The 57,671-nt window shown below is 58.2% G+C and carries 46 protein-coding genes and 1 tRNA gene (1 of these 47 running past the window's edge); 11 read left to right on the forward strand and 36 right to left on the reverse strand.

Translation table 11 applies throughout. The annotated features are described in order from the left end of the window. The 16 genes from PHP98_02390 to PHP98_02465 all read right to left on the reverse strand — a co-directional run. Nucleotides 1-4,497: PQQ-binding-like beta-propeller repeat protein (locus tag PHP98_02390; protein ID MDD5482491.1), on the reverse strand; the 4,497-nt coding region annotated here is incomplete at its 3' end. Between the two features lie 92 nt (nucleotides 4,498-4,589). Next, nucleotides 4,590-7,088 carry a protein translocase subunit SecD gene (gene secD, locus PHP98_02395; GenBank protein ID MDD5482492.1) on the reverse strand — a complete coding sequence of 833 codons (2,499 nt, stop codon included), beginning with the start codon at nucleotides 7,086-7,088 and terminating at the stop codon, nucleotides 4,590-4,592. Nucleotides 7,089-7,103: 15 nt separating this feature from the next. Then, nucleotides 7,104-7,466 carry a preprotein translocase subunit YajC gene (gene yajC, locus PHP98_02400; GenBank protein ID MDD5482493.1) on the reverse strand — a complete coding sequence of 121 codons (363 nt, stop codon included), beginning with the start codon at nucleotides 7,464-7,466 and terminating at the stop codon, nucleotides 7,104-7,106. Nucleotides 7,467-7,525: 59 nt separating this feature from the next. Next, a complete protein-coding gene (gene tgt, locus PHP98_02405; GenBank protein ID MDD5482494.1) occupies nucleotides 7,526-8,635 on the reverse strand; it encodes a tRNA guanosine(34) transglycosylase Tgt in 1,110 nt (369 codons plus the stop codon). Between the two features lie 65 nt (nucleotides 8,636-8,700). Further along, nucleotides 8,701-9,861, reverse strand: coding sequence for an acyl-CoA dehydrogenase family protein (locus tag PHP98_02410; GenBank protein MDD5482495.1), 1,161 nt, complete (start codon nucleotides 9,859-9,861; stop codon nucleotides 8,701-8,703). A 74-nt stretch (nucleotides 9,862-9,935) separates the two neighbouring features. Then, on the reverse strand, nucleotides 9,936-10,817 hold the full coding sequence (locus PHP98_02415) for a CehA/McbA family metallohydrolase (GenBank protein ID MDD5482496.1): 882 nt from the start codon (nucleotides 10,815-10,817) through the stop codon (nucleotides 9,936-9,938). Then, nucleotides 10,705-11,418: an XRE family transcriptional regulator gene (locus PHP98_02420; protein ID MDD5482497.1), complete on the reverse strand. Its 714-nt coding sequence runs from the start codon at nucleotides 11,416-11,418 to the stop codon at nucleotides 10,705-10,707. Before PHP98_02420 ends, PHP98_02415 begins: the two co-directional genes overlap by 113 nt. A gap of 129 nt (nucleotides 11,419-11,547) precedes the next feature. Beyond that, entirely contained in the window at nucleotides 11,548-12,399 is an 852-nt protein-coding gene (locus tag PHP98_02425; protein MDD5482498.1) for an EamA family transporter, read from the reverse strand. A 154-nt stretch (nucleotides 12,400-12,553) separates the two neighbouring features. After that, nucleotides 12,554-13,786, reverse strand: a complete 1,233-nt coding sequence (locus tag PHP98_02430) for a SpoIIE family protein phosphatase (protein ID MDD5482499.1) — start codon at nucleotides 13,784-13,786, stop codon at nucleotides 12,554-12,556. Further along, nucleotides 13,779-14,801 carry a chemotaxis response regulator protein-glutamate methylesterase gene (locus tag PHP98_02435; GenBank protein MDD5482500.1) on the reverse strand — a complete coding sequence of 341 codons (1,023 nt, stop codon included), beginning with the start codon at nucleotides 14,799-14,801 and terminating at the stop codon, nucleotides 13,779-13,781. Before PHP98_02435 ends, PHP98_02430 begins: the two co-directional genes overlap by 8 nt. Then, complete coding sequence (locus tag PHP98_02440; protein MDD5482501.1) at nucleotides 14,801-17,101, reverse strand: hybrid sensor histidine kinase/response regulator; 2,301 nt, start codon at nucleotides 17,099-17,101, stop codon at nucleotides 14,801-14,803. Before PHP98_02440 ends, PHP98_02435 begins: the two co-directional genes overlap by 1 nt. After that, nucleotides 17,098-17,760: a chemotaxis protein CheW gene (locus PHP98_02445; GenBank protein MDD5482502.1), complete on the reverse strand. Its 663-nt coding sequence runs from the start codon at nucleotides 17,758-17,760 to the stop codon at nucleotides 17,098-17,100. The genes PHP98_02440 and PHP98_02445 overlap by 4 nt, the downstream gene beginning before the upstream one ends. Continuing rightward, complete coding sequence (locus PHP98_02450) at nucleotides 17,757-19,028, reverse strand: hypothetical protein (protein ID MDD5482503.1); 1,272 nt, start codon at nucleotides 19,026-19,028, stop codon at nucleotides 17,757-17,759. The genes PHP98_02445 and PHP98_02450 overlap by 4 nt, the downstream gene beginning before the upstream one ends. A 93-nt stretch (nucleotides 19,029-19,121) precedes the next feature. Beyond that, on the reverse strand, nucleotides 19,122-19,604 hold the full coding sequence (locus tag PHP98_02455; GenBank protein MDD5482504.1) for a chemotaxis protein CheW: 483 nt from the start codon (nucleotides 19,602-19,604) through the stop codon (nucleotides 19,122-19,124). Nucleotides 19,605-19,616: 12 nt separating this feature from the next. Next, nucleotides 19,617-21,842, reverse strand: coding sequence for a methyl-accepting chemotaxis protein (locus PHP98_02460; protein MDD5482505.1), 2,226 nt, complete (start codon nucleotides 21,840-21,842; stop codon nucleotides 19,617-19,619). A 26-nt stretch (nucleotides 21,843-21,868) separates the two neighbouring features. Continuing rightward, complete coding sequence (locus tag PHP98_02465) at nucleotides 21,869-22,513, reverse strand: GPP34 family phosphoprotein (GenBank protein MDD5482506.1); 645 nt, start codon at nucleotides 22,511-22,513, stop codon at nucleotides 21,869-21,871. A 238-nt stretch (nucleotides 22,514-22,751) separates the two neighbouring features. On the opposite strand from PHP98_02465, the gene PHP98_02470 reads away from it, so the two are divergent. The 6 genes from PHP98_02470 to PHP98_02495 all read left to right on the forward strand — a co-directional run bounded on the left by PHP98_02470 (nucleotide 22,752) and on the right by PHP98_02495 (nucleotide 28,436). Further along, nucleotides 22,752-23,285, forward strand: coding sequence for a hypothetical protein (locus PHP98_02470; protein MDD5482507.1), 534 nt, complete (start codon nucleotides 22,752-22,754; stop codon nucleotides 23,283-23,285). Nucleotides 23,286-23,333: 48 nt separating this feature from the next. Further along, a complete protein-coding gene (locus tag PHP98_02475; GenBank protein ID MDD5482508.1) occupies nucleotides 23,334-24,017 on the forward strand; it encodes a hypothetical protein in 684 nt (227 codons plus the stop codon). 73 nt (nucleotides 24,018-24,090) lie between these two features. Continuing rightward, the gene (locus PHP98_02480; GenBank protein ID MDD5482509.1) at nucleotides 24,091-25,344 is read left to right on the forward strand and encodes an IMP cyclohydrolase; all 1,254 of its coding nucleotides are present in this window, start codon (nucleotides 24,091-24,093) and stop codon (nucleotides 25,342-25,344) included. Nucleotides 25,345-25,558: 214 nt separating this feature from the next. Then, nucleotides 25,559-26,482, forward strand: coding sequence for a 2-dehydropantoate 2-reductase (locus PHP98_02485; GenBank protein ID MDD5482510.1), 924 nt, complete (start codon nucleotides 25,559-25,561; stop codon nucleotides 26,480-26,482). A gap of 35 nt (nucleotides 26,483-26,517) precedes the next feature. Further along, nucleotides 26,518-27,387 carry a sugar phosphate isomerase/epimerase gene (locus PHP98_02490; protein ID MDD5482511.1) on the forward strand — a complete coding sequence of 290 codons (870 nt, stop codon included), beginning with the start codon at nucleotides 26,518-26,520 and terminating at the stop codon, nucleotides 27,385-27,387. A gap of 20 nt (nucleotides 27,388-27,407) precedes the next feature. Further along, nucleotides 27,408-28,436 (forward strand): hypothetical protein, encoded by a 1,029-nt coding sequence (locus PHP98_02495; protein MDD5482512.1) that lies wholly within the window; start codon nucleotides 27,408-27,410, stop codon nucleotides 28,434-28,436. A 31-nt stretch (nucleotides 28,437-28,467) separates the two neighbouring features. Here the strand turns inward: PHP98_02495 and PHP98_02500 are convergent, their stop codons facing one another. The 5 genes from PHP98_02500 to waaF all read right to left on the reverse strand — a co-directional run bounded on the left by PHP98_02500 (nucleotide 28,468) and on the right by waaF (nucleotide 35,399). Then, on the reverse strand, nucleotides 28,468-30,426 hold the full coding sequence (locus tag PHP98_02500; GenBank protein ID MDD5482513.1) for an ABC transporter ATP-binding protein: 1,959 nt from the start codon (nucleotides 30,424-30,426) through the stop codon (nucleotides 28,468-28,470). Beyond that, a complete protein-coding gene (locus tag PHP98_02505; GenBank protein ID MDD5482514.1) occupies nucleotides 30,423-32,183 on the reverse strand; it encodes an ABC transporter ATP-binding protein in 1,761 nt (586 codons plus the stop codon). Before PHP98_02505 ends, PHP98_02500 begins: the two co-directional genes overlap by 4 nt. A 113-nt stretch (nucleotides 32,184-32,296) precedes the next feature. Beyond that, nucleotides 32,297-33,337, reverse strand: a complete 1,041-nt coding sequence (locus tag PHP98_02510) for an efflux RND transporter periplasmic adaptor subunit (GenBank protein MDD5482515.1) — start codon at nucleotides 33,335-33,337, stop codon at nucleotides 32,297-32,299. A 131-nt stretch (nucleotides 33,338-33,468) separates the two neighbouring features. After that, the gene (locus PHP98_02515; protein MDD5482516.1) at nucleotides 33,469-34,296 is read right to left on the reverse strand and encodes a hypothetical protein; all 828 of its coding nucleotides are present in this window, start codon (nucleotides 34,294-34,296) and stop codon (nucleotides 33,469-33,471) included. A 98-nt stretch (nucleotides 34,297-34,394) separates the two neighbouring features. Next, nucleotides 34,395-35,399: a lipopolysaccharide heptosyltransferase II gene (waaF, locus tag PHP98_02520; GenBank protein ID MDD5482517.1), complete on the reverse strand. Its 1,005-nt coding sequence runs from the start codon at nucleotides 35,397-35,399 to the stop codon at nucleotides 34,395-34,397. A gap of 190 nt (nucleotides 35,400-35,589) precedes the next feature. Here waaF and PHP98_02525 point away from each other — a divergent pair, with 190 nt between their 5' ends. From PHP98_02525 to dnaG, 3 genes are read left to right on the forward strand one after another with little or no spacing between them, the layout of a single operon-like run. Continuing rightward, nucleotides 35,590-36,990: a tetratricopeptide repeat protein gene (locus tag PHP98_02525; GenBank protein MDD5482518.1), complete on the forward strand. Its 1,401-nt coding sequence runs from the start codon at nucleotides 35,590-35,592 to the stop codon at nucleotides 36,988-36,990. A 12-nt stretch (nucleotides 36,991-37,002) separates the two neighbouring features. Beyond that, nucleotides 37,003-37,596: a CvpA family protein gene (locus tag PHP98_02530; GenBank protein ID MDD5482519.1), complete on the forward strand. Its 594-nt coding sequence runs from the start codon at nucleotides 37,003-37,005 to the stop codon at nucleotides 37,594-37,596. A gap of 6 nt (nucleotides 37,597-37,602) precedes the next feature. Beyond that, nucleotides 37,603-39,459, forward strand: coding sequence for a DNA primase (dnaG, locus tag PHP98_02535; protein MDD5482520.1), 1,857 nt, complete (start codon nucleotides 37,603-37,605; stop codon nucleotides 39,457-39,459). Nucleotides 39,460-39,475: 16 nt separating this feature from the next. Here dnaG and PHP98_02540 read toward each other — a convergent pair whose 3' ends face one another. From PHP98_02540 to PHP98_02610, 15 genes are all read right to left on the reverse strand, one after another. Continuing rightward, nucleotides 39,476-40,438 carry a glycosyltransferase family 2 protein gene (locus PHP98_02540; protein ID MDD5482521.1) on the reverse strand — a complete coding sequence of 321 codons (963 nt, stop codon included), beginning with the start codon at nucleotides 40,436-40,438 and terminating at the stop codon, nucleotides 39,476-39,478. Nucleotides 40,439-40,635: 197 nt separating this feature from the next. Beyond that, on the reverse strand, nucleotides 40,636-41,229 hold the full coding sequence (locus tag PHP98_02545) for an HAD-IIIA family hydrolase (GenBank protein MDD5482522.1): 594 nt from the start codon (nucleotides 41,227-41,229) through the stop codon (nucleotides 40,636-40,638). After that, a complete protein-coding gene (locus PHP98_02550; protein ID MDD5482523.1) occupies nucleotides 41,226-41,936 on the reverse strand; it encodes a sugar phosphate nucleotidyltransferase in 711 nt (236 codons plus the stop codon). Before PHP98_02550 ends, PHP98_02545 begins: the two co-directional genes overlap by 4 nt. Nucleotides 41,937-41,939: 3 nt before the next feature. Further along, a complete protein-coding gene (locus PHP98_02555) occupies nucleotides 41,940-42,872 on the reverse strand; it encodes a GDP-mannose 4,6-dehydratase (GenBank protein MDD5482524.1) in 933 nt (310 codons plus the stop codon). Nucleotides 42,873-42,907: 35 nt separating this feature from the next. After that, a complete protein-coding gene (locus tag PHP98_02560) occupies nucleotides 42,908-43,918 on the reverse strand; it encodes a Gfo/Idh/MocA family oxidoreductase (protein ID MDD5482525.1) in 1,011 nt (336 codons plus the stop codon). Then, nucleotides 43,906-45,240: a nucleotide sugar dehydrogenase gene (locus tag PHP98_02565; GenBank protein MDD5482526.1), complete on the reverse strand. Its 1,335-nt coding sequence runs from the start codon at nucleotides 45,238-45,240 to the stop codon at nucleotides 43,906-43,908. The genes PHP98_02560 and PHP98_02565 overlap by 13 nt, the downstream gene beginning before the upstream one ends. Beyond that, nucleotides 45,237-46,226, reverse strand: a complete 990-nt coding sequence (locus tag PHP98_02570; protein MDD5482527.1) for an NAD-dependent epimerase/dehydratase family protein — start codon at nucleotides 46,224-46,226, stop codon at nucleotides 45,237-45,239. The genes PHP98_02565 and PHP98_02570 overlap by 4 nt, the downstream gene beginning before the upstream one ends. Next, on the reverse strand, nucleotides 46,223-47,209 hold the full coding sequence (locus tag PHP98_02575) for an NAD-dependent epimerase/dehydratase family protein (protein MDD5482528.1): 987 nt from the start codon (nucleotides 47,207-47,209) through the stop codon (nucleotides 46,223-46,225). The genes PHP98_02570 and PHP98_02575 overlap by 4 nt, the downstream gene beginning before the upstream one ends. Before the next feature lie 6 nt (nucleotides 47,210-47,215). Next, nucleotides 47,216-48,241: a galactokinase gene (locus PHP98_02580; protein MDD5482529.1), complete on the reverse strand. Its 1,026-nt coding sequence runs from the start codon at nucleotides 48,239-48,241 to the stop codon at nucleotides 47,216-47,218. A gap of 34 nt (nucleotides 48,242-48,275) precedes the next feature. Next, on the reverse strand, nucleotides 48,276-49,013 hold the full coding sequence (locus tag PHP98_02585; protein MDD5482530.1) for a transaldolase: 738 nt from the start codon (nucleotides 49,011-49,013) through the stop codon (nucleotides 48,276-48,278). Between the two features lie 21 nt (nucleotides 49,014-49,034). Then, nucleotides 49,035-49,643, reverse strand: a complete 609-nt coding sequence (locus PHP98_02590) for an SIS domain-containing protein (GenBank protein ID MDD5482531.1) — start codon at nucleotides 49,641-49,643, stop codon at nucleotides 49,035-49,037. A gap of 44 nt (nucleotides 49,644-49,687) precedes the next feature. Beyond that, the gene (locus PHP98_02595; protein ID MDD5482532.1) at nucleotides 49,688-50,245 is read right to left on the reverse strand and encodes a pentapeptide repeat-containing protein; all 558 of its coding nucleotides are present in this window, start codon (nucleotides 50,243-50,245) and stop codon (nucleotides 49,688-49,690) included. 33 nt (nucleotides 50,246-50,278) lie between these two features. Continuing rightward, complete coding sequence (gene rpoD, locus PHP98_02600; GenBank protein MDD5482533.1) at nucleotides 50,279-52,132, reverse strand: RNA polymerase sigma factor RpoD; 1,854 nt, start codon at nucleotides 52,130-52,132, stop codon at nucleotides 50,279-50,281. 40 nt (nucleotides 52,133-52,172) lie between these two features. Further along, nucleotides 52,173-52,245: transfer RNA gene (locus PHP98_02605), tRNA-Thr, on the reverse strand. A gap of 219 nt (nucleotides 52,246-52,464) precedes the next feature. Next, complete coding sequence (locus PHP98_02610; GenBank protein ID MDD5482534.1) at nucleotides 52,465-55,404, reverse strand: hypothetical protein; 2,940 nt, start codon at nucleotides 55,402-55,404, stop codon at nucleotides 52,465-52,467. Between the two features lie 421 nt (nucleotides 55,405-55,825). Here PHP98_02610 and PHP98_02615 point away from each other — a divergent pair, with 421 nt between their 5' ends. Continuing rightward, nucleotides 55,826-56,860, forward strand: a complete 1,035-nt coding sequence (locus tag PHP98_02615) for a hypothetical protein (protein MDD5482535.1) — start codon at nucleotides 55,826-55,828, stop codon at nucleotides 56,858-56,860. Nucleotides 56,861-56,905: 45 nt separating this feature from the next. Further along, nucleotides 56,906-57,671: the 5' portion of a uroporphyrinogen decarboxylase family protein gene (locus PHP98_02620; GenBank protein ID MDD5482536.1), read on the forward strand. The gene runs 254 nt beyond the window's last position; the window shows 766 of its 1,020 coding nt (coding positions 1-766); its start codon is at nucleotides 56,906-56,908; the stop codon falls past the right edge of the window.

Consider the following 57,671-nt stretch of genomic DNA (forward strand, 5'->3'; position numbering starts at 1 on the left):
GTAATTTTCATCCCGGTAGACCCGGTAAGAAGTTGCGCCCGCCGCATTGTTCCAGGTTATTTTCACCATGTTGCTGTAAGCGCCGTCGCTGGCGCTCAAGTCGGTCGGGGTGGAGGGGATGGTGCCGCCGGGCGAGCCGGCCGCGGTCCAGGTGCTGCTGCCGTAATTGTTTTTGGCCGCCACCCAGTAATAATAATCGGGGCCGCGGGTGATGGCGGTGTCGTCGTAATTGGTGGCGGCCGGATCGTTGTAGACAACATCGGATTGCCATTCCGCGGTTGAGGGGTCGGAGCTTAAACTCCGGAAAATCACGTGGTCCGTGGCATCGGTTGAGCCGATCACCCACGAGACCCGGATCATATTGGGATAAGCGCCGGCGCTGGCCGAAACCTTCTGGGGGGCGGCCAGCAGGCTCCAGCCGACGGCCGGGGAACTGAAAGCGCTTAAGCCGAATTCATTGGTGGTCCTGACCCAGTAATAATACCGGCGGAGCGGGGTGCCGCTGTAATCTCTGGCGGACAAGCCGTTCGTTTCATTAAGAATTACCGCCGTGGAGGAATTGTTTTCAGCGCTGCGGTAGACGAGGTAGGAACTCGCCCCGGCGGAGGAGTTCCAGTTTAAATCTGTCCGGCGGATATAAGCGCCCTGTCCGGCGGAAAGCCCGGTCGGCGCGCGGCAGGGTATGCCGCCGTAATCGTTTTCGCCGAAGCCGCTGATGCCGGCCACGTCGTTGCCGGCCTTGACCCAGTACCAATTGGTCAGGCCCGGCGTAAGAGTTTCATCGTTGTAATTTGTCGCGGAAGTTGTGCCGATTTGCGCGGCGGTGTTGGTGGCGTTGGTCAGACTGCGGTAGACATAATAAAGCGTGGCGTTGGAAGAAGCCTGCCATGTTACGACGACGGAATTGGTGGGAATGCCCTTGGTGGCCGCGACGTTTTCGGGCGGGAAGGGCGGAATGCCGCCTGAATCGGGATCGCTGAGCGCGCTCATGGCCACCGGGGTTCTGGCCTTGACCCAGTAATAATAAACCCGGCCGCCCTCAATCGTCGTGTCGTTGTAATTGGTACCGGTCAGGCGGTAGATTCTTCCGGCCAGGGCGGGCGAATCGTTTGTGCCGCGCCAGAGCTCGTAATTGACGGCGTTCGCGACGCCGTTCCAGGAAACATGGACGTAATTGGAAAATGTGCCGTATTTTGAAGCGGCAACACCGGTTGGCCGCAGGAAATTCTGAATGTTCAGCCCCTGGTTGCCGGTGCGCAGGGCGTCGCGCCGGAACATCGGCCAGGCGCTTTCCGCCGGCGGCGCCGAGCCGTAAAGGGCGTAAAGGTAGCCGCGGTCGCTGATATAAACCGTGCCTTCGCTGTCAATCATCGGCGCATGGAACTGAATGTCGGTAACCGTGTCAAAAACCCAGTTGGTGGTTCCATCGGGATTGAAGGAATAAACCTGTCCCGCTTCTGAAGGGATGGGGTTTGCGGCGCCGACAATGATGGAACCGTCGGCGGCGATGGCCGGCGATGAGTTGACGGGCTTTCCGACATGCCATGTTTTTACCGTGGCGCCATTGGTGTTAAAGGCGTAAAGATTGTTTCCGCCGCCCACGTAAATGACGCCGTTGGTGCCGATGGCCGGGGAAGAATAAATCTGGCCCCCGGCGGTCCAGGTCTGGACGGTTCCGCCGGCATTGAAGGCGTACAGCTTGTTGCCGCTGGCGGCGTAAATCGTGCCGTTTGAATCCAGCGCGGGAGAAGAATAAATACTGCCGCTTGTTGCCGACCATTCTTTACTGATAGAACCGTCTTCCGCAACAAACTCTTTGAGAATAGGTCCTAAGGAAGCCGCGGCATATACCATGTCATTTGATCCGACCGACGGAAGGGCATTACAGCTATAAACGAGGTCTTTTGTCCAAAGCAAGCTGCCGGATAGTTCCAGGGCATAAAAATATTCGTTATAACTGAAAAAACATCTTCCGTGATTGTCCAGCGCCGGTGATGTCCAGAATGACGGAGCTACTTCGGCACGTTCAAATAACAAGGTTGTTGCCCCGCCCGGTTGGACGGCATAGGCTTTTCCTGAACTGGTGTTGATATAAATTACATTGTTGGTCCCAATAACCGGCGCGCCTAATCCATCCAAGGGGGCGACCTCTATCGCAACCGTTGAAGTTGTGGTAACGCGCCACCGTTCAACGCCGGCGCTGGAAAAACCTACCAGCCCGGTTGAACTGGAGCCTCCAACCGCAATTGTTCCGTCCCAGGTCAGGGCCGGCGAACTGCAGACTCCAGCCAGATATTTTCTCCATTTCAGCGTTCCGTAGGCCAGAGTAGCGGGAAATCTGGAGACAAAGCCGTCCGAAGCCCCGCCGCGAAAAGCGGTTTCATAGGCGACGTCGCTGGCCGGGAAATCTTCCGAGGCGGTGATGCCGGCCGTGAAAAGCAGGTTGGTTTCCGGAGAGAGGGCCAGCGCCAAAGCCTGGTCGTTAGCGGCGCCGCCCATGTAGGTGGCGGCCTGCAGGTTGGCCAGCGCGCCGTTCATCCGCAGAATAAAGGCGTCTTGCGCGCCGTTGCGGGAACGGTTGTAAGCGGAGCGCGTGGCCGGGAAATTATCGGATTCGGTGTAACCGGCCAGGTAGACCAGGCTCGTGGAAGCACTGCTGTCCAGGACAAGACACCTTGCCGCGTCGTCGCCCGATCCACCGATATAGGTTGAGGCGCAAAGATTGGAGACGCTGTTCGTCAGACAGCTCACGAACGCGTCCGCGCCGCCGGCCAGGGCGGATTGATAGGCGCCGGCGGAAGTCGGGAAGCCGGACGATTTTGTATATCCGGCCACGTAAAGCCGGTTACTGACGTCCAGGGCAACCGCGCTGGCTTCATCGTCCGCCGTGCCGCCCAGGAAAGTGGCGGCGGAACGATTGGTCAACCAGGCGTCCAGTTGGGCGACAAAGACGTCCGCGCCGCCGGCGTGTGTCTTCTGGTAACCGTTCGTGACGGGAAAATCGCCGGACTCGGTTGAGCCGGCCACGTAAATAAAATTAGTAACGCCGTCGCCGGAAGACGCCGCCACCGCGGCGGCCTGATCGGCCGACGTCCCGCCCAGGAATGTGCCGCCCTTGAAACCAGCGGCGCCGACCGTATTGCTGAAAACAACGGCAAAAGCGTCGCGCGCGCCGTTATAGTTAGTCTGATAACCGTTGGCGGCTACCGGAAAATCCTCCGATTCGGTGTAGCCGACAATATATTGTTGGCAGGACCCGTTATCCATGGCGATGGCCGTGGCGCTGTCAAGATTGGTTCCGCCGAGGTAAGTCGCCTGTTCCAGTTCCAGGTCGCTTGATGATAAAACCGCCGCGAAGGCGTCGCCTTCGCCGTTGTAATTGGTCTGGTAACCGTTGGCGGCGAACGGGAAATCCTCGGATTCCGTGTAACCGGCCAGCCAGATTTTCTGCTCGTCTGCGTCCAGGCCAACGGCAAAGGCCTGGTCGTTGGAACTGCCGCCGAGGTAAGTGGAGACCGAAAGGACGCCGAGTGAGGCGTCAAATTTGGAAATGAAAACATCGCAGTCGCCGTTGGTAAGGGAAGCGAAGGGGGTGTTGTTGGTGACCGGGAAATCAACGGAATCGGTCCAGCCGGCCGCGTAAACATTAGTCTGGCTGTCAACGACGATGGCCTGTACGGCGTCGGCCCCGCCGCCGCCGATGAAGGTTGAGGCCAGGAAAGGATCAATCACCAGCGGCCGGCTCCGGTCATAACTGCCCAGCCTGAATCCGACCGCCCCGTCCCCGCGCAGGGCGTAGGCGACTTCAACGGGGGTAAAATCAGGCCGGGTGCGGTCCGAGGCGTTCAAAATTTCTTCCGCCAGGCCGCCGGCCGGGGCCGCCGGCGCATCCGTCTGCCAGGCAACGGGCGCGGTGAAACAAACCTTTCCCAGGGCGGTCAGAAGCTCCAGGCGGCCGTCCGGCGCGATTTGCATGCCGGAAGTTCCCTCAAACCCCAGGATGATTTCATCCGGGTCCGCGCCGGGGGAAACGACAAATATTTTTTCCACGTTATTGCCGCGGGCCGAGAGGAGCAGATTAATGCCGTCGTAGACCTCGCCGAAATCCAACCGGTCAAAAACCGGCAGGTTTGTCTTCCAGTTTTCGGGCCGGCCGCCGGTGAAAGAATTGACGCGCGCCTTTGATTGGCCGGCGCCGGAGGGCCGGGCCTGGAAAGCGCCCCGCAAGATTTCGGTGATGACAGCCGCGCCGGCCTTTTTGCCGGACTCGTATTTGGGAAGGACATAGACAATTTTGCCGTCGGCCAGGGCGTAGACCGTGCCGCCGAATGTCTTGGCATAGTATTTAACTTCGGGGCTGGCGAGCTGGCCTTCGTTGGCGATAAAAGGCACACGGGAGGAATTTATCAGGCCGCGCGGTTCGGGGGCGGCCGGCGTTGAAAGCGGAAAAGCATTCAGCGCGGCAAGCAGAAGAATAAATTCCGTTATCCGGCGCATATTGTTAACCCCGGTTGGCGGCAGAAATCGCCCGGCAGCCGTCTAACCACCGCTAATATTACAAAATCAACGACTGTTTGCCAATAATATTATCAGCTTTTTTTCTCCCGGCGGAAAAACATCATGACCGGCGTGGCGATAAAAACGGTGGAATAAACGCCGGTAATAATGCCGATTACAAAGAGCACCGCAAAGTTATTGATGGCGCCCCCGCCGAAAATGAGCAGCATCATCACCGCCAGGAAAGTTGTCAGCGAGGTCAGCACGGTCCGGGAAAGGGTTTCGTTGATGCTGATATTGCAGATTTCAACAAACGGACGGTTGGCCAGTTGTTTGCTCTTTTCGCGGATGCGGTCAAAGATAACGATCGTGTCGTTGACCGAAAAGCCGATTATGGTCAGGAGCGCGGCCACGATGGTCATGTCAATCTGCCGCCCCATCAGGCAGTATATGCCGATGCTGATTAAAACGTCGTGCAGGAGCGCCACGACGGCGCCGACCGCGTAGGCGAATTTGAACCGCACCGATATGTAAATGATCATGCCGACCGCCGCCCATAAAAGGGCATAGACCGCCCGCCGGGTCATTTCGCTGCCGATCTGCGGCCCGATCGCTTCCTCGCTCAACACCTTGAAGCCCGAGGCGTTAAAGGAGTTTAGCAGGGCGGTTTTGGCCTTGTCGCCCGCGCCGAACGGAACCCGGATCTGGAGGAATTCATCGTTCTTGTCCAGTTCCTTCTGGTATTGAATGTGCGCCTGGGATATTCCCGCCGCGCCGAGCGCATTCCTGATTTTTTCAACTTCCGGTTTCTGGTTAAAACGGAAAATTATCGCGGAGCCGCCGGTGAAATCGGTGCCCAGCACATTGCCCGGGTCGGAAACGCCGCGTTTGACGGTATAAGCCCAGGACAGGGCGATGACTACGACGGAGGCGAGAATGGCGATTTTCCTGAACCCGATGAAATCAATGCTGGTCGGCTTGATGAAATTGAGCATTTTCAGGGTTGGCAGGGCCCAGCGCCGCGCGATCACATTCAAAAACATGCGCGTAACCGTCAGGGCGGTGTACATGCTGACCATGATGCCGGCCGTCAGGGTGATGCCGAATCCGCGCACGGCGCCGGAGCCGAACATGAAAAGGATCACCGCCGCCATGACCGTGGTGAGGTTGGAGTCCAGAATCGTGGAAAAGGCCTTGTGATAGCCGCCTTCAATGGCCGCCGCCAGCCTTTTGCCGGCGTTCTGCTCCTCGCGGATGCGCTCAAAGATGAGCACATTGGCGTCCACGGCCATGCCGATGGTCAGGGCGATGCCGGCTATGCCCGGCAGGGTCAAGACCGGAAGGCCGATATGGGCGCCCGACACATTCCCCGAAAAAAGGCTTAAAAATCCGGCGGTGATCATCATGGCCAGCGGCAAGAGCAGCATGTTGAAGATCAGGCCGATATTGGCGACAACGCCCCCGAGCAGGTAATAGGAGGCCATAAATGCCAGCACGATGATGCCGCTGTAGATTGAGGCGCGCGTTCCGCTTGCCACGGAATCGTGTCCCAGGGACGGGTCAACCAGGCGGGACTCTATGATTTCCACCGGCGTCGGCAGAGAGCCGGCCCGCAGCGCAATCGCCAGGTCCTGGGCGTCTTTCAAGGTAAAATTCCCCTCAATGATCGCCTCGCCGCCGTAAATGGCCGTTTTGATAAAAGGCGCCGAATAGAGAGTGCCGTCCATGATAATGGCCAGGTAACGGCGGCCTTCCGGACTGAGGTTCTTGGCGCCGCCCGGGGCGTAATCGGCCGTGATGCGCGCGAACTTGCGCGCGCCCTTGGAATCAAATTTCATGGTAACATACGGCTGGCCGAGCTGGTCGTATTCAACCCCGGCGTTCCGGACCGTGTCGCCTTTCAGTTCATGCCTTTGTTTCACAAAAAAGGGCGTGAAAAATTTCTGGCCTTCTTCGGTGGTTTCCTCCAGCATGAACCGGTATCCCGGCGGCGCCCTGAATTTTTCCAGTTGCGCGCGGAACTCGGCGTTGTATTGCTCTTCGGGAAGCGCCTGGAGGTCGCGCTTGTAGACATTGCGGCCGTTCCGGCCGCGCGCGCTCAGGGAAACGATCCTGAAGCCTTCCGGCGCCAGGCCCTTTTCAAACAATTCGCCGGTCAGCTTTTCATTTTCCTCGTGCACCATGCTGAATTCAAGAAAGGCGGCGCTTTGAATCAGCTTGACGGCCCGGGCCTGGTCTTCGTCCTTGAGGCCGGGGATCTGCACCACGATGCGGTCGTCCTTTTCCGGATAAATCTGCGGCTCGGCCACGCCCAGGGCGTCCACCCGGTTGCGGATGATTTCCAGCGCCTGCTCCTGGGCGCGTTTGACCGCCCCCGGCACGCGGCTCTGGATTTCCTTGTCCGCAACCTCGCTGTATTCCTCGCGCAGCTGTTTTTCAATTTCGGCGCGGTTGATGCGGACGGTGAAACTCATGCCGCCCTTGAGGTCAAGCCCCAGTTTTATTTTCTGTTTCGGCGGAATGACGAGCGCGAGCGAAAACGCCGTCAGGGCGATCAGAAGCAGCCATTTCCAAAGCGCGTGTTTATCCATTGCGTGTTTATCCTCTTATTCCTTGCCGAGCTCTTCGTCCTTTTGAATGACCCTGCTGACCGCCGCCCGCAGGACGTCCACCTTGGTGTTGTCGGCGATTTTAATCGTGAAAATATTCTCCTTGGCGTTGGTGACGATGCCGATCATCCCGCCGCCGAAGATGACCCGGTCGCCGGTCTTGATGCTGCTGATCAGGTTGCGGCGCTCCTTTTCCTTTCTCTGCTGGGGGCGGATCAGCAGGAAATAAAAGAGTGCCAGCATGATCACCACCCAGCCGATCATCATTACCGGCGAGGACTGCTGGCCGCCGCCCTGGGCCCCGGCGCCGCCGGGCGCTCCGCACATGGCGAATGTTGCGAAATCAAACATTGCATGCATCTCTTTTTCCTCCTGGTTTGTTAACGGATCAATATTTTAGCCATTCACGTCTTGAAATTTCAGCGCGAATGGTTTTCCCTCAATTTTTCAAGCATCTGGGAAAACTTCCCCTCCTCAATCGCGCTTCTGATCTCTTCCATGAACTTCATATAACAATAAATGTTGTGAATTGTCAGCAAAACAATTCCGAGAATTTCATCCGCGTTCAGCAGATGCCTCAAATAAGCGCGGCTGAAATTGGCGCAGGCGTAACAGCCGCATCCTTCCTCAATCGGCGCAAGCTCTTCCCGATTCGCGGCGGTTTTCAGGGAAAAGCGCCCTTTCCGGGTCACGGCCGCGCCGTTCCGCGCCAGCCTGGTCGGCATGACGCAGTCAAACATGTCCACGCCCATGGCCACCGCCTCGGCCATCTGGCGCAGTTTGCCCACGCCCATCAGGTAACGCGGTTTTTCCGGCGGCAGAAAAGGCGCGCTGTTCCGGATGCCGTCCAGCAAAACCTCCTCGGGCTCGCCGACGCTTACGCCGCCGACGGCAAAGCCGTCAAAATCCATGCGGCGCAACTCCTCCGCGCAGCGCTTCCGCAAATCCGGATAAACGCCGCCCTGCACGATGCCGAAAGCGAGCTGGCCCGTGTTGCGGGGCTGGCCGGCGCAAACAGAGGCCCATCGTAATGTCCGCTCCGCTGCCTGGCAAGCATAATCGTATTCGCAGGGGTAGGGTATGCACTCGTCAAACGCCATGGCCACGTCCGCGCCCAGGCGCCGCTGGATGGCCATGGCCTCGGCCGGTCCGATAAAAAAACGGCGGCCGTCCACGTGGGAATTGAATTCAACGCCCGCGTCGCTTATTTTGCGCTTCGCGGCCAGGCTGAACACCTGGAAGCCGCCGCTGTCCGTGAGAATCGGTTTTGACCAGCCCATGAAGCGGTGCAATCCGCCGCATTTTGCGATCACCTCCGTTCCCGGCCGGTCGTTGAGGTGATAGGCGTTGCAGAGAATCATGCTTGCCCCGGTTTCCGCGAGCCGCTCCGGGGTCATGGCCTTGACCGTGCCCTGCGTGCCGACCGGCATGAAAATCGGCGTCTCCGCCGCCCCGTGGGCGGTATGCAGCCTCCCGCGCCGCGCGCAGGTCCGCGCATCCCTCTTTAATATTTCAAATGTTTCGGCCATCTTTTCCGCGCGCGGCCAGGCTTCGCCAAGGCGAGTCGGCGGAGGAGGCTGCCGCGCGGGATGCTTCACTGTTTTTTGCCGGCCGCTTCCTTGATCAGGTTCAAGGCGATTACTTCGCGCTGGATCTGGTTGGTGCCTTCGTAAATCTGGGTGATCTTGGCGTCGCGCATCATTTTTTCAACCGGATATTCCCGCATATAGCCGTAGCCGCCGAAGACCTGCACGGCGTCGGTCGTAACGCGCATGGCGGTGTCCGAGGCAAACAGCTTGCACATGGCCGATATTTTGCCGATGTCTTTGGCGCCGCCGTCAATGTAGCGCGCGGCCTGGTAAATGAGCGCGCGCGCGGCCTCCACCTGCGTGGCCATGTCCGCCAGCATGAATTGAACGCCCTGAAAAGAACAGATCGGACTGCCGAACTGGCGCCGTTCGCGGCTGTATTTGACCGCCTCGTCCAAAGCGCCGGCGGCGATGCCGAGCGCCTGGGCCGCCACGCCGGGCCGGGACATGTCCAGGGTTTTCATGGCGATGATGAATCCCATGCCTTCCCGGCCGAGCAGGTTGGCCTTGGGCACGCGGCAGTCCTGGAAAACCAGTTCACGGGTGGCCGAGGCGCGGATACCCATTTTATTTTCCTTTTTGCCGAAGGTGAAGCCGGGCATCCCCTTTTCCAGGATGAAAGCGCTGGCGCCCCGGGCGCCCTTTGCTTTGTCGGTCTTGACGATGACCGTGTAGACGTCGGCCTCGCCGCCGTTGGTGATCCACTGCTTGGTGCCGTTGAGGATGTAATCATCGCCGTCGCGCTTTGCGGTCGTGGCGATGGCGCCGGCGTCGCTGCCGGCGTTGGCCTCGGTCAGACCGAAGGCCGCGAGCGACTCGCCCTTGGCGATGCGCGGGAGATATTTATCTTTCTGTTCATCGGTCCCGAAAATAATGATCGGGAAGGTGCCCAGGGCGGTGGCCGCCATGCTCAAGGCGATGCCGCTGCAGATTTTGGAAAGCTCTTCAACGGCGATGGAAAGGTCCAACACGCCGCCGCCCAGGCCGCCGTATTTTTCCTCTATATAAAGTCCGCACAGGTCGGATTGGGCGAATACTTTCAGAATTTCATGCGGAAACTCGCCGGTTTCGTCGTAATGCGCACGGACCGGCTTGATTTTTTCATGGGCGATCTGACGGCATAAATCGCGGATCATTTCCTGCTGTTCCGTTAATCCGTATTTCATATTTCATTTTCTCCTGTTTCTGCTTCGCTTGCGTGGATTCGCGGCGCTGACTATATAAATGCCGCCCGGAAATGTCAACGCCGGAAATAAACCGGATTGCTCCAGGCGGTTTTGCCGTTCCAGTCAACCAGTTCTATCCTGGCGTAGGTGTTTTCCGCGGGCACGGTCCAGACCGCCTCTTTCAGGCTGGGGATGGTTGCGAAGATGGAACAGCCCCGTGCGCGGTTGGCGATGAAATTAATGCGCATGACCGGAGAACAGATGATTTTTATTTCCCGGCCGCGGACGCGGATGGATTTGATTTCCGGCCCCTGCGAGGAATAGAAATTTCCCCGGCGGATGGCCGCGAGAATGGCCGCCGGCGTTCTTGCGGGGGTTTTGACCATGATCCAGCCGCCGGCGATATGTGTGATGTTATGGGCGTCGTCAACCGCGAATCCGAGCAGGCGGCGGCCGGCGTCCAGCAGGTCGTCCCAATGGACGGCGGAATATCCCTTGGCGTTCAGTCGGTCGCAGACGGTGTTATAAACTTCCACTCCCGCGCAGGTTAAATTTCCCTTAAAAACACATTTATGGCTGGGGATTCCGCACCAGTAGGGATGGGCCTGGACCACGAAAACCCCCTCCCGGCCGGCGCGCGCCAGCAATTGCCCGGGCGAACGGAATGACGCGGATTGCCATTCTTTTTTCACGCCCAGGCAGACAAAATGATGGCAGTATCCCCTGAAATTCACGGCCAGCTCGGTGGCCGGGATTAAAAGCGGCTTCCGGGTTTGCGTCTTCGGCGCCGTGTATTTGTCATGGTCCGTGAGAAACACAAAATCATAACCGTGGCGTCCGTACTCAAGCGCCAGTTCCCCGGGGGTGCATTTGCCGTCGGAATGGACGGTATGGGTATGAATGTTTCCCTTGAGCCAGACGCCTTGATCGTTCCACATGTCCTGGTTGTGTTTCATAATTTCCTTTCGGGTTGTTTTGTTGCAACATGTAAATCACCAGCAGTTCCGCGGCGGTTTTGGCCTGGTTCAGGGGCGCGTGCGGCACGCGTCCGTCAAAATAAAACGCGTCTCCGGCCGCCAGGCGAAACGGCTCGTTGCCGAACTGGAATATGATTTCCCCCTTGAGCATGAAAATGAATTCATCGCCGTCGGTTACGGCCGGCTTGCGGCGCGCGCCGGGTTTTAAAACGAGCACGAACGCTTCAAACCCGATATCGCCGATTGTCCGGGAGATCAGCGCCGCGTAGTTGAACCCCTTTGATTTCTCCAGTTTGACGGGCAGGCGCTGTCCGGCCCGCACCAGCTGGCGGCGGGCGGCGGCCGGCCGGCCGATGCCTTTGACAAGCATTTCCATGCCGATATTCAGGCTCTGCGCGACGCAGGCCAGCACCGGCAGGGAAGGCAGGGCCCGGAAATTTTCTATTTTTGAAAGCAGTCCCTTGGAAAGTCCGGTCCGGCGCGCGACGTCGGCCAGGGTCAAACTGCGTTCTTTTCTGGCCTGCCGTATGCGCAGGCCTATCTTGAACAGCGTGTTATCGGCATTCTTTTTTCTATTCATCGCGCTAAGGCGGCGGCGCCGCCATCCAAAACTTTCCCGGCTGGCGATCCGCCGGTCTTATTTAAAATTCTACGCAAAAGTGTATCATGTTAAAATGGAACGGTTTAAAGACCGTCCGGCCGCGGGGTTCTATTTTATTCCCATAAGAAAAATGCAAAGGACACCCAGCGATATTCCCATAATTTTCCTGGCGGTCAACGGTTCTTTCATCACGGTGATTCCGGCCAGGGCGGTCAGCACAAAACTCATCTGGGTAACCGGCAATACGAGGCTGGCGTCGCCTTGTTTCAGGGCCAGCATGAGGAAGAGAATGATCCCGCATACCAGCGCCCCGGAGAGGCCGCCGTAGGCCAGGGTGGCGCGGTCGAGCTTGCGGGTTTCGCGGCCCGCCAGAAGATGGCAGAGCGTTCCTCCGGTAATCCAGACCAACCCGTTGATCGCCCCCAGGCCGTATTCATTCGCTCCGTGCAAAAGGCCGGCCTTGTAACCGAGCCCCATTCCGGCGCGCAGAAAACTGGCGGCGGCCACCACGAGAATCGTCCCCGATAAAAAGCGGCCGGTTTTTGCTTCCCCGGCCGGCAGCGAAAAGAACAGGACGGCCGCCGCGCCCGAGGCAATCGCCGCCAGGCGCGGCGCGCCGGCCGGTTCTCCGAAGAAAAGAAACGCCAGCAGGGCGGCCGGCACCAGGTTCAAACGGTAAATGGTTGCGCAGATTCCCACGTCCCCCCTGGCAAGAGATTTGACGAACAATATGTTGGCCATGATGGAAAACACGCCGGATATGATGCCCCACTGCAGGGTGGCGCGTTCCAGCAGACAGTCCGGGGATGGAAGCGAGAAGGCAAAGAAAAGCGTCCAGACAACGCCGATTACCGCCAGATAGGCGCCGGTGGATCCGCCGCGGCGGGCGTAAAGCTTGAAAACAAAATCGTTGCCGCCCGCGCAGGCCATGCTGATCAGCGCCAGAACAATAACCGGCATAATTTCCCAGATCCTTTCCGCGATGGGCAAAAGATACCGCAAAGTTTCATATAAGTCAACTTTTTTACCTTTTTTTCACACCACATCCCGAAGCCGGAAACGATTGCGGATTGAAAAACCACGGGCCGGAAAGCGCGCGAAAAAAACGGACGGATCAGGGGCGGGTAAAATCAACGCGCAGGATGGAAAAATCGTCGTCCAGCGCGCCCGGCCCGTGGAGTGCGCGCGCTTTTTTTTCCAGCTCCGCCAGCGGAGAGCCGCCGGCGATTGTGGCGGCGGCGAGGAACCGGGTATATTCCGCAAAGGGCCAGAGGGAACCGTTCGGCGCGGCGATTTCAAAGGTGCCGTCGCTGACCACGTAAAGCGTGCCCGGCGTTTCCATTTTACGGGTTTGGGTGGCGTATTTTGTGCCCGGCATGCCGCCGAGCACCATACCCGGCGTGGAAAGGCGCGCAACCTCAGGCGCGCCGCCGGGCCGGGGATTTATCAGGAGCGCGGGTGGGTGGCCGGCCGAGGAATAGCTTAAAGTCATGTCCTTGCGGTTGTAAACGCCGTACCAGATTGTAAAATACATGTTGTTGTGTTTTTCCATCAGAAATGTCTCGTTCAGGGCCGAGAGCGTTGCGCCCGGGTCGCGGAAATCGGTCCGCGGCAAACCTTCGGAACAAATGACGTTCATGGCGGAAATGGAAAGCAGGGCGGCGCCGACCCCGTGACCGCAGACATCCAGCAGGAAAAAACAGAAATGGTCCCCGTCAATCCAATGATAACTGAAAGCGTCGCCGCCCAGCTGGGTTGAGGGAATGAAGCGCCAGTCGGTTTCAATCGGCGGCCCCTTGATCGGCGCCGGCAGGAGCGAACGCACGTAAGCCGCGGCCTCCGCCAGTTCAGCCGAAAGAATGTTCTGGCTTTTAACCAGGGCCCGGTGCGCCTCGTTGCGCTGGAGCAGGTTGATGTAACCCTGCGAATGGTGCCGGATTCTTGCGATCAGTTCAATCCGGTCGGGGAGTTTGACGATGTAATCGCTCGCGCCCAGGGCGAAAGATTCGGCTTTTACCTTCGGCTCCTCTTTTGTTGAAAGCACGATGACGGGAATTTCGGAGGTTTGCGGGTTTTCGCGGAAAAGTTTTACAAGCGCCAGGCCGTCCATTTCGGGCATGACGAGATCCTGCAGGATGATGGTTGGCGAAAATTCTTCGGCCGCTTGCAAAGCCTGTTGCGGGTCGTTGACGTAGCGGAAGCGGATGTCCTTTTCCGGCGCCAGCATTCTCCGCACCGCCTCGCCGATGATGGCCTGGTCGTCAACGAGCATGACCTTGACCTCGTGTTCGGTCAATGCGGTTTTGATGGCCCCGTTTTGCTTGTCTTTTTGAAGCGCATTATTCATGGGTTGCAAAATATATCAGTTCTTCGGCAATCCGGTCAATGGGCATTGTTTTCAAGGCGGCGCCGCATTCAATGGCGGCCTTTGGCATGCCGAAGACGACCGATGTTTTTTCATCCTGGGCAATCGTCCGCCAGCCGGCTTTGCGCAGGCTCAAAAGACCCTCGGCCCCGTCTCTTCCCATTCCGGTAAGGACCACTCCGGCGCCCGGAGCCGGCCAGTTGGCGGCCGCGCTGTGGAAAAAAACGTCAACCGACGGACGGTAAAAAATGTCTTTCGGCTCGGCGCAATAGGCGAATTGTTTTGCGTCGGTCAGGAGCAGATGATCATTGGTTCCCGCTATCCAGATGATCCCCTTTTCCGGCCGGCAGCCCGGTGCAATCACGCGGACCGGCAGACGGCATGGCCGCCCCAGCCAGTCGGCCAGGTCAGCGGAAAAGGCGACATCCACGTGCTGGACCAGGACTATGGCGGCGGGGAATCCGGCCGGGAGCGCCTTGAAAATCTCCCGTGCGGCCGCCGGACCGCCCGTTGATGCTCCGATGGCGATCAAGCGCGGCAGACGCCGGCTCTCCGCGGTCTGCCCGCCCAGCGCGACCAGCGCCGGGGAAACCTGTTTTCCGCGGCCGATGAGTTTGGCGATGAGGTCAATTTTCCCTTCCAGTTCCGCCGCGCCCGCCAGTTTGTTGTCCGAATCCAGGACCGGCGTGTTGATCGCGTCCAGCGCGCCGTGGCCCATGGCCTCAAAGACAAGCTGCATGTTGCCCTCAACCGTGGCCGTTACCACAAGGATGGCGCAGGGCGAGTTGCGCATGATCCGCATGGTTGCTTCGGCGCCGTTCATAACCGGCATAATCAGGTCCATGAGGATGACGTCCGGGGTATCCGCGGCGCACTTTTTGACCGCCTCGGCGCCGTCGCGCGCGGCCCAGGCGATTTGCCAGTCGGCCCTTTTGGCGACGCAGCGGCGCAGGGCTTCCCGCGCGAGGAGCATGTCGTTGACGATGGCAATCCGCATTATTTTTCTTCCCCGATCATGTCCGTAACGGCGTTGTGAAAAGAGTCGTCCTGAAAACTGCTTTTGGTCAGGTAATAATTTGCGCCGGCTTCAAGTCCGCGCAACCGGTCCTCTTCGCGGTCTTTGTAGGAAATAATGACGACGGGCAGCGCGCTGATGCGCGGGTCCTGCCGGATTTTGCGGACGAGATCAATACCGTTAAGACGCGGCATATCAACGTCGCTGATCAGCAGATCGTATTGCCCGGCGCGCAGTTTGTTCCATGCCTCCATGCCGTCAACCGCCACGTCAACCTGACAGCCGCGGCCCTGGAGGAGTTTTTTTTCCAGTTCGCGGACGGTTATGGAATCGTCGGCCACCAGCACCCGGCGGCGTTTTGCCTTGCTTTTTTCTTCCCCGGCCTGGGCGATTGTTTTCAGGCCTCCGCCGGCCAGGGAGCGGTCCATGGAACGCAAAAGATCGTCAACGTCAAGAATCAGCGCCGGAGTGCCGTCGTTCAGAAGCGTGACCGCGCCGACATCCTGCACCTTGCCGAGCCGCGCGTCAAGCGTCCGGAGGGCCACGAGTTGTTCGCCGAGAAAGCGTTCAACGATCAGGCCGTAGTGATTATCCTGGTCGCTGATGATGACCACCGGCCAGCGGGATTTTTTTTCTGCCGCGGACTTCATTTCCAGCGCCTCGGCGGCGCTGATCAGGCCGATGTTTTTGTTTTCGTAATGAAAATAACGTTTGCCCTCCAGGGTTACGGTTTGGGCGGGGTCAAGAACCGCCAGATGCGTGACGCGGGCCAGCGGGAACAGAAAAGGCTCCTGCGCTATTTCCACCAGGAGCGCGCGGATCAGGGCGATGGTGATCGGCAGTTGAAGTTGAAAAACGGACCCGTTCGGCCGGCGATTTTCAATGTGGGCGTTGCCGCCGAGTTCCCGGGCGAGGTTGAGAGCGATATCCAGCCCCACGCCGCGCCCGGAAATCTCGGTTACGCCGGCGCTGGTGGAAAATCCGGGCAGAAAAAGGAAATTCAGGATTTCCGGCTCGGAAAGACGCTCCGCGACCTCTTTGGAATTCAACCCTCCGGCAATGATTTTTTGCCGGACGCGCTCAACGTCAATGCCCGTTCCGTCATCGGTCACCGTGATGTGCAGGCGGCCGGCGTGGTGGCGGGCGTTGAGCGTGATTAAACCTTGCTCCGGTTTGCCTTTGGCCGCGCGCTGTTCCGGTTTTTCAATGCCGTGATCAAGCGCGTTGCGCAAGAGATGCGCCAGGGGGGACTCAAGCTTGTCCAGAATTTCGCGGTCAACTTTTGTGTCCTGGCCGGAGATTTCAAAACGCACGTTCTTTTCAAGCCGCCGCGCCAGGTCGCGCATCATGCGCGGAAAGCCGCGCGCGCAGTCGCCGAAAGGCCGCAGGCGGCTGGCGAGCGCCTCGCGGTAAAGGCGGTCGTGCAATTCCTCCATCCGCCGGCTGAATTCCTCAATGTCGTTTATATGTCCGGCGGAAGCGTCCAGGAAAGCCCTGGTTTCCGAGACGATCTCATTGAGACGCTGCTTGATCAGGGCGTAATCAACATTGGCGTCAAGCATCGGAAGCAGTTCTTCCATGCGGCGGCTGAGCCTGGCCTGCTTGACTTTCCGCGCCATGAGCCGGCGGGTGAAAGGTTCCAGCCAGCGCATTTGCACGATGGATTCATCCACCATGCCCAGCATGCGGTTGAGATGGCCGGCCGTAACGCGCACCGTCTGGGTGTGCAGCGCCGGCTTCGGCGCGTGTCCTTCGGGTTCCCCGGCCCCGGCCGCCCCGGACGAAGCCTGGCCGGATTGTTGCAAGCGAGGCGCGGCGGGCGCCGGCGGCGCGGGGTCCGGCCTTACGGGAGAAGAGTTCGCGGACGCCGCCAATTTGATATCGCAGAGGCGCTGCAGGATATTTTCCGCCTCGGGTTGGAGCGCGCCGGCGCCGGCGGCAATTTCGCGGTCGGGGCATTTGGAAATTTTGAGGAGGAAATCCACGCCTTCAAGGAGAATATCCGTCTGCTCGGCGGCGATCGTGATTTTTCCCTCCTGGGCGGCGACGAAATTATTTTCCAGCTCATGGGCGATTTTCACGGCCGGATCAAGTCCCATTATGCGCGCGGCGCCCTTGATGGAGTGGGCCGCCCGCATGAGGTTTTCAAGCTGTTTTTTGTCCGCCGGCTTGTGTTCAAGAGCCAGGAGGGCGTCCGTGAGCAGGGCGGTTTGCGCGGCGACTTCCTGCCGGAAGAGGTCGGCCATTGACATGTTGGCCGGATTCTGGTCTGTTTCGGTCATGCAATGCTCCGTTCAAGGGCGGCGAAAAAAAGCTCCTCGTCAATCAGGCCGGTCTGACGCCGGTTGACGGCGACGATTCCCGTTGTGAATTTCAGCGTGGTTTTGGCGACGTTCACCGGCACCGGCTGGACGTTTTTTTCAATGTAATTGCCCAGTCCGTATACTTCGTCAGCCGGAAAAACCCACGGCAGGTTGTGCCGGCTGACGACGCAAAACCAGCGGGGGGCTTTGTCCTTCGCTTTGGCGTCCGGCGCCGGCTGGATGCCGAGCAGAGCGTCCGCGGAAAAGCACAAATGAATATTACCCCAGATGCTGGCCAGACCGAGGAAAACGGAGTTGCTCCTGTGGGGAACGCGCCTGATCGGGCGCGGGCGCGTTGTTTCAACAAAAAGGCCCGCCGGCAGGGCCAGCCACTCGCTTCCGATACGGAAAACCATGATGGTTTTTTGCGAGCCGTCCTTTTTTGTTTCCGGCCGGGCGATTGTCTTTGCCCAGTTTTCAAGGTAGTCTTTCGGCGGTTCGCGGCCCAGCAGGTCGCGGCCCCCCGCCTGGTAACGGGGGCAGTTGCGGCAATGGATATGCCCGGAAAGTTCCGGGCAGGAACGGTCGCCGCGAATGCCGGTTTGTGTCCAGCAGTATATGTCCCTCTCCTTTTTCATTTTTTCCGAACGTTCCGGGCGTTGATTGCGGCGGCGCGGCGCCGCAGGAGAACGGCCGCGGAGTTATCGCCGTTTTTTTCCTTGAGGGCGGCGAGATGTAAAATCGCCTCGGTAAATCCGGCGTCAAGATAGATGGCGCGGTGAAAGCATTCCTCCGCGCCGCGGTTATTTTCCTGGGCCTCCCGGATGAGGCCCAGCAGGAAGTGGGCGCGCGCGTTGGGCGCGTCGTTTTTAAGAATTTCCTTGCAGATTTCCTCCGCCTCCTTGAGAAAGCCTCCGTCGGCCAGGCGGTTTGCGCGTTCAATGTTTTCAGAGATTACGGAGGCCGGCGGCGGCCGGGGCAATGGGGTCGGAGCGGGTTCCGGAGCCGGCCCGGATTGGCCGGATGGCCGGACGATTTCGTTTTCCGGCGGCGCGTTGGGCGCGGCGGTTATGCCGCCGTCCGGCCATCCGGGGCAGGAGGTCTGCTTTTTTTTCCGCAGGGCGAAGGCGCCCTGGTGATTGACATTTTCAAATATCTGCATGAGGGGCGGCGTTGCTTCAACATGGCCGATAAAGAGCAATCCGCCGGGCGCGAGCAGGCGGTCAATGACGGCGATGATTTTCAGGCGCGCCTGATCGTGGAGATAGATCAGAAGATTACGGCAGAAAACGATGTCATAGGGAGCGCAGGGGGGCAAGCTCCCGGCGTCAATGATGTTGGCCTTAAAAAAGCGGACGCAGGCGCGGACTTCCGGTTTCAGGGCATACGCCTGTTCCTCGGGATTGAAATATTGCCCGCGGAACGCCGGCCCGTTTCCGCGGAATGAATTACGGCCGTAGACTGCCGCGCGGGCCTTGGTCAGAAATTTTTCGTTTATGTCCATCGCGTCCACGATAAACCGTCCCCGGTCCAGGCCGCAGTCCAGACAGGTCATGGCGATGGAGTAGGGTTCTTCGCCGGTCGCGCAGGGCGCGCTGAGAATGCGCAGGGTGTCTTGTGCGCGAAAACGTTGCCGCTCGGAACGTATGAAATCGGCGAGAAAAACAAAAGGCTCGCGGTCCCTGAAAAACCATGTTTCCGGGACAACGACCAGTTCAATCAGCGCCGCGAACTCCCGGCCGGAAGCCGCCGCCAGTTCGGCGTAGGAAGCAGTCGTGTTTATCCCGAGCAGGCGCATTCGTTCGGCGACGGCGCACTCAATCGCTTTCGGACCGAGCGCGGCCGGTTCCAGACCGATCCGGTCATGAAGCATTTGTTCTACCGGTTGATAGGCGTCAACGGACATTTTTTGCGGTTTTCCCAAGGCGGCAGCGCCGCCATCCAAAACTTTCCCGGCTGGCGATCCGCCGGTCTATTTAAACTTCTACGCAAAAGTGTGTCAACCGGCCTGAGTTTTGCTAAACTCCTCCATTCCGGCTGCCAGCATATGTTCCAGTTCTCCGGTCACGAGTCTTTCAATCTTGATAATTTGAATTAGCCGTTCGTCATCCCGGAACATCTGTCCAAGACAGCTGGTTTCCGCCGTGTTCAGGGCATTTTCCATCAGGTCCGCGGGTTCCCTTTTCATGAGGGTGGTGATATCCTCGGCCAGCAAACCCAGCAACGTTGCTTGGCCGCCGCCGGCGCGCGCGCAATCCGTGATGATAATTCTGGCGCTGAAAAGGCGGCGGCACTTAATACGGGCGATTAATTTGACCAGGTCAACCACGATGACCGGACTGCCCCGGAAGTTCAGCAGCCCGGCGATGTGATCCGGGGCGTCCGGGACGGGCCGCAGCGGAACACCCGGCACGACCTGTAAAACGCGGGCGGCGTCAAGGGCGTATTCGTTCTCGCCGGCTTTAAAGGTCAGATAGAGCATTGGTTTCCAGGTTCAAACCTTGAAGCGCGACACCTCGGTCTGGAGCTCGTGGGCCGCCTCTTTCAGCTGGGAGGTGACGGCATGAAAATGCTTGAGGGATTCGGTCGTATTGCGCGCTCCTTCCGTAAGCTGGGTCATGGCCTCGCTGATTTGGCGGGCGCCGGCCGCCTGCGAGCGCATGCCTTCATTGACGGATTCGTAGCGCGGCGACAAGACTTTGATTTGTTCCAGTATCTGATTGAGCTGCCGGCTTATGCCGCCGACCGATTTTACCCATTGCGCGACTTCCCCGCTGAACTTGTCCATTTCCATTACCCCGGCCGAGACGGACGACTGCATTTCTTTCACGGTCTGTTCTATATCAAGGGTTGAGACCGCCGTTTGGTCGGCCAGCCGTCTGATTTCACGGGCGACGACCGCGAAACCGCGGCCGTATTCGCCGGCTTTTTCGGCCTCAATGGAGGCATTGAGCGAGAGCAGGTTGGTTTCATCCGCCACCTTGGTGATGGTCGTTACGAGGTTGTTAATGGCGCCGGCCTTTTCATTGATGGCTGAAAGCTTGGTTGAGATTGAAGCGGTCGCTTGCGCCAGCTGGCTCATGGAGTTCTGCATATTGACCAGTCCGGAATGGCCCTGGTCCGCCAGATTTTCCGTGTCGTTTGCCGTCACCTTGATGTCCTGCATGGTTTTTGCCAGTTCCTGGGACGTGGCCGAAATTTCCTTGACCGCCGCCGCAATCTCGGTGGTTGAGGCGCCGAACTCGGTTACGGTGGACTCCTGTTCCCGGGAAGCGGCGGCAATTTCAGTGGCGGTTGACACCATCTGCACGCTTGAACGCTGGACCTGGCCGACCAGCGAAGCCAGGTATTTTGTCATCAAAACAACGGACTCGGTCAGTTTCTCGGTCTCATTCCGAAGCCTTGCTTTCCGGCCGGGGCTGACGGCGTCATTTTCAATTTTCTCAAGCTGCCCGGCCGCGCGGCGCCGGGCTTCGGCCAGATTGCCGCCGGCGATCAACTGGGCAATGGAAACGACATTGGCGATCGGCCGCGCGATGGCCGAGCCCAGCCAGACGGCGAGGATGATCGCCAGGATCATGACCGCGGCGGCGGCGATCACGCCGACCGACATGATGCGCATCGTGCCGGTGATGAATTTGTTAATGATGCCGTAATTATCGTCTTCATACATGGTGGAATAAATCACCCAGTCCCAAGGCTCAAAATAGACAATACCGGCGCATTTAATGCGCGTTTTTTCTTCGTCCTTGTTCTGCCATGCATATCTTTCAAAAATCGCCTTGCCCTTCGGCGCGGCAACGGCTTTTGCAATATGCTCCTGGACAAACAGCTTGCCGTTGGTATCCCGGGCGTTCCAGATGTTTTCTCCGTCGCGTTCCCCTCTTTGGGAGATGATGTAATGTCCTTTCCAGTCCCCCTTGCCGCCGAGCACGGCGATGTAGCCGGTTTCTCCGAGCACGATGTCCGTAATCGCCCTGCGCAGTTCGCGGTTGATGTCGTCCAGGTCAAATCCCATATACAGCATGCCGATAATTTTGCCCTTATCGTTCGGGTCCCGGATCGGCTCGTAGGCGGCCGCCTGCCATTTCTCCATGACCAGCGCCCGTCCGAAATAGGTTTCGCCGGCGAGCGCTTTGCTGATGACCGGATTGTCGGCGCCGTCCGCCAGCCGGCGGGGGATAAATGTTCCGATCGCCCTTTGGTTGTCGGCGTCGGGCACGGAAGTGCAGACGCGGAGCATGTCTCCCTGTTCGTTTATGCGCTGGAAAATAGTGCAATAGGCATGCGTGAAACCGGTAACGAGGTCAACGAGCGGCGACTCAACGGCAAAGTCCGCGTTGGGGGCGATGTAAGTTCCGCCCAGCAGTAATTTCGGCACAACGGCATCAACTTTTTCCCCGGTTGACTGGTGGCGCGCCGTCCAGCGGGCGGCTTCATTGGAGAAGGAAAAACCGCCCAGCCGCTCTATTTCGGCATTGGCGCCCTTCAAATGGTCGGCCAGGCGGTTTTCTATGCCCAGCTGGGTGACGTTGCACATGTCATAAACCATGTTGACGGTTTGTAACGCTTCATACCGGGCGGCCGCATCCATTTCCTGGAAAATATTTTTTTTGATCACTTCATGCTGGAGGGGGATGAACAGCACCATTACCAGGACCGGCAGAACCGCGGCAAAGACCGCCAGGCTGACTATGCTGCCACGCAATGATGTTTTCATGTGTTTTTTTTTCCCGGGTCCGGAGATCAGGGCATCATCGCCAGCGCCATCGCCTGGGCGATTTCCTTGATTGACCTGGCAACTTCCTGCCCGATTAAATCAAACCTGGCCAGCGCCTTTATGCGCGGCTGGAGCCGTTCGTATTCCTCCTCCGAAAAGAGGTCGTCAAGGAGACGGCAGGCGTGCGCCAGACTGATGAGGACCGCCTCGCGCGGGTCCGGAATTTCATCGCTGAGAATGAGATCGCGCAGTCTGGTTTTGACCTCCTTTATTTCGCGGTTGTCAATCATCGGGTAGCGCCTCGTCTTGAAAACCCAGAGAATTTTCTTGTCTTCCGTTTTCAGAATGCCTTTTGCGATGAGCTGGGCCAGAATCTGTTCCTGAATTTCTTTTGCCTGGCCGGCAAAGAACGACAGCCAGAAAGATGTCGGCTGGATTTCGGTTTTAGCCGCGACCTGGCGCAGGACATTATCCAGCAACGAGCTTCCGGATGGCGTATCGTTGACAACCCTCAGGCTCTTCAGATCAATGTCAATCCGGTTCAGAAACGCCAGTTCCACGAGCAGGGCCCCGGGCAAGGCATACTCCAGCGCCGAAACCGGCAGGGGTTTGATGGAACCTTCGCGGTCGTCAAGGGCGAGCAGGAAGATTTCCTCGGCAAAACTTAACATGTGGCGCCTCGCTTTCTCAGGACATCGTTGTTCTTATGATTAACGGACAATCCGCCGTTGCCTGCCATGGGTCATGGTTCGGCATTTATATAACAACCGCTCTCGGTTTTGTCAAGCGCTGCGATTTTCAACTTCTTGAATCCGGTCTTGCCAACCGCCCGCGGTTCTGTTTATACTTTCCCCGTATTCCATATCCTGCCAGGAGGAAAATATCATGATCAGACCGGGATGCGTTGGAATGACAATAATAACGGCCTTGGCGCTGACCGGCTGCCTGGACGAGGCGGCGGTGCAAACCATGGAAAGCAATTATGCCGCGCTTTCAAATGAAATTGCCTCCCTGCGGGCGCGCATGACGGCCGTGGAAGACGCCTGCCTGCAATTGAACATGCGCGCGGCCGGCCCCGCGAGCCGCCCGGGCCGGGCGGAAACACCCTTGATTTTCACGGCCCCGGCCGCGGAGCCCGCCCCTTCGGAAATGGAAAAAAACATTGCCGTTTTATCGGAGTCGGCGCCCGAGGAGAGGCTGACGCGCAGTTCGTTTGACCGGCTGGTCGGCATGACGATTTCGGAAGTGCTGACCATGCTGGGCCCGCCCGACAAAACCAGCGAAGAGGAAGGCGCCCAGCATTGGCATTACAGCTCTGTCCGGCTGGCAACCAAGGGCGGCGGACTGGAAGCAACCCCCGCCTTGATTGTTTTTGAAAAGGGCTGCGTGGCGCGCGCCGTTCTGGCACAGGAGATTAAGCGTTCCTCGGAACCGAAAGAGTGAAGGCAAACGCATTGTGTTTCGGGGCGGTTTGAAAGGAGGAAAAGAAAAATGGCGGTTAATATTGTTGAGGTTATTGACGACGGCATCAGGATACAAAACGTATTGGTCAGCGTTTCCGACAAAAGCGGCCTTGAGGAGTTGATCCCCGGTCTTTTGAAAATCAACGGCAGCTTGAAAATTTATTCAACCGGCGGGACCTGCCAGGCAATCAGGTCTTTGCTCGGCCCGGACCTGGCGGCAAAAAGTCTGGTCCAGGTTTCGGATTTCACCGGCCAGCCCGAAATGCAGGGCGGCCTGGTCAAAACGCTTGATTTCAAAATCTACATGGGATTGTTGAGCGAAACATATAATCCGTCCCACGCCGCCGATTTGCAGAGGGTCAAGGGCGTTCTTTTTGACATGGCGGTCGTCAACCTGTATCCCTTCGTCAAAACCGTTTCTTCCGGCGCGCCGCCCGAGGCGGCCCGGGCCAATATTGATATCGGCGGGCCGTGCATGGTGCGCGCCGCCGCCAAGAATTTTTTAAGGGTGGCTTCCGTCACCGATCCGGCCGATTATGCCTCCCTTCTGGATGAACTCCGGCGGACAAGCGGCGTTTTATCCCTGCGCACGCGTTTTGCGCTGGCGCAAAAGGCCTTTGCGCATACCGCCGCTTATGACGCGGCCATTGCCGGCTACTGGAAAAAAGAGAGCTTTGAGGCGGTAAAATCATGCTATCGGATTAAAAACTAAGGCGGCCGTGCCGCCATCCAAAATCAACAACTGGCGGTCCGTTGTCAATGTTGAAAAAGCAGGAAAAATACAAATGACAGTTAGAGATTTCAAAAAGGTCTATAAAACCATCATGGACGATCATTTTCCGCCGGCGATGGAGATCAGTTTCGTTGACGGAAAAAAACGGCAGACTCTCTTTTATGAAAAACAAAGCTGGCTGATTGACGGCGTCAACAAGGGCCTGCGTTACGGCGAAAATCCGGGCCAGGAGGCCGCGCTTTACAAGCTGGTGAACGGCAACCTGGCGCTGGGCGGGGTGGAAAGCGTTCTGCCCGGCCGTTATCTGGCCTCGGACGTTGAATTGCTGCAGTCCGGCAAGCACCCGGGCAAAACCAACATCACCGACGTTGATAACGCGCTCAATATCATGCGCCACCTCATGGACACTCCCTGCGCGGTCATCGTCAAACACAACAATCCCTGCGGCGTGGCCAAGGCGGACACGCTGGCCGCGGCCTATGAGCGCGCCAATCTCGCCGACCGCGTGGCGGCCTTCGGCGGGGCGATCGTCCTCAACCGCGAGGTGGATCGCCCCGCGGCCGAACTGATCCTACGGCAATATGCCGAGGTGGTCGCCGCCCCCGGGTTCGCTTCCGGTGTTCTGGAAATGTTCGCCGCTAAAAAAAATCTGCGCGTCATGCGTATCGCCGATATCGCAAAACTGAAGGAGTTCGCGGCCGCCCGGGTCGTTGATTTCAAATCGCTGGTGGACGGCGGCGTGGTCGCCCAGTGGTCGTTTTCCCCGGAAGCGCGCGCGCGCGAAAAACTGCTTCCGGCCCAGACCGTTTACAAGGACAGGGAATATAAAATCAACCGCCTGCCGACGGAACGCGAATACGACGACCTGCTTTTCGGCTGGCTGGTGGAATGCGGGGTTACCAGCAATTCCGTCATTTATGTCAAGGACGGCGTCACCATCGGCATCGGCACGGGCGAGCAGGACCGCGTCGGCGTGGCGGAGATTGCGCGCGACAAGGCCTACCGCAAGCTGGCCGACCGGCTGGCCTGGGAAAAACATAAAACTCCCTACAACAATCTTAAGGACGAGGGGATCAAGAAGGAAATTGACGCGGAAGTGGCCGGAAAAAGGGGTGGCCTGATCGGCGCCTGCATGGTTTCCGACGCGTTTTTTCCTTTCCGGGACGGCGTGGATGTCGGCATCAGGGAAGGCGTTACGGCCGTGATCCAGCCCGGGGGTTCGGAAAGGGATTTTGAAAGCATTGAGGCCTGCAACGAAGCCGGGGTGGCCATGGTCTTTACCGGCCAGAGATGTTTCAAGCATTAAACAGTTATCAATAAAATTCTGCGCAAGAAGCGCAGGATTTTATTGCAAATCGGGATGTTCACCGCGTTTGGCCAGAATTTCGGCAATGCGGTCTTCCTTGCGGAACGAATCCGGATTGGGCAGAAGCCAGAAGCCAGAATTCAGAATATCCTGATTCCAAAAAGCATGAATGATCCGGCTTTTTTCTATTGACTCCTGACTACTGACTGTTTCTATGCATATTGCCGTCATAGGCCCCGGTGGTATCGGCTGCCTTTTTTCGGCGCTGCTGGCCGAGGCCGGCCATGAGGTCTGGCTCGTTGACCGGCGCCCCGACCGGGCCGCGCTTGTTTCCTGCGACGGGTTGACGATTGAAAAAGACGGGAAAACGCGGCGGGTGTCCTTGCGGGCTGCCGCCCAGCCGGCGGAGGCTGGTCCGGCGGAGTTGATTATTCTCTGCGTCAAGGCGCACGAGACCGCCGGGGCCATGCCGAGCGTCGCCGCGCTTTCCGCCCCGCATACAAAAGTCCTTTCCCTGCAAAACGGCCTCGGCAACCTGGAAGCCCTTAAAACCGCGGTGGCCGGCGGAAATCTTTTCGCGGGCATAACCACCCACGGCGCCATGGTCATCGGCCTGAACCATGTCCGCCATGCCGGCGCGGGGCCGACCTTTGTCGGCGCCCTGTCTCAAAACAAATCCGGCGCCGAAATGCTGGCGGAGACGCTGACCGGCGCCGGGATTGAAACTTCGGCGGCGGCCAACACCATCGGCATGCTCTGGAGCAAGCTGGTGATCAACGCGGCGATTTGTCCGGTGTCCGTCCTGGCCGGCCTTCCCAACGGCCAGCTCGTCAAAGACAGGAGATGGCGCGCGTTGATGTGCGAAGCGGCGGCGGAAGGCGCCGGAATCGCCGCCGCAAAAGGCATCAGGTTGATCTTTCCGGACCCGGCGGCGGCCGTCCTGGAGGTCTGCGAAAAAACCGCCGGCAATATTTCCTCAATGCTCCAGGACGTCCGGCGCGGGCGGCACACGGAAATAACGGCCATCAACGGGGCCATCGTCCGCGCCGCCGCCGAGCTTTCCCGGGAAGCGCCGACCAGCGCCATGCTCTGCGAAAAAGTGCTTGAAATTGAGAAACACAAGGAATATAAAGACTGAGAAACAAGCGCAATAACCGAACACAGGAGAAAAAAATGCACGTATCAATCCGCGATGATGTTGTAAGGCAGGCCGGGTATAAAAGCATCGGCGAAGGGCTGAAGGATTTGCGGCTGGACAGCGTTGAGGTTGAGTTTTTCCGCGACTACACCGTCTGGGACCCGGCCGGCTGGAACAAGATTTCTTTTACCCCCGCATCCGCCGCGCAAACCCTGCGGGATGCTTACGGGAAAAAGAACATAAAAATCTGCGCTTTTCTCCTGCACAATAATTTCAACTGCGCCGAGCCGCCGAAGGAAGTGCAATGGGTCGTTGACGTGATCAAGACGGCCGATGCGCTGAACATTCCGGCCATCCGGATTGACGCCATAACCAAGGGAGAAAAAGAAGAGCCGTTTGAAACAAGAGTGGGCCGGTTTGTGGACTGCATGCGCAAGGTCATTGCGGCCACCCCGGACAGCCGGGCCGGGCTGGGCATTGAGAATCACGGCATTCAGGGCAATGACCCGGCGTTTCTCAAGCAGGTCATTGAGCGGGTCGGCAGCGGACGCTTGGGCGTCAACATGGATACCGGCAACTTTTACTGGTATGGATTTCCGCTGAACGAGGTTTATGAAATCCTGCGTTCCGTGGCCAAATACACCAAGCACACGCACGTCAAAAACATCCGCTATCCTGAGGAGACCCGCCAGCAGAAACGGGCCAACGGATGGGAATACGGCAAATATGTTTCGCCGATTTACGAGGGCGATATTGACCACAAACAGGTCGTGGCCATCCTGAAAGACGTCGGCTATAACGGACCGTTGACCATTGAGGATGAATGCCTGGGCAAGCTGGACGGGAATCAAAAGAAAGAAGTGTTGCGCAAGGATGCCGTCTATTTGAAAAGCCTGCTGAAATAAATTTCGGGCCTTTTCAAAACATGTCCGGAAACAAGTACCGGGAACTTTGCGGCCTGAAGCAGGGCCAAGCCCTGCGTTTCGGGGGTGATAACGCGGAATGCCTGCTCTGCCCCGACATGGGCGGCCGGATTTTCGGAGAATGCGGCGGAATCAGTTTGCATCGGATTGACCTTGAGTGCGCGGCGCATCCCTCGGCGGCCTTCAACAATTACGGCGGGAATAATTTCTGGCCGGCGCCGGAGGGCGGCAGGTTTGCCTTCAATTACCGGGGTAACGAATGGTATGTCCAGCCGGCCGTCAACGAACAGCCTTTTCATATAGAGAAAGCGGACAGAAGTTCGGCCTTAATTGTCAAGGACGCGAAACTTGCCAACCGCGCCGGAACGATTCTTGACGTTCTGATGCAGCGCGAATTTCGCCTGTTTGAAGAAGCGCCGGCCCTTTTGCGCAGATTGCCCCTGAAGGGATTTTTTTCCTATTCCACGACCGATTCATTTAAAGTAAAAAATGCCGTTTCACCCGAAGAGGCGCTGATTGCCGCCTGGACCCTGGAACAATTTGAGGCCTCGGACAACACGCTTTCGTTCGCGGTTGTGCCAAATCCCGGAACGGCGATCAATTTTGATTTTTATGAGCATCCGGGCGAAAAGATAGAATATTACGAGAAGGGCTTTACATATCGCACTGACGCCAGGCGCAAGGGCCAGATCGGCGTCAAAGTTTTGTCCGGAGCGAAATTCATCGGCTTCATTGACCGCGGCAAAAACCTGCTCTGCCTGCGGGAAAATCTCGGGCCGAACGAGGGGAAATACTTCAACATTGCAGACAACGATCAGCCGCAGGGCCATTTTTCCGCCGCCGATAATTACAGCATTTTCAATTCGGATGAAGGCATGAAGGCCTTTGAACTGGAAACGGTCGGGGCGGCGCGGATACGGGACGGTGTTTTAACGGGGAGCAATCTGAATTCCGCGACTTCCTTCGCAATCTTTGAGAACATTACGGGTCTTGACGGTTTTCTCGGGCGGCATCTCGGCCGAAAAATCTGATGCCGATCTCCGGCCGTTGACCGCTATCTTTTCACTCCGTCTGTCTGGCATGGAGACGGGCGTAAAATCCGTTCCGGGCGGCGAGTTCGCCGGGCGCGCCTTCTTCCGTGACCAGCCCGTTTTCAATCACGCAGACGCGCTGGCAGCGCCGGGCCATGGAAACGCGCTGCGAAACAATAATAGCGGTCTTGCCGGCCAGTATTCGGGAGAGCGTTTCCTGGATCCGCGTTTCGGTTTCCGCGTCAAGGGAGGAGGTGCAGTCGTCCAGCAGGAGCACTTCCGGATCGGTCAACAGCGCCCGCGCCAGGGACAGGCGCTGTTTCTGTCCGCCGGAAAGGCTGGCGCCCTTTTCGCCGAGCATGGTTTCGTATTTCGCCGGCAGGGTCATGACAAAGTCGTGAAATTCGGCGGCGGCGGCGGCGGCGATGATTTGAGACGGCTCGGCCTCGGGCCAGCCGTAACAGATGTTGTCCCTGACCGTGCCGCTGATAATCTGGGGTTCCTGCGGGACGAGCGCCACCCGCCGGCGCAGGGAGGCGAGCTTAATGCGGGTCAGGGGGATGTCGTCAATCATGATTGCGCCCGAGGTCGGATCAAAGAGGCGGTCGCTCAGGTGCAGCAGAGTGGTTTTGCCGCAGCCGCTGGCGCCCATGACGCACAGCCAGGAGCCGGCGGGAATTTTCAGGGAAATATCCTTCAGCGCTTCTTCGCCGTCCGGGTCGTAACCGAAGCGCACCCGGTTGAAAACAATTCCCCGCCGCAGGGGCGCCGGAAAGTCAACCGCATCCGGGGCGTCGGCGATTTTAACCGGTTCATCCAGCACTTCCGAAAGCCGCCGCAGGGTGACGAGCAGGTGGGCGAAGGTTGTGTTCAGGCCGCTGATCTGCAGGATCGGCCCGAAGAGGGCGCAGGCCGTTCCCCAGGCGTACATCATTTCGCCCAGGGTCAGGTTATGGTTGAGCACCTGGTGAATGCCGTAGAGGAATACGGCCGCGCCGCTAATCAGTCCGCTCAGGCTGGCGCCGAGGGTATTGGCGGTTGCGCCGATCCTGTTCTGGGCCAGCGAGTCGCGCAGATAACAGGCCGCCAGCCGGTGGAAGAACAAACGTTCCTTTTTTTCGCGGTTGCCGGCCTGGATCATACGGATGGCGTCCAGCTTTTGCGATGCCAGTCCCCAGAGGCAGGCGTTGGTGTGGCTCATTTCCCGGTGGATTTTTATCAGCAGCGGATGGGCCGTCTTGTAAATCAGGACGTAAAACGGCAGGGAAACGGCCACAATCAGCATCATTTGCCAGTTGATAATCAGCAGGATAACGGCGCCGGTCAGAACAATCGCCAGTTGTGAAAAGCCGTTGACCAATATGTTCATCAACTGGTCCTGCACGGCGCCGGTATCGGAAATAATGCGGGCAAGCAGCCGGCCCGGCGTGTGCAGGGCGTAGTAATCCAGCGAGAGGCGCATGATTTTGGCGTGCATGTCTTCGCGTAATTTCAGGGTCAGTTTCTGGCCGATGGCGATCCGCAGGCGTCCCGCCGTCCGGCCGAACAGATTGCCAACGATCATGGTGATGGCATAGAGCGCGAAAACGCCCCATAATTTCTGCCGCGCGCCCGGCGGCCGCCGGGAAAAAGTTTTGGGCTGTTCTTTGGTCCGGATTGTCCTGCGGCCGTTTTCCGCCGGCGCGGTTTGTTTCCTGTCCTGCTTTAATCCCGGCAAACTCTTTTCGGCGTTTTTCTCATGGAAACCCGGATCAACGGCGGGCGGACTGACCACGAGGATGGAGTCAATAACCAGTTTGCTGTAATACGCCAGGATATAAAATGAGCCGCAGTAGTCCAGCACCGTCATGAGAATGCATGCCAGGAGCAGTTTTTTGAAGGGCGCCATATAAATGCGGATGAACCTGAAAAAAAGGCTCACGTGGCCTTTTTTGCGTTCCCGCTCGCGGTAAGGCGGGCGAAAGTCGTACTGGCGGTGATGAAACTTCACAATGTGTCGTCCTCAATAAATTCCTTGCCGACGTGCTGGTTATACAGCGCGCGGTATCGGCCGCCGATATTCATCAATTCGTCATGGGTTCCCATTTCCAGGATTCCGCCCCCTTTGATCAGCACGATCCGGCTGGCGTTGCGGATGGTGCTCAGGCGGTGCGCGACGACAAACGAAGTGCGGTTGCGCAAAACCCGCTCCATGGCGACCTGGATCGCGCGCTCGGATTCGCTGTCCAGCGCGCTGGTGGCCTCGTCCATGATCATGACGGCCGGTTTGCCGAGCAGGGCGCGGGCGATGGTGAGCCGCTGTTTCTGGCCGGTGGAAAGCTGCAGCCCCTCCTGGCCGATCACGGTGCGGTATTTGTCCGGCAGGGTCATGATGAAATCGTGAATCTCGGCGGCCCGCGCCGCCGCTTCAATTTCGCTTTCCCGGGCGTTCGGCCGGACGTAGCGGATGTTATCGGCGATGGAGATGTTGAAAAGCATCGGGTCCTGAAGGACAATGCCGAACGCGCGGCGCAGGGCGTAAAGGTCAAAGTCGCGCACGTCCCGGCCGTCAATCAGGAGCCGGCCGCCGGTAACGTCGTAGAAACGCATGAGCAAAAGCAGGAGCGTGCTTTTGCCGCAGCCGGTCGGGCCGACCAGGGCCGCGGTTTCGCCCGGCGCAACGTGCAGGTCAAAATCGCGGATAATGGGGTGATTTTTTTCATATTCAAAATTGACTTTCTGGAAGTCTATCTGGCCGCGCAGGGCCGCGGGTCTTATTCCGCGCGGCGTGTTGACGACCTCCGGTTTCTCGCGGCTTATTTCAAAAATGCGCCCGAGGGCGACGCGCACGTCCTGCAACTGCAGGGCCAGTTCGGAAAAACGCACGGCCGGCCAGAGCAGCTGCATGGCGTAAGCCACGAACGCGGTAACATCGCCGTAAGTCATTTCGCCGGCCAGGACCAGATGGCATCCCAGGAAAAATAGCAGGGCGCGGCCGAGGTTCTGAATGAGCGCCGTGTTCAGCGTGAATTTCTGGCTGGCGAGGCCGAGGGTCTCGCGCAAATTCATGCTGAGCCCAACCTGATCCTGGAAAATTCCGTGCTCCCGGATTTCAGCGCCGAAGGATTTGACGGCCACGTTGGCCACCAAACGGTTCTGCACGCCTCCGGCAAGGCGGTCGTGCGACCACCAGAAGTCTTCCGACAAACTCCTTATTTTTCTGGCGTTGAAAACATAATTCAGAACGAAGATGGCGACAATCAGGGTGATCAGCATGGCCAGCCTCCAGTTCAGGGCGAAGGTGGCCGTGACGGCAAAGGCGCAGCAGACGACGTCGGAGATAATGGTGAAGGTCTGGGCGGAAAGAACGCGCGCAACGGTGCCGCTGTCGCCCATGACCCGGTTGACCAGTTTCCCGGTGCTGTTTTTGCCGAAGAAGCGGAGCGATAGGCCGAGGATGTGCGTGTAGAGGAAATCCCTGAGATCAAACACGAATTTCTGGCCGATGTAAGTCATCTGGATGTTCTGCAGGAAGCCGGCCAGCGGGATGATAACTACCAGGAAAACCTGGATTAAACTCAGGGGGGCAAAGAGTTCGCGCTGGCCGAGGGAGACGACCCGGTCAATGAACGCCCGGGAAACAAGCGGGGTGCACATGTTCAGGATGGAGAGCACAATTGTCAGCGCCATCAGGCTTGTCATGCGCCAGCGGTAGGGCGCAAGGAAGGAAAATATTTCCCGGTGGGAAAGTAGTTGTTTTTCAGGCATTGGAAGACAGGGACAGAGGCACAAAGGCAGAAGGCACAAAGGGAAGAAATTCAGAGACAAACAAATAAACTTTGCGCCTGTGTGCGTTTGTCACTTTGCGTTTTCTTTCCGGGTTAATGCAGCCCGAATAGAAAGAACCAGAAGCGTGTTTTCCCATAGTAAATTTTTGCTTCCGCGGTGGTGCCGGGCGGGACTTTGTAATTTTCAGGGTCAAAACTGCAGAAAGCCACCCGGTAGGTCTGCTGTCCTTCCGACTGGATGACGTTTCGCAGGCGCTCCACCCTGCCCTTAAAGTAAATGTCTTTCAGACCGCGGTACGGGATGAGCATCGCCGAATACCGGTTGCCCGGCGTGACGCGGGTTGCATGCCGTTCCGGCACGCGCAGCTTCAGGATCAGCCGGTCGCCCCCGAAAATTTCATATAAAACCATTTCCGGCCGCACCAGTTCCCCGACCACGAATTCATAGCGCAGCGCCTGGCCGGCGATCGGCGCTCTGATTTGCTTGGCGCGGACGTTGATATCCGCGTGTTCAACCGCGTCGTTGCGCGCTTCCAGTTCCCGCCGCAGGACAATGATCTGCTTGTCGTAAACGGTCAGATCCTTGTTGGTCAGCGTTCCCAGTTCGGCGCGGGCCAGTTTCTCCTTCAGGATGTCGTCTTCCAGCGCGGCCTCCGAGACGGCCTTTTTATCCACCAGTTCCCGGGAGCGCATGAGGCGGCTGACGGCGTTGGAGAGCCGCAGGCGGGCGACAATGATATCCTCGGCCAGCCGTTTCTTTTCCTCGGCGATTTCGGCTTCGCGGCGCGCCAGTTCGTCTTCCGCCTTCTGCATCCGGCTTTTGGCCTCTTCAAGCACGGCCTGCTCCTCGGAACTGTCAAGCTCCAGCAGGACGTCGCCCCCTTTGACCTGCGTGCCGGTTTGGGCGTAAATCCTGCTGATCTTGCCGACCAGCGGAGCCCTTATTTCCGCGTACTGGTCGGAGGTAACATATCCCGCGGAACGCACGTATTGGTTGACCGGTATGATGAAACCGGCCAGAATCAGCAACAGCGCGCCGCTGCCGGCGGCCGCCAGCAAGCGCACCCGGCGCAGGCGGCGCTCTTTTGCGGTTAACGGCAAAGCGCCGGCGGATGTTACGCGGAAATCACCCATATCTTTCGCCCGTTCTGTCGGCTGCCGCAAGACGTTCCGTCAAAGCATACAGCATTTTTGCGGCGCGGCCGGCGCAGTCGCCAACCGGGGTTGCAGAATTCACACCGCGCCGCCGGCCCGCGGAAATCGCATCAGGCGCGCATTTTGCGCGAAATCTCAAAGTTTTTCACCTTTATAAAATCCTTGGCTATCATCCTGATACCCTCGGATTCGTCATCGTAACGTTTGGTGCACAGATCGCATTCGGAGCATTTGCGCTCATAACAGTTGCGGTGCACGCGGGAGGGATACATTTTTCGGAAAGCTTCGTAACATTCCTGGGAACAGAAAACATGGCGTTCCTGGCACGAGCCGAATGCCGCCTGAACGAGCCGGAAGCCTTCCTGTTTTGGATCGGCGTCTTTTTCGCACCAGCTGCATTTTATTTTCAAGCGGTCAATGACCTGGCGGTAACGCTGGGAAATTTCTTCCTCGGTCCAGACATATTCAATCCAGTCAATCGCGCCCTTGTTGATTTTGGCGATGACCACGTCATTTTTCAGCAGAAACACATCGCCGGGCACCGTCACATAACAACGGTCGCCTTCAATTACGGCCTGGCTTGCGCGCAAATGAACGCGAACCGGGCCGTTTGCCGGAGTTTCATACGTGTTCCAGCCGCAGGCCTCGCAGACTGTCGCGAAGAGGTTCTCGTTGAGGTGTTCGCCGCAACGCGGGCAGAGCCCCATCTGAATCACATGCAGCTGTTTGATGGAGTCTTCGGCGGCGTCCTGGACCTGCCGTTCGGCTTCCCTTTGCAGGCGTTTTTCCTTAAGGCCGAATTCATCGTCCAGTATCAGAATATCCTTTTCCAGCTTGTCCCTCTGCTGATCCGGCAAAACCGTGTGATGCAGCGGGGACTGGAGCATGTCCTTGTCCGACTCCTTGGCGAGACCCAGCAGTTCAAATATCTTGCGCATAAGGGCTGTGGCGTTTGCCTGCGGCCGCACATAAACATAAAAAACGAAGTTATTATAACAATGCCGTTTTCATCGGGCAAGCATTATTATTTTTGCAATCATTTTCTCTCTTTTGCGACAGCATATCCCAGCATATCCATGGCCGTATTTATCACGGTTTCCGGCGTTATGGTTTGCATGCAGGAATTGTCGCGGAACCGGCAGCGCGCCGAAAAACACGGCTGGCAGTGTAATTTGCCCTTCAAGACGGCATGATTCCGGCCGTAAGGACCGGTAAGGACCGGGTCGGTCGGACCGAACAACGCCAGGGTCGGCTTTCCAAAGGCCGCGGCCAGGTGCATCGGCCCGGAGTCATTGGTGAGCACCAGATCCATTTCGCGCAACAGTCCGGCCAGTTGCGGCAGAGTCGTTTTCCCGGCCAGGTTGACCGCCCGGCCGTTTAATTCCCGGGCGATTTCCGCCGCCGCCGGCCGGTCGCCGGCCGCGCCGAAAATATATATGGAAGCGTCCAGGTTTTCCTGCAATTCGCGGCCGGCGCGCGCGAATGACGCGCACGGCCAGTTCTTGCTCGGCCAGCGCGAGAAAGGCAGCATGGCAATGCGCGGCGCCGGCTCGCTGACCAGTTGAAAGGGAATGTTCATCGGAAAAACGGGAGGAAGAAGCGGCAGATGCAGATAACGCGCCACGTCCATAATCTCGTCAACCGCGTGGCGGTTTTTGTTTTTTTTCCCCGCCACGACCGTATAGAAAAGAAACGAGCCTTCGCGGTGGAACGAAGGCCCGATCCGTTGTTTTCCGCGCGCCAGGCGGTTGACGAGCGCGCTTTTCAGAATGCCCTGCAGGTCAATAATCATTTCGTATTGTTCCGCGCGGAGCAAACGGGTTTGCCGGATGAATTCAGCGGGCGCGCCGCGGCGCGGAAAAACAAGCGTCCGGCTGACGTCGGAAAAACATTTTACCAGCTCGGCATAAGCGGGATGAACCACCCAGTCAATTTCGGCCGGCAAGCCGTTTTTCAGGCAATGCGCCGCCGGCAGGGCGTGCAGGATGTCTCCCAGCGAGCTTAATTTCACTATCAGAATGCGCTTGGCGCCGTTTACCATGCCGGGTTTGCCTTTAAAATTTTACATTGCATAATCCGGAATTAAATAGTATATAGCAGGGGCAAATCAAGGAAAATCCAAACTGCACCCGAAAGGCACCGCATTGGCCAGGTTTCTGCTATATATGGCGTTTATCCTTTGCTTCGCCGGCTGTTCCGGCGACTCCGGTCCGCGGGCTATCCGGCGCGGAATGCGCGCTCTGGAAAAAGGAAGGCATGCCGAAAGCATAACGTGGTTTCAACGCGCCCTGCCCGGTATCACCTCCAACAACGAACGGGCGATTGTCTTGAACGGCATGGGCATTGCTTATTACCGTCTTGGGCGGAAAACCGGCGCCATGCGTCTGTTTGAGGAGTCCAGCGCGGCCGACGCCGGCGCGCCGGAACCGGTCTATAACCTGGGTATTGTCGCTTGGGAGAATGGGGACGGGGACAAGGCCGTCGCCTGCTTTGAAAAAGCGGCCATCCTGAACGAACGCGACCCGCGCGCGCTTGAATTCCTTGCCGTCATCCACGGCCGGCAGCGGCAATGGGACGACGCCCGGCGCGTCCTGAAGGAAGCCGCGCGGCATGCCCCTTCTTCGCCGCGCATTCTGTCTTCCCTGGCGGTGCTGGAAGTTGAGGCCGGCAATATCAACCGGGCATTGGAGCTGTTGCAGGAAGCCCTTGAGAAGGATGCTCATTATGCCCCGGCGGTTTATAACCTGGCCGTGATCAACCAGCGCTATCTGCGCAGGGACGATCAGGCTCTGCCGCTTTTTACCGAGTACTCAAAACTTGCGCCCTCCGGCCGCCAGGGCGACCAGGTCCGTTTGATTATCAAAAATCTGCAAAACAACCGGCCGCCGCAGCCGCCCCCCGCCGGCAAACCTTCTCCGGCGGCCGTATCCCCGCCGGCCGTAACCGCGGAAACCGCGGAAATTTCCGCCGCTCCATCCCGCCCGCCCGCGGCTGTTCCGGCGGTGGTTTACCCTTCCTTTGAGGAACTGATGCGGGTGGCGGAAAAGCTTGAAAAGCAGAACCGGCGGGAAGCGGCGTTCAACAATTATCTGCGCATCGCGCGCGCGGCCGAACAGTCCGGCAGGGCAACCGTGGCAAATCAGGCCGTGAAACGCGCCATTTCCCTGGCGGAGGGCAACGCGCAGGCGGCCTACGATCTCGGCGTTTATTTTGCGGAAAGAAATAAGAAGGAAGAGGCTTTGCCCTATTTTAAAGCCGCCCTGACTCAGGATGCAAACCCCTATCCGGCCGCCATGGCCCTGGCCAGGCTGGCCCTTGAAAAGAATGAATTTGACACGGCCATCATATCTCTCAAGAAGGCCGACGAGCTCAGGCCCGAAGACCCGGAAGCGCTCTGGCTCCTGGCCGGGCTTTACGACCAGCAGCTTTCCCTCACCAACTCCGCGGCGGCGGCCTATAATCAATTTGCCGCGCGTTTTCCGCATGATTCCCGCGCTCCCGAGGCGTTGGGCCGCCTGAAGGCCATGAATTTTGAGTTCAAGCCTCCGGAAAATTCGCCGGTCGCGCGGGATGGCAAGCCGCGCTCCTTCTGGGAAAGAATGTTCCGGAAACAAAACGCCGCGCGGCAATAATGTCTGTAACCAATGAAGCCGTATATTATTGATTTGCTGGTTGTCGCCGTTATTCTCTGGGAATTGTTGATGGGCTTGCGCCGCGGCCTTTCCGGGGAGTTGTTCCGGCTGCTGGTCACCGGCCTGGTCCTGGCCGCCGGGCTGGGTTTCTACGAAAAATTCGGCGACATGATCGCCAGTCATTCCCGCCTGACCGCAAATCCGGAGATGGCCGCGGCCCTGGCGTTTCTGCTGATCGTGGTCGGCGCGGGGGTCTGTTTCTTTTTTCTCCGCATTATTTGCACGCTCCTCGTAAACGTAAAATTCAACGATGCTTTTGACCGGCCGGCCGGGGCGGCGGCGGGCATTATGCGCGGCGGCCTGATTGCCGCGTTGTGGATATTTGCCGCCGGCCTCTGGCCGCACGGGCAATTGCGCCAGATGATACGGGTTGATTCATACGCCGGCAAAGCCGTTTTCAAGGCGGCCCCCGCCGTGCAGGTAAAAATCGCCGCGCTCGCCGCCCGCGTCCGTCAGATGAGTCCCGAACCCGCGCCCGCCGGCCCCCGCTGCCCGCCGCCGGCCGGAAAACCGGAAGAGGAAAAACCTCGCCAATCCGAACCGTAGTTTAAAATGTCGCCGCTTGTCTCCCACGCCGTGCTTGAGGAAATCCGTTTGGCAAACGACATTGTCAATGTAGTCGGCTCGTATTTTCAGCTTCAGCGCAGCGGTTCCAATTTCAAGGCGCTCTGCCCCTTTCACAAGGAAAAAACCCCTTCCTTCATGGTCAATCCCCAGCGGCAGATATTCCACTGCTTCGGCTGCGGCGCCGGCGGCGACGTCTTCCGTTTCGTGATGAATTATGAAAAAGTTGATTTTATGACCGCGGTCAAGATGCTGGCGGACCGGGCCAATATCCGGCTGGCGTTTGAATCCGGCGCAAAAGACGATCAGCCGGCCAAGGATGTGCTTTATGAAATCAATGCGCTCGCCGCCCAGCTTTACCATAAAATTCTCCTGCATGATCCCGCCGCGGAAGGGGCCCGCAAGTATCTCGCAAGCCGCGACCTGGGCCGGAAAACCGTGGAAGAATTCCTGGTCGGTTACGCGCCGGACCGTCCGGATACCATCCTGAAATGGGCGGGCAAAAAATACCAGCGTTCCCAGCTTGAGGCGGCCGGGCTTGTTATGCCGCCGGGCGGAGGCCGCGGCGGAGACGGCCGCGCTCCCTGGTATGAACGTTTCCGCGGCCGGCTGATGTTCCCCGTGCGCGACGAGCAGGGCCGCGTGGTGGGGTTCAGCGGGCGTATTCTCAGGGATGATGCGTCCGCGGCCAAGTACGTCAATACGCCCGAAACGCAGCTCTTTCACAAGGGCCGTCTGCTTTATGCCCTGGACAAGGCCCGCCGGACGGTTGTGGAACAGCATGAGGCCGTCGTCTGCGAGGGTCAGATAGACGTGATTCGCTGTCACCTCGCCGGTTTCAACACCGCCGTCGCGGCGCAAGGCACGGCTTTTACCGACGACCACGCGCGCATCCTCAAACGCTATGCCGACGGCGTCGTGCTTGTCTTTGACGCCGATGCCGCCGGCCGGAAGGCGGCGATCCGCGCGGCGGAGGTGTTTTTGCGGGCGGACCTGGCAGTGCGCGTGGCCGTGCTTCCCGAAGGCGACGACCCGGATACCCTGCTGCGGAAAAGCGGCGGTCCCGCCAGGTTCAGGGAGATTCTGGACAGGGCGCAGTCGGCGGTTGATTTCCAGGTTGATGTCTTGAGCGCTGAAACGGACACAATGACCGATGCGGCCATGATGCGCATCAGCGCGGCGGTGATCGCCGCGATCCTGCAGACAGGCAACCCCGTTCTGCGGGCGGGCATGCTGAAAACCGCCGCCGAGCGGCTCGGCCTGCCCGAGAATGCCCTGGCCGCCGAGCTGAACCGCGCCGAAAAGCGCCGGCGGAATTTTTCCGCTCCGGAAATTTCCCGGGAAGGGGATAAAGTGCCGCCGAAAGAAATGGCGCTGGTTGAACATTTGCTCTATGAGCGTAAGCTTGCCGGGCTCGTCAGAAAATATCTGCCTTTAAGCCTCATCACGAACAATGCCTGCCGGCAGATCGCCGCCGTCTGCCTGGAGGCCGACGAAACCGGGCGGGAAGTCATGGACCTTATCGCCGAAAAAGACGACGAGGAACGCGCGCTTTCAAACATGGCGGCGCGCGCTTCCTGCGCGCCCGAAAAAATAAAGAGCGATTTCACCACGCACGAGGAATCGGTCAAATCGCTGATTCTTGCCCTGCGCCGGGAGGACCTGGCAAAACAGCGCATGGAAATTGAAAAAAAATTGCAGGCCGCGCGCATTGGCCGGCCGCCGGGAGATGCCGATGGTGGGGAGAGCCGGCGGCTGGAAATTGAATCCAGCCAGCTTGGTTACGACCTGCAGAAAATGAGGCAGTGGGACAGCGCGCTCCCGATCATGGAACTGCAACCGTAAACAACCGCGGGCGCTTTTATCCGGCGGCCCGCGCGGATTCGTTTTTTTCGGCCGGCGGCAAGCCGATTGTTTCGGCGATAAAATAAAGCGGCCTTTTTTTGGCCTCGTCAAATATCCGGCCGACATACTGGCCGATTATCCCCAGGCTGATCAGTTGAATTCCTCCGAGCAGGAGAACGGCCACCATTATCGTGGCCCAGCCGGGCACCGGGCCGGAGGGATTGCGCAGTTTGTTGATGATGATGATGGCGGCCTCAAGACCGCCGAGCAGGGCTATGAAAATTCCCAGACCGGTCGCCCACATCAGCGGTTTTCCGGAAAAAGACGTGAGCGCGTCCCAGGCAAGGATAAATGATTTCCAGACCGGATACTTGGTGATGCCCGCCTGCCGCGGCTCGCGCTTGTACGTTACCGCGCAATGGGTATAGCCGACCCAGCCGGTCAGGCCGCGCATGAAGCGGTGCCGCTCCCGCACATTTTTAAGGGCCGCAACCACTTTGCGGTCAACCAGGCGGAAATCGCCGGCGTTGAGGGGCGCCTCAAAGTCAACCAGCTTTCTGAAAATCCGGTAAAAAAGGCCGGCCAGCAGTTTTTTAAGCCAGGTTTCGCCGGCCCGCTGTTCCCGGACGGCGTACACCACCTCAAATCCTGCGCGCCATTTTTCAACCAGGCGCGGTATGACTTCCGGGGGGTCCTGCAAATCGGCGTCAATAATCACGGCGGCCGCGCCGCCGGAATAGTCCAAACCGGCGGTAATCGCGATTTGATGCCCGAAATTCCGGGAAAGTTTTATCAGCTTCAGGCGTTTGTCCTCCCGGGCCCTGGCGGCCACCCAGTCGGCCGACCCGTCCGAACTGCCGTCGTCAACAAAAATGATTTCAAAATCTTCCTCCCCGCCCGCAAGAGTTTCACTCAGCCGCCGGTAAAGAACGGGAAGATTGTCTTTTTCATTCAGAAACGGCACTACGACGGACAGCATTTTTTTTGTCGCGGGCGGCGGCAGTGTCATGGTTTGCTCCTCGAGGTATGGGAATTTCAAAGTTGTCTGTTTTTTGTAGGGGCTTCGCTCGTCGAAGCCCTCTGAAGGGGCGCGACAAGCACGCCCCCTACATGCAAAAAATAATAGTTGCCGCCTTTGGCGGCCTTCATGTCTTATGAATAACGTTTGATGGTTGTTTATTCTTCCGCAATGATTTCCGCCGCTTGCCCCAGGTCCGGGACGATAAAGTCCGGCCGGCAATTGTCCAGGCTGAAGAACAGCTCAATTTGTTCAATCTTCAGCCGGGTCACGAGCATGGTCTGACATCCGGCGTTTTTGCCCGCCTGCACGTCGTTCAGTCCGTCGCCCAGCATCCAGCTGGACGGCAAATCAATGTCAAACTTGCGCGCCGCCGCCAGCAGCATGCCCGGTCTGGGCTTGCGGCATTCGCAGGCGACGGCATATTTATTTTTTGCCGGCGCCGGACCGGGAGCGTGAGGGCAGAACCGCAGTTCGTCCCATTTGGCCTCTTCGGCGGCGAGCCGGGCGGCCAGTTTGTCGTTGACCGCCGTCAATGCTTTCAGCGAAAGGGTTCCCCTGGCTATGCCCGGCTGGTTGGTTGCCACGATTACGAGGTAACCATGCCGATGGGCGCACTTTATAAAGTCCGCCGCATGGGGTTTGAGAACAACGTCTTCCGGACGGCGCGGAGAATCAAGGGTGCCGTGGATTTCATCATACACCATTTCATTCAAGGTGCCGTCTCGGTCAACAAATACCGCTTTGTTCATCTTCTGCCGCGCGCGCTCCCGATGTATTTTTCAAAGTCTTCCAGCCCGGAAGGCCTGCCGATTTCATAGAATCTTTCCGCGGCCACATGCGCCCTCAACTGCCGCCGGGCGGCCAGGTTCTCCTGGATTTGCGCCAGGTCAAGGGGGAGGGGGGCGTTTAAATATGCTTCCATAACAGATTTCCGGTAAATGGACAAGCCGTAGTCAATATAATCGCATCTTTCGCCGCCGGGGTTTTTTGAATAAAAAACCACGAAACCGTCTCTGATTTTTACGTTGCTGACATCCCATTTGTTTTTGTTGCGATAAACGCACATCAGGGCCGGGGCGCTGTTTTTCTCAAAAGCCCGGACAACTTTCCGGTAATCAATCGGGAGATAAGAATCGCCGTACAGAACCATGAACTTTTCACGCAGCATGGCAAAAGCGTTGACCAGGGCGCCGCCGGTTCCGAGCAGTTTGCGGGGGGATTCCCTGGAATAACTGATCTTCACGCCGAAAGAAGCGCCGTCGCCCAGATGCTTTTCAAGCATTTTTCCCCTGTAGCCGGCGCAGATGAGGATATCGCCGCAGCCGTTCCGCCGCAGAAGTTCCAGCTGGTGCTCAATGAAAGGCCGGCCGGCGGCGGGAATGAGCGCCTTTGGCAGTCTGGCCGCCAGTTTTTTCATTCGCGTTCCCAGGCCTCCGGCTAGAATGACCGTCTGCATGAATCAGAAAACCTTTCGCCAGTAATCCAGGATTGCTTTAACCGAAGTTTCCAGGTCAACCTGCGGCTGCCAGCCCAGCGCCTTCAGCCGGGCCGGGTCGCCGGTTTTGTCCGGGTTGTCAATGGGCCGCATTTTTTCCGGGTCGTTAACTATCCGCAAGTCCGCCCCTGTGTTTTTTCTGAATATGTCCAGGAGGGCGCCGATGGAATGCCCGGCGCCGGAACAGATGTTGTAAACGCCGCCGATTTTCCCGCGCAAGGCGATCTGCCAGAGCGCGGAAACGCAGTCGCGCACGTCAAGGAAATCGCGGATGTTTTCCAGGTTGCCCACCCGCAATTCGCTTTCTTTGCCCCGTTCAATGCGCGCGATTCCGCGGGCGAAATCGGAGCTGACGTCGCCCGTTTTCCGCGGGCCGATTATGAAAAACGGCCGGACGCATATTGTCTTCAGGTTTTTTTTCGCGCAGTAGATTCCGGCCAGGTGTTCCATGGCCAGCTTGCTGGCCGCGTAGATGCTGTCCGGTCTGAGCGGCGCGTCTTCGGCGATGGGAATGTTTTCCCGGCCGGGTGCGTAAACCGAGCTGGAGGAAACCGCGATGATCAGCGGCGGGCGGGATTGGCGCTCGGCCCCTTCAAAAAGTTTGAGCGAGCCGGTCAGATTGGCGCGGAAAGTCAGCGCCGGATCGGTCCAGGAAACAAGCGGCAGGCTCTGGGCCGCGAGGTGGAAAATAATGTCCGGTTCATGCCGCTCCAGGAGGCGGTCAATAAACACGGCGTCCGTCAAATCGCCGCAGGCGGCCGCCAGCCGGCCGTTGAGGTGTTTCAAGAATTCATCCGGCCGGCGCATGGCCGCGACAACCGACTGGTCTTGTCCGAGCAGATATTCAGCCAGGCAGCTTCCGATGAAGCCGCCGGCGCCGGTAATCAGGCATTTCATTTATGAATGGGGCGCAAGCTTGAAAAAGCACGCAGTTAAAACTTGATGATTTTGCCGGTTTTTTCCGATTCATAGACCGCCAGCGCGATTTGCAGCGCTTTCCGGCCGTCCTCGCCGTTGCCGAGCGGCTCCCGCCCTTCGGAAATTGCGGCGATGAATTCCTTCCATTCTTCTTTCCAGGAAACGTCGCCGCCGCGGTATTCAGTGATGTTTTCGCTGAAGGGCGCTTCAAAATCGCGTTGGCCGATAACCAGCCGCTCGGTGCCGTAGCTGGCGCCGAGTCCGTCCACGGCGGCGTAACCGTCGCGGCCGAAGACCTCAAAGGAAAAAAGATTTTTCCATTGGGTCAGCGAGGAATGCAGGGAGGCCGTGGCCGCCGATGATGTGCGAAAGACGGCCATGCCGTCTTCGTCCAGGGGCTGGCCGGTGAAGAAACGCCGCGCGGTCATGCCGGTTGCCTCGGTGATTTCTCCCAGGAACCAGCGGAAGAGGTCAATCGCATGGGTGCCCTGTTCAATGAACTGCCCGCCGGCGGCCTGATCCGGGTCCGCGCGCCATTCCTTTTCGTATTCCGGCCGTCCGCATATGCCGTAACGGCAGCGCGCGAAGAGCGCCTGGCCGATGTCTCCCCTTTCAAGCGCCGCTTTTGCCTCCCGGACGGCGGGATGGTGGCGGTGGTTAAAGCCGCATTTGAGGATTTTTTTCGCCTGGCGCGCCGCGGCCAGCATCGCGTCGGCCTCGGCCAGCGAGCGGGCCAGCGGTTTTTCGCACAAAACGTGCTTGCCGGCGCGCAGGGCGGCGGCGCCGATTTCGGCGTGCGCATAAGGGGGCGTGCAGACGAGCACGACGCCGATCTCTTCCATGGCAACGGCTTCCTGCCAGGTTTTGACCGCGGCGCAGCCAAAATCTTTTGCGGCGGCGTCGGCCTTTTGAAAAGTGCGGTCGGCGATGACCGCCAATTCCGTCTGGGCGCACGCCCTTACTGCCGGCGCCCGCCGGCGGCACTGCAAGCCCGCGCCGATGATGGCAACCTTCATTTTCTGCATGGCGTTGATTCCTCTTGCGCCGCGTCAAATCCGCGTCCGAAGCCGATATAGCGGAAACCGGCGCGCACGAGATCGGCCCGGTTGAGAATGTTGTTGGCGTCAATCAAAAGATCGCCGGCCATTGTTTTTCTGATTCGGCCGTAGTCCAGGTTTTTATATTCTTTCCAGCCGGTTAGCAAGAGTAAAGCATCGGCGCCGCGGGCGGCCCGATAAGGGTTATTTTCAAAACGGAAATCGGCGCGGCCGGCTATTTCCCGCCGGTCGGCTTTCGGGTCGTGCGCGGTAACAGACGCGTTTGCGCGGTTCAGTTCGGCGATGATTTCCAGGGAAAGCGAACGCCGCAGGGCGCTGGTGCCCGGCTTGTAGGCCAGCCCCAGCACGGTTATTTTTCTGCCGGCGAGCGGTTTTAAAGCCCGGCGCAGTTTCAGGACAACCATCCGGTTCTGGATTATATTTGACTGCCAGGCGCCGTTGAGGAGGGGCGTTTTTACCCCGCAGCGGCGGCCGAGTCCGCGCAGGGTCTGCATGTCGCGCGCCAGCGTTCCGCCCGCGAAACCCAGCCCGGGCATCAGCATCGCCTTGCGGCCGATCCGCGGCTCGGCGCGGAGGATTTCCGCCAGCCGGAAACCGTCGGCGCCGGTCTTGTCGCAGAGGTTGCCCAGTTCATTGCCGAAGGCGAGCGAGACCGCCAGGTATCCGTTCAAGGCGTGTTTTACCATTTCAGCCGTTACCAGCGATGTCCGCTCCCATTTTCCGCCGATGGCGGAGAGGAGGGGGACCAACCGGGCAAAAGCGCGTTCATTGTCCGCGCCGATCACCCGCAGGGGCGGATTGAGGAAACGTTCAATCGCCCGGCCGAGCTGAAGATTTTCGGGGCTGTAGGCGAGAGAAAAGCGCAGGGCGGGATTCTTTTTCCTGATTTCCGCTTCCAGCAGAGCGCAGGTGCCGACCGGCACCTGCGCGGTTACCAGGATGACGGAGTCATTTTCCAGGGCGGGAGCTATTTTCCGCGCGGCCCCGAAGATGCCGCTCAAATCGCTCCGGTCTTTTTCGTCAACGGGGGTGTCAGACATGAGGAGGACCAGCGGGCGGTTCTTCACAACCGCCTGCAGGTTGGCGGTGAAGCGCAGGCGTCCGGCGCGCAGGTTTTTCCGCAGCAGTTCTTCCAGGCCGGGTTCAAAGAGCGGCGGCCGTCCGGCCCGGAGCCTGCGCACGGTTTGTTCGTTCGGGTCCGCGGCCAAAACATCAAAGCCCAGACCGGCGAGGCAGGCGGCGCCGACCACTCCCTGGTGCCATAATCCGATAATGCCTGTTTTTTTCATTCTTTCCCCAGCATTCTCCGCACGGCGATGCGCACCGCCTCGTCGGAGGTGTGTTTTGCGGTCCAGCCCAGCCGGCGCATCCGCTCCACGGTGATATGCACCCTGGGCTGGTCGCCGGGCCAGGCTTTTGGCGTGCCTTCAACGGCGATTCCGGCTGCGGGCAGTTCCATTTCGTTCCTGATGATTTCCGCGATGTCGGTAACCCTGGAAATTGTGGCGGTCCCGAGGTTGAAAATATCGCAGGGATTTTCGGCCGTCATGGGAATGTTGCGGAACGCCCAGCCCATGCCGTCAATGCATTCCTCAACGAGAAAATAGTTTTTTTCCTGCCGGCCGTCGCCCCGGATGAGCAGTTTGTCCGGGTTGGCGCGCAATTTATGGATGAAATCATAGATGACGCCATGCGTCATTCTTTTCCCGATCACGTTTCCGAAGCGGAAAATCCAGGCGCGCAGTCCGTAAAGGTGGCAGTAAGCCGAAATGAAAGCCTCGCCGCCGATTTTCCCGGCGGCGTAGGTTGAAACCGGCAGGAGAGGGCCGGCCTGCTCGTTTACGGGCCGGTCGCGGCAAAGTTCGCCGTAGACCGCGCCGGTTGAGGAAAAAAGCAGGGGCTTGATATTGTTGAGGCGCATGGCCTCAACAACGTTGAAAGCGCCGGCCGCGCAGTCTTGCAGGTCGCGCCGCGGGTTTTCGGCGCCCCCGATTATGTCGGTGTTGGCGGCGAGGTGCCAGACGAGGTCGTGATCCCGACTGGCGTTCCGGAGGCGTTCCATGTCCAGAATATCCGCTTGTATAAAGGTGAAATTCGGATTTTCAAAGTGGGCGGAGACGTATTCGCGGCGGCCGTTGGAAAGGTTGTCGTAGACGCAGACCTGATAGTCCTGCGCCATGAGGCAATCCACAACGTGGCTGCCGATGAAGCCGGCCCCGCCGGTTACGAAAATTTTTCTGACGGAATTGCCGAGGGTGCGTTCCATTTTTTTCATGCCGCCGGCTTGATCCGGCCCAGGCGCGCGTCTTCCAGCATGGCCGCGACCGCCGCCTCCACCGCCTCTCTGGAAGTCATCCGGTTGCGCCAGCCCAGTTTTCTGATTTTATCGGTTTGGAGGCGGTAAACGGGGACATCGGCCTTCCAGCCGCGGGCGCCGCCGGTGTATTCAAAAACCGCGCCGGCGAGCTTCATTTTGGCAACGACAATTTCGGCGATCTGGGTGACGGTCAGAAAATCCTCGGCGCCGACGTTGAAGACCTCGTAAGGCGCGGACTGTTTTTGCTCCGCCAGCAGGAAGGCGTCCAGGACGTCGGCGATGAAAATATACGGCTTGCTTTGTCGGCCGTCGCCGAAAATGAGAAGGCGCTGCGGGGCTTTCAGCAGGCGGCGGATGAAATCGTAGGCCACGCCGTGGGTTTGATGGGGGCCGACAACATTGGCGAAGCGCATGACCGTGCCCCGGATTCCGAAGAGATGGCTGTAGGCGCTGATCAGCGCCTCGCTTCCCAGCTTGCTGGCGCCGTAAGTTGAAATGGGAATGGAATGCGGCCAGGCTTCCGGCAGAGGCACGGGGGGCACGTCGCCGTAGACGCCGGAACCGGAGGAAAAGAAAATGCGCTTGCAGCCGCAGCGCCGCATGGCCTCCAGGGTGTTATGGGTAAGGTAAAGGCCGTTCCAGAAATCAATTTCCGGCTCCTCGGCCGCGCGCGCGATGTCGGAATTGGCGGCGAGATGAAAGACGGTTTCGCAGCCGGTCATGGCCGCCTCCAGGCATTCCAGGTCTGAGGCGTCCGATTCAACAATTGTCAGCCGGGGGCTCTTGATTCTTTCCGCAAAGGGCCAGCGGCGGCCGGTGCTGAAATTGTCGTAGACGACCACTTCCGCTGCGGTTGTGTCCAGCAGGCGGTTGACGAGGTGCGCGCCGATAAAACCGGCTCCGCCGGTTATGAAATAACGGTTGGTCGGTCTGCGGTTCATGCGGGATCAGTCAAAATCATCCAGGGCGGTCAGGTCGCTGACCACGTGCGCTCCCTGCCGGGAGGGGAAATAAGCTATGGGCGGCATGCCCTGGCCGGTCATGAATTCATCCAGGGCGCGCGCCTGTTTCGGGCAGTAAAGCATCAGAAAGCCGCCGCCGCCGGCCCCGATTATTTTGCCGCCGAGGACGCCGAATCGTTTTTTAACTTCCGCGTAGAGGTTGTCCATGACGCCGAGGCTGACGGCGGCGGACATTTGTTTTTTAAACCGCCAGTGCTCGTCCATGAGCGCGCCGAACGCGTCCAGGTCGCGGGCCAGGAAAGCTTCGTAAATGCGCCGGCCGATTTCCTTGATATTGAGCAGGCATTCAATCGTGTTTTTATGGCCGGGATTTTCGCGCCGGCGGGCGGCCTCGTCCTGTTTTTTAAGGACGGCCGTGGCGGAACGCTGTACGCCGGTGTAATAGACGCGGGCCTTGGAAACGAGCTCGTTGGCCGTGGCGAAATCCACCGGCGAGCGTTCCACGGTTACCTTGCCGTCGGGAGCTATGGCAAGTTTCCTGAAACCGCCGAAGGCCGCCATGTACTGGTCCTGCTTGCCGACCGGTTCCCCGAGAATATCCATTTCAATCCGGCAGGCTTCCTCGGCGATTGTCGCGGGCGGGGCGGATTCTCCCTTGTATGCGCGGATGGCGGTGAGCAGGCCCGCGAGATAGGAGCCGGACGAGCCCAGCCCCGTTTTGGCCGGCATATCCGCGATGCTGGTTAATTCAATGTTGGCGCGCACGTCATGCAGACGGAGCGCTTCCCGCGCCAGGGGATGCCTGATTTCTTCAATGCTGTCAACAGTTTCAACCTGGTTGTAGCGGACGACGATTTTCCGGTCGGCAACGGAACGCCGGTTGAGGAGTATATACATGTATTTGTTGATGCACATGGCGAAGATAAAACCGCCGTGTTGTTCGTAAAACGAAGGCAGGTCGGTTCCCCCCCCGCCCAGCGTGATCCTGAATGGCGTCCGTGTGATAATCATCTTTGCCTGCTCTCTGTTGTGTTTTTGCGCCTGTTCACAGAATTGTAAATCCGCTTCTGACGGCATCATGATAAAACATCCGCACCGTCTCAAGCGAATAAATCTCCAGTTCCTTTCCCAGATTGCCGGTTTTGGCGAGCAAATCGGGGGTAACGGTGATGATATGACAGCCGATTTCATCGGCCTGAATGATATTGAGAACCTCGCGCGGACTGGCCCAGAGCAGTTCGGCCGCGGGCAGAGGCTTTAAAATCGCCAGCGCGTTTTTCATGGCCGGCAGGGGGTCGCGTCCGCTATCCGCGATGCGTCCGGCGAAAACCGACACGATTGACGGCACATCGGGCCGCAAAACGGGGACAAGCCCCCCGACCTGTTCCGTGGTCATGATGGCGGTGATGTTGAGTTTCAAGCCCAGTTCTGCCAGCTCCCGGATCAGCGGGGCGGATTGTTCGCCGCGGGTGTTGGTGACGGGAATCTTGACATAGACGTTTGCCCCCAGCTCGTTCAGCCGCAGAGCCTGTTGCCGCATCCCGGCCATGTCGTCCGAAAACACTTCAAACGAGACCGGCATATCCCGCACTACGCGCAGGACTTCGGTGGCAAAAGCCAGGTAGTTGGTGATGCCGGCCTTCGCCATGAGCGTCGGATTGGTGGTGAAACCCTTTACGATTTTTTTTTCGTAGGCGTCTATGATTGAGTCCAGGTCGGCGCCGTCGGCAAATATTTTTATCTTCAAATCCTGGAGACCGCGTTTTTCATCCGTTTCCGCCATGTTGTTCATCCCGGTCAGATTTCAGGTTTTGCCGCTTGTTTCCGCCTCCCATTTGGGCGCGGCCGAGCGCAGTTTAGGGTGCGACACGATCAGGTGGGCAAGCAGGGCGTGAAACGATTCCGTGTGCGGGGTAACACGGCCCGGATTGACAACCGGCACAAGCACGCAGGCATCGGCGATTTTCGCCGTGTAACCCCCGGCGCGCCCGACAATCCCCAGGATCACGGCCCCTTTTTTTCTGGCAAACTGGAGCGCCCTGACAAGGTTCGCGCTGATGTTTTTTTCCAGGTCGCCCCCGCCCACCGAAAAGACAAAAACAACGTCGTTTTTCCGGAGACGGCCGGCCCGCAGCCAGCCTTCAAGGCAGTTTTCCCAGCCATCGTCATTAATGCGCGCGGTCAGCTCGGACACGTTATCGGTCGGCGCGCAGGCGTCCAGGCCGGCCAGCTTGCGCAAATCGTTGACAAAATGGGATGCGGTCGCGGCGCTGCCGCCGATGCCGAGCACGTAGACCCGCGTCCGCCGCCGCCGGGCGCGGGCCAGATGCGCGATCATGGCGGCGAGCGGCCGGCGCTTGATTTTTCCGGTGATAACGGCGGATTCGGCCAGGTATTTATTGATGAATTTCACGGAGTATTTATTGTATAAAAGGGGAAACGCCCGGGTTGCCGCGGTCAGGGGTGAATCTGGCCGTCGGGCAGTATGGTGCCGCTGAAAACGGCTCCGTTGGTTTTAGCTCCTTCCATGATGGCTCCCGTAAGATTGGCCCCGCTCAGATCGGCGTCTATGAGCGCGGCCTGGCTGAGGTCCGCCCCCACCATGGAGGCGTTTTGCAGATTGGCCTTGGTCAGGTTGGCGTTTTTCAGGTTGGCGTTTACCAGTTTGGCGCCGTTCAAATCGGCTTGATAAAGGATGGCTTTTTCCAGATTGGCCTTGGTCAGGTTGGCCTGGTTGAGCCGGGCGTTTTTAAGGATGGATTTTTTCAGACTGGCCTCGGACAGGTTTGCGAACGAGAGATTGGCGCCGGAAATATCAGCTTCGTCCAGTTTGGCGCCGCTCAAATCCTTGCCGATATGAATACCGCGGATTATCTGCAGGCACTGTTCTTTGGTCAGATCGGCGGCGGAGACGCCTTTGGTTTTGATGTTAATGATTTTTTTCTGGGCCGGGGCCGGCGGGAGCATGACCAGCGGGAGCATGATAACCAGAATGATTGGGCGCAAATCCTTCATAAGCCGTCCGCATTTAACCTGAAATATACAGGATTATGTTTTAATATCAAGGAATCCTTCCAGTTTTTGCAGGCGCGTGGGGTGGCGCATTTTGCGCAGGGCTTTGGCCTCTATCTGGCGGATACGCTCGCGGGTCACGTTGAACATACTGCCCACTTCCTCCAGGGTGCGCGGGCAGCCGTCAAGAATGCCGAAACGCAGATGGATAACCCGCTGTTCCCGTTCGGAGAGGGTGTGGACAACCTCCTGCAGTCTCTGCCGCAGGAGGCTGTAGGCGGCCATCTCCGAGGGGTTTTCGGCCGATTTATCCTCAATGAAATCCCCGAAGGTAGTATCCTCGCTGTCGCCGACCGTGGCCTGCAGGGAAATCGGCTGCTGGGACATTTTAAAAACTTCCCGGACCCGTTCCACCGGCAGGTTGATTTCACTGGCGACTTCCTCCGGGGTGGGTTCCCGGCCGAAATCCTGCAGCAGCTGTTTTTGAACACGGACCAGTTTGTTGATGGTTTCAATCATGTGGACGGGGATGCGGATGGTCCGCGCCTGGTCGGCAATGGCGCGGGTGGCCGCCTGCCGGATCCACCAGGTGGCGTAAGTGCTGAATTTATAGCCCCGTTTGTACTCAAACTTTTCCACCGCGCGCATCAGGCCGGTGTTGCCTTCCTGAATGAGGTCCAGAAACATCAGTCCCCGGTTCATGTATTTCTTGACGATGCTGATGACCAGCCGCAGGTTTGCTTCCGCCATTTCCGTCCTTGCTTTTTGTCCCTTTTTCAGCCATTCCCTCAATTGCTGGCATTTGGCGTCAAATGCTTCGCCTTTCATCCAGCATATATTCTCCAGTTCCCTGAGTTCGGCTTGAAGCGCCCGCAGGTTTTTCGTGTATTCGGCGTTTTTCTGTTTTTTTTGCCTTTCCAGGCGGCGCATCCGTTCGGAGCCTTCGCGGTATTTCTGATGATGTTTTTCAGCGACCGCGATAAAATCCTCAATCGCCTTCTGCTTGAAGTGAAATCCGTCCAGCAGGCGCACGTACTTGCGGTGGGCCGCGTTGAGTTTTGCCTGCCACCGTTTTAAATTTGCCTGGCTGGTTTTGGGGTCGTTTATTTTTTTGAAAATCAGGGAGAGGCTGGCGTGGGCGGCCTGGGTTTTCTTTTTGAGGGCCGGAAGCATCTTGAAATATTTGTCCCGTCCGTCAACGTGTTTGTCAACGATAATGCGGTCAAACCTGTCCTGTCCCTCTTCAAGCCGGTCGGCGAGACTGAAATACGCCTCAAGCGAGAAGCCGAATTCTTTGAAAAGGCAGCGCGACTTGATTTCCGCCTCCTCAATCCGTTTGCAGATTTCAACCTCCTGGGCGCGGGTCAGCAGGGGCACCTGGCCCATCTGGTGGATATAGGAGCGGATGGGGTCGTCCATGGCATCCAGCGACCTGGCCTGTTCCACCCGTTCCGCCTTTTCGGCCTGTTTTTTGTATTGCTCCACGTCCGAAGCGTCAATGATTTCTATGTCCATTCCCCGCAAAAGCAAAATGAACCCTTCCAATTCGTCCGGGTCAATCAGGTCGTTCGGGAGGGTCTCGTTGATATCGGCGTAGGTAAGGTATCCCTGTTCGCGCGCCACCTTGATGAGCTCTTTTACTTTTTCGTTAAGCTCGTCGCTGCTTAACTTTATCTTTAACTGCGCGCCCAGATTCAAGGCCGGCGATTTTTCAGCTCCGGCCGTCTGGTTGTTCTGGGCCGGCTTATTAAGAGAATCGGCGGGGGAAGAAATGCGCCGGGATTCCTTCGCGCCGGAAGAAGACGGCTGTGTCTTGCCGGTTTTGACCTGTTGTCCGGCCGCCGCCGGACGGGCTTTGCCGGAACATTTGAGTTTTCTGGCCTTTTTCATAGATTGGATGCTTTGATCTTCCGATGCTTTCTTTAAACCGAGCCAACGGTCGGAATCGAACCGACGACCCGCGCATTACGAATGCGCTGCTCTACCAGCTGAGCTACGTTGGCTGAAAATAAAAACAAACAATGTTATAGAATAATTTGAGAGTGTCAATAACAAAACCGGCCGGAACTTGCCTAAAAACGGGGCTTTTCCCGATTCCTTCGCCGCCCGCCGCGGCGGCGGCGGACAGGTCCGCGGCGGCGGGGATCTTCTCCGCAAAACTCACGTCTTTCGCCGGCGGGCAATGCCCGCTTGGGCGGAATCTATCGCGTAAAATATGCGGGTTAAAAGCGCGGCCGGCCGGATGCGTCGCTGAAGACCAGCCAGCCGTAATTGGCCGGATGCTGGTGGGCAAACAGCAGGCGATGCCTGGCCGGATAAGTCTTTGCCCACGAATTGATCGTCTTTTGTTTTGAAAGATAAAGCGAGACGTTCACCCGCATCCGCGGATTGGATTGCAATTGTCGCGCGGAAATTTTCAGGCAGGCGAAGGGAACCGCCAGGACGAACCGCCAGACGCCGCCTTGCTTTTTCACGGCGGTTTTCCAGCCGGGTTTTACGGAGGCAATGTAGCCGCCGTCAATGATAGCCGAGGCTTTTCCGTTTCTGGAGACATGGAAGGCGATGTGCGATCCAAGCCGCAAGGGTTCAAAAACAAAATGCACCGAGTCGTTTTCCGCATCCGGCCCGGCGTCCGGGGTTGTTTCGGACGGGCAGTCGGCGCAGATGTATACCGCGCGCCGGTCGCGGGCCGCGCGCCATGAAATTCCCGTTTTTTGGGCGCGGTCGGAAACAACCGGATCCATTTGAGTCCCATAGGATTCCCGTTTCCCGGGCAGCGAGACGCGTGGGGCCAGCCAGTGGCGGCATTCCGCCGCCGTCTGTCTTTCCCATCCGGGGCCGAAAGGGTATTTCAAAAGCGCGTTTCCATTCCCAACCGGCCGGCATTTATAAGCCTGGATGGAAGGCCCGCGGCCGATGTAGTCCTGGAAAAGGATTTCTCCGTTTTTAATCTTTTTGGCCACGCCCGGGAATTCCGTTTTTAACAGGCGCTGGAGTTGGTTGATGCGCCAGTTTATTCGGGAGGGATAATACTTGTATCCTTCCGCCTCGGAATGGAATCCGAGGCGGCGGTCCCGCCGGCAAAGTCGCAGCAGTGCCCGGTCGTTGGATATTTCGTCAACGACGATGCGTCGCATGGCCGCCAGAAGTTTGCGTTTTTGAGATGTTCCGCGCGCCGCGGCGAGCTTGTCGCGCAGCGAATAAAAGGAAAGGATATTGTATCCGCTGTCAAACTGCAGGTCCAGGGCCGCGGCGATCCCGATATCCAGTCGCCGCTCCCGGTTGCCGCGGAAGCGAGGTTCAAGGCGTTTGAGGATTTTCATTCCGCGGCGCCAGTCTTCGCGCATTTTTTTACAGAGCGCGAGGATTTCGCCGTAGTTGAAAAAAGAGCTAATACATTCGCCGACCTGGTCTCCGCTGGGTGGGTAACAGATTTGCCAGGTGGGCGCCAGGGGCAGGCGGCGCGGCTCAAGATACAGCGGCCAGACCGGGCCGTCATGCATCGGCCCGTAATACCCGAACACGTGTTCGGCCGGGTATTGCGAGTAGCCTTTCCGGAAATAATCCCAGGCGCGGGCGACTTCGGACGCGGATTCGCCCCAGTCGCGGCGGGCAAGCGTTAGGAGGAAATCGCGCTCGGTTTTTGGGAACGGGTTGAAAGCAAGCATTTCCGAAGCCTTTGTCATGAGGCAGGGGTAATTGCCGAAAAACCATCCCTGCATGGCTCCGCTCACGCCGAGTCTGCGCATCGCCTTGTATTTCCGGTAAATGAGCCCGGGCGCCGGAACATACTGAGTGGTGGCAACCTCATGCGAGCAGCTCGTCTGGAGTTTTGCGAAGATGCGGGTCCCGTTTTTGCGGGCCGCGCGGGCGCAGTCCGCGAAAAGCCTGCTCGGTCCGGTCCAGGAAAGCCAGTAATCCCAGAGCGGACGCGGTTTCCCGAGTTGCCTGGCCGTTCCCCCCGTTTCAAAATTATACTGCAGGATTACGTTTGGCGGCGCGTGGCCGGCGGCCTTAACCATCATTTTTTTGCCCCACAGGATCATTTGGCCGTAGGGCCATGCAATAAGTTCCGCGCCGGGCGAAACGGAATGCATGCCGCGTTCAAGCGCGGCCAGGGTGTCCGCCAGAACCGCCAGCGGGGTTCTTTTGGCGCAACGCGGGCAGTTGATAGGTTCCCCTTGCCGGTTTTCCGGGAGGAAAACGGAGTAACAATGCGTGATTCTTTCCCCGACCGGGATGAGGATGAGTCCGCCGAGCCCTGGCGCCAGCGTGAAAAGAACGCGCGCGGCTTCCTCAAGATAAGCCCGCCCCAATGCGGCGCTTGTGCAAAAAGCGAACTGTTTTGCGCCGCTGATCCTGGATTCGTGCCCCTTTAATTCGGGATGGGCTTTAAGCACGGGACTGTTATCCGGGAAAAAGGCCGGTTCAATGCAGAAGGGGTAGATTTTAATGCCGTAACGCGCGCATTGCCTGATGATCGCGCGCAGTTTAGTCAGCCGCCGTTCGGGATTCTGTCCGTATTCCGGAATGATTTTTGAAGGACAGATATCCTTGAATTTGATTGTCAACCAGAGCGCGTTGACGCCGTTGTGGGCCAGCCGGTTCAAATATCCTTCGGGGTAGTAATTGATGTTGTCATTCAATTCGTCCCGGCACTTGGGCGGGCGGTTGATGGGGCCGTAGAAACAGCGCGAGAGGCGCGTGCGCACGAAGGGTTTGCGTTTGACGGCGCCGAAGGGCAGCGCGCAGGCGCCGCGCGCGAGAATCTGGTCTTCAAGATAAACGAGTCCGCGGCGGATGCCCTCGGTGTCCGCCGCCAGCACGGCGATGCTGTTTTTTTCAACGGCGATGCGGTATTCCTCAAATACGGATGTTCTGGCGTGCGCGGTTATTATCCGGCAGGGGCCGCCGCCTTTCAGGCCGATTGATTTTAAAAAATCGTTGAAATCCGCGCAGGCTGTCCGAAGCAGTCCCCGGGGGTCCGGAAATTCGGCGATAAAATGCGCGCCGTTTCTGAAGTCAAGTTCATTTGGTTTCGGCCCGGCGCCGGACAATTTTACCGGAGCGTGAATCGGCCGCTGCAATTCCCTTTCAAAAGGCCATGAATCTTCGGGTGGTTGCGGGGGCGGGGCAGGGTAGCGAATGGGTGGAGTGCGCATGTTTTTTTATTTGGCGGCATTCTGTTCAATATTTATTTTGCGCCCAAAGGTTGGCGCATTTACGCTCGGCCTTTTCGTTTGGGGGGCCGCGCGCCGGCGGCAGAGCCGGCTCTCAAACCCCGTCTGCCGGAAACCTTTGCCTAAATTCAGAAAAAAATCAACAAAAAATCAGCTCCTCTTCTGTTCGCCGCCCGCAATCTTATGCCTTTCCGGGTCGGGTTAAACACCCCTTCTGTTGATTTTCAGGGACTTGTGATGTCGGGTATGTCCCGTTTTTGACACAAATGTCCGCTTTTTGACATTTATTTTGATTGTTTTTCGGGAAGAGCCGGGCTTAAATATTTGCAATAGTTTTCCGGAACAACATGACTTCAAAGGAAAGATTTCTGATAGCGCTTCGCAAATCGGGAAGGGAGATAACATGGAAAACCACGGAACGAGGCGCGGCATGACCGGGAACGTTTTGCGCTTAAAAGGCTGCGGATTGGTCAGGCCGCTCCTGGCGTCGGCATGCCTCTGCCTCTTTGCTTCGCTATCCTGCGGAGATTGCATGATGCCGGCAATGGAGTCGGCGCTGTATCCGCTTTTATCGCCCGGTAATATCCAGTCGCGCGCAACCGGGCCGTATGGGGACATGTTTGACGTGCTCACCAATGATGCGCGGCAGGAGACGTTGCAGGCCTACCGCGCGTTGATACTGGTGGGGGACGTGGACCTGGACGAGCGGAATCAGGCGGATAAGGCGCGGGAATCATGCATGTTTGCGAAACGGCTCATGGATTATGTTGAGAACGGCGGCACATTGATGATCAATGCCCGGCAAATCAGGGGAGGGGTGTTTTCGGATTCATTCCTGGGATGCAAAATAACAAGCGAGATGGGCGAAGGCCGGCTTGGCTACAGTCTGCTGGATGGCGCGGTTATAGCGGAAAACAAGACGTTCAGTTATCAGCGGCTTGAACCGAAGACGGCGGTTCCGCTGATTCTGCGGGCGGACGCCGACGGGAAGCGGGACGCGCTGGTTACGGCGAACAGATACGGAAAGGGGGTTGTCATCCTGACCGCGCCGGATTACATGAAGGAGCCGGGAAACAAGGGCGGGATGTTGGACATGTTCGCCAACTTGATGGAGCATATGCGGGACGAATTACTGCCGGTCCGGTGGGAAGGAAATGTGGAAGTTTTGGTGAACCGGAACAGCAGGGGTTGGGTGGTAACATTGATCAACAACGAAGGGGTGACCAAAAAGGGTGGACAGAAGGAAGAGATTGATGATACAAAGAAGGCCGACGTGCGGGTAACCTTGAACAAGGCGGCCGGCGGCCCGGAGGTGAAGGAAATCGCGGAATGGGTCAAGGGAGAAAAGCCGGAAATGCGGAAAACGGATGACGGGGCCGAAGTCAAAATCACGGTGCCGCCCGGCGATATCCGCATTCTTGAATTCCGGATGAATTAAAAAACGAGGGACAAGCAATTTTACACGGATACGGGATTTATGAAAATGAACGCGCTAGAACGTTTTCAGGCCATAATGAATTTCAAACCGTTTGATCGTCTTCCGGTTATTGAGTGGGCGGGCTGGTGGGATCAGACCCTTCAGCGCTGGTATCAGGAGGGGGCGCCGCAGGAATTGACGGATCGGTATGATATCTGTCGGCATTTCGGACTTGACATCTACCGGCAGGAGAAAAGCTTTTTTACCAGTTCGCATCCCGGCGTATCCAGCGGGCCTTTACCGTTGCCGGTTGCAACGGAAGGCGAATACGATAAAATCCGTCCGTATCTTTATCCGGCGGATGCGGTCGTGGATGCGAAGAAATGGGAGTATTTAGCGGAGGAGCGCCGCGCGGAGAGCAGCGTATTTTCTTTTAAAGTGCATGGTTTCTTCTGGCATCCGCGCTCATTGCTGGGAATAGAGCGCCATCTCTACGCTTTTTATGACCAGCCGGGGCTGATGCATCGGATCAACACCGATCAGGAGCAGATGCTCTCCCGCATTATTGATGAAGTGTGTCCGCTCTGCGCGCCGGACTACATGGTGTTTTCCGAGGATTTAAGTTACAATCATGGCCCAATGCTTTCGCAGGAGCTGTTTGAACAATTTATAGCGCCTTATTATGCCCGTATTATTCCGAAACTAAAAAAATACAACATCGTTCCTTTCGTTGATTCGGATGGGGATGTTTCAATTCCCGCGCACTGGTTCGAAAAAGCCGGGATAGAAGGCATTCTTCCATTGGAGCGGCAGGCCGGCGTGGATATAGCCA

Source organism: Kiritimatiellia bacterium, assembly GCA_028715905.1.
Lineage (GTDB): Bacteria > Verrucomicrobiota > Kiritimatiellia > JAAZAB01 > JAAZAB01 > JAQUQV01.

What these genes read in the sequence shown, in the direction of transcription:
- PHP98_02555 (MDD5482524.1), bottom strand. Translation starts at nt 42,872, where the DNA reads ATGAAATGCCTGATTACCGGCGCCGGCGGCTTCATCGGAAGCTGCCTG.
- PHP98_02475 (MDD5482508.1), top strand. Translation starts at nt 23,334, where the DNA reads ATGGCGGTTAATATTGTTGAGGTTATTGACGACGGCATCAGGATACAA.
- PHP98_02465 (MDD5482506.1), bottom strand. Translation starts at nt 22,513, where the DNA reads ATGTTAAGTTTTGCCGAGGAAATCTTCCTGCTCGCCCTTGACGACCGC.
- PHP98_02510 (MDD5482515.1), bottom strand. Translation starts at nt 33,337, where the DNA reads ATGGGTGATTTCCGCGTAACATCCGCCGGCGCTTTGCCGTTAACCGCA.
- PHP98_02540 (MDD5482521.1), bottom strand. Translation starts at nt 40,438, where the DNA reads ATGCTGTCCGTCGTAGTGCCGTTTCTGAATGAAAAAGACAATCTTCCC.
- PHP98_02610 (MDD5482534.1), bottom strand. Translation starts at nt 55,404, where the DNA reads ATGCGCACTCCACCCATTCGCTACCCTGCCCCGCCCCCGCAACCACCC.
- PHP98_02420 (MDD5482497.1), bottom strand. Translation starts at nt 11,418, where the DNA reads ATGAATAGAAAAAAGAATGCCGATAACACGCTGTTCAAGATAGGCCTG.
- PHP98_02445 (MDD5482502.1), bottom strand. Translation starts at nt 17,760, where the DNA reads ATGAAAAAGGAGAGGGACATATACTGCTGGACACAAACCGGCATTCGC.
- tgt (MDD5482494.1), bottom strand. Translation starts at nt 8,635, where the DNA reads ATGGCCGAAACATTTGAAATATTAAAGAGGGATGCGCGGACCTGCGCG.
- PHP98_02450 (MDD5482503.1), bottom strand. Translation starts at nt 19,028, where the DNA reads ATGTCCGTTGACGCCTATCAACCGGTAGAACAAATGCTTCATGACCGG.
- PHP98_02455 (MDD5482504.1), bottom strand. Translation starts at nt 19,604, where the DNA reads ATGCTCTATCTGACCTTTAAAGCCGGCGAGAACGAATACGCCCTTGAC.
- PHP98_02505 (MDD5482514.1), bottom strand. Translation starts at nt 32,183, where the DNA reads ATGCCTGAAAAACAACTACTTTCCCACCGGGAAATATTTTCCTTCCTT.
- PHP98_02485 (MDD5482510.1), top strand. Translation starts at nt 25,559, where the DNA reads ATGCATATTGCCGTCATAGGCCCCGGTGGTATCGGCTGCCTTTTTTCG.
- PHP98_02430 (MDD5482499.1), bottom strand. Translation starts at nt 13,786, where the DNA reads ATGAATAATGCGCTTCAAAAAGACAAGCAAAACGGGGCCATCAAAACC.
- dnaG (MDD5482520.1), top strand. Translation starts at nt 37,603, where the DNA reads ATGTCGCCGCTTGTCTCCCACGCCGTGCTTGAGGAAATCCGTTTGGCA.
- PHP98_02615 (MDD5482535.1), top strand. Translation starts at nt 55,826, where the DNA reads ATGGAAAACCACGGAACGAGGCGCGGCATGACCGGGAACGTTTTGCGC.
- yajC (MDD5482493.1), bottom strand. Translation starts at nt 7,466, where the DNA reads ATGCATGCAATGTTTGATTTCGCAACATTCGCCATGTGCGGAGCGCCC.
- PHP98_02570 (MDD5482527.1), bottom strand. Translation starts at nt 46,226, where the DNA reads ATGAAAAAAATGGAACGCACCCTCGGCAATTCCGTCAGAAAAATTTTC.
- secD (MDD5482492.1), bottom strand. Translation starts at nt 7,088, where the DNA reads ATGGATAAACACGCGCTTTGGAAATGGCTGCTTCTGATCGCCCTGACG.
- PHP98_02550 (MDD5482523.1), bottom strand. Translation starts at nt 41,936, where the DNA reads ATGCAGACGGTCATTCTAGCCGGAGGCCTGGGAACGCGAATGAAAAAA.
- PHP98_02410 (MDD5482495.1), bottom strand. Translation starts at nt 9,861, where the DNA reads ATGAAATACGGATTAACGGAACAGCAGGAAATGATCCGCGATTTATGC.
- PHP98_02585 (MDD5482530.1), bottom strand. Translation starts at nt 49,013, where the DNA reads ATGGCGGAAACGGATGAAAAACGCGGTCTCCAGGATTTGAAGATAAAA.
- PHP98_02460 (MDD5482505.1), bottom strand. Translation starts at nt 21,842, where the DNA reads ATGAAAACATCATTGCGTGGCAGCATAGTCAGCCTGGCGGTCTTTGCC.
- PHP98_02425 (MDD5482498.1), bottom strand. Translation starts at nt 12,399, where the DNA reads ATGCCGGTTATTGTTCTGGCGCTGATCAGCATGGCCTGCGCGGGCGGC.
- rpoD (MDD5482533.1), bottom strand. Translation starts at nt 52,132, where the DNA reads ATGAAAAAGGCCAGAAAACTCAAATGTTCCGGCAAAGCCCGTCCGGCG.
- PHP98_02440 (MDD5482501.1), bottom strand. Translation starts at nt 17,101, where the DNA reads ATGACCGAAACAGACCAGAATCCGGCCAACATGTCAATGGCCGACCTC.
- PHP98_02545 (MDD5482522.1), bottom strand. Translation starts at nt 41,229, where the DNA reads ATGAACAAAGCGGTATTTGTTGACCGAGACGGCACCTTGAATGAAATG.
- PHP98_02415 (MDD5482496.1), bottom strand. Translation starts at nt 10,817, where the DNA reads ATGAAACACAACCAGGACATGTGGAACGATCAAGGCGTCTGGCTCAAG.
- PHP98_02490 (MDD5482511.1), top strand. Translation starts at nt 26,518, where the DNA reads ATGCACGTATCAATCCGCGATGATGTTGTAAGGCAGGCCGGGTATAAA.
- PHP98_02470 (MDD5482507.1), top strand. Translation starts at nt 22,752, where the DNA reads ATGACAATAATAACGGCCTTGGCGCTGACCGGCTGCCTGGACGAGGCG.
- PHP98_02580 (MDD5482529.1), bottom strand. Translation starts at nt 48,241, where the DNA reads ATGATTATCACACGGACGCCATTCAGGATCACGCTGGGCGGGGGGGGA.
- waaF (MDD5482517.1), bottom strand. Translation starts at nt 35,399, where the DNA reads ATGGTAAACGGCGCCAAGCGCATTCTGATAGTGAAATTAAGCTCGCTG.
- PHP98_02515 (MDD5482516.1), bottom strand. Translation starts at nt 34,296, where the DNA reads ATGCGCAAGATATTTGAACTGCTGGGTCTCGCCAAGGAGTCGGACAAG.
- PHP98_02530 (MDD5482519.1), top strand. Translation starts at nt 37,003, where the DNA reads ATGAAGCCGTATATTATTGATTTGCTGGTTGTCGCCGTTATTCTCTGG.
- PHP98_02525 (MDD5482518.1), top strand. Translation starts at nt 35,590, where the DNA reads ATGCGCGCTCTGGAAAAAGGAAGGCATGCCGAAAGCATAACGTGGTTT.
- PHP98_02480 (MDD5482509.1), top strand. Translation starts at nt 24,091, where the DNA reads ATGACAGTTAGAGATTTCAAAAAGGTCTATAAAACCATCATGGACGAT.
- PHP98_02575 (MDD5482528.1), bottom strand. Translation starts at nt 47,209, where the DNA reads ATGAACCGCAGACCGACCAACCGTTATTTCATAACCGGCGGAGCCGGT.
- PHP98_02435 (MDD5482500.1), bottom strand. Translation starts at nt 14,801, where the DNA reads ATGCGGATTGCCATCGTCAACGACATGCTCCTCGCGCGGGAAGCCCTG.
- PHP98_02565 (MDD5482526.1), bottom strand. Translation starts at nt 45,240, where the DNA reads ATGAAAAAAACAGGCATTATCGGATTATGGCACCAGGGAGTGGTCGGC.
- PHP98_02595 (MDD5482532.1), bottom strand. Translation starts at nt 50,245, where the DNA reads ATGAAGGATTTGCGCCCAATCATTCTGGTTATCATGCTCCCGCTGGTC.
- PHP98_02560 (MDD5482525.1), bottom strand. Translation starts at nt 43,918, where the DNA reads ATGCAGAAAATGAAGGTTGCCATCATCGGCGCGGGCTTGCAGTGCCGC.
- PHP98_02495 (MDD5482512.1), top strand. Translation starts at nt 27,408, where the DNA reads ATGTCCGGAAACAAGTACCGGGAACTTTGCGGCCTGAAGCAGGGCCAA.